Here is a 43,562-nt window from a genome sequence, read left to right on the forward strand (position 1 = left end):
CTGCTCGACGCGGGGGCCGTAGCTGGCGTCCATCGCGGCGAGGTCGGCCGTGACGACCTTGACCTGCTTGTCGACGACGTCCTTGCTGTCCTCGTAAGGCTTCTTGAGTTGCCTGCGCTGCTTCGTGGCGTAGAACCAGCCGCCGGTGTCACGCTCCATACCGAGTGACTGGATGAGATCGCGTAGATGGGTGGCCTGCTCGGCCACGACCACCGTGCGCTCGTACTCGCCGATGCTGTCGACCGAGGCCACCACGCGGGCACCGCCGAGAACGACGCCGGCGATCGTGGGCACCAGGATCAGCGCGGTGAGACGGGATCTCACGCGCCAGTTACGCAGCCCCATTCGTGGCAGCGACCGCTTTCCGCGGTCCCGCCTGGCGGCACGTCCGCCTTCGGTATTCCCCGTCGTCACAGCCGTCGTTACCCCTCAAGCATCCTGCTTGGCAACAGGAATCAGAAAAGACCCATAATTTCGACCCACAACGTATCCGCAGCAACTCTCGTACCAGGCAAAACGGACACAATCGTTACAAATGTGACCGCAGACTGTGTGCCGTTGGTTATCGCAGCGCGGCGAGCACGTGATCGCGGACTTGAGTCCGCTGCGCGTCGTCGCTGAGGGGGCGTCCGGCGCGGTCCACCACGTAGAAGACGTCAACCGCCTCCGCGCCGAGAGTCTCTACGCGAGCGGCTTTCACGTCAAGCCCACATTCACCAAATGATCTGCCGATCCGCCACAAAAGGCCCGGTCGGTCGTGGGCCCGGACCTCCACAACGGTGGCCGTCGCGGACTCCTCCTCCAGGAGGGTCACCCTGGGCGGGGCGACGGGCACCCGCGCCGGCCGCACAGATCGGATACGGCGGGCCAGGCGCTGCTCGATGTCGAGCCGTCCGGCCAGGACCAGCCGCAGGTCGGCCTCGAGAGTGGCGGGGTCGGGCGGCGTGCCGTACTCGGGGACGACGGAGAACTCGATCACGGCCGTGGAACTCGCGGAGGCGGCCGAGGCCGACCTGACGACCATGCGGTGCGCGGCCAGCACACCGGCCGCTCGCCACAGTAGTCCTGGGCGATCCGGAGCGACGACTGTGACGTTGGTCCCATTGACCCGGATCGCCCCTCCGCCGTGCCTGGCGAGGACGGCCTGGGCGGGCGAGAGGCTCGGGGGCGGGGGCAGCGGCGAGCCCGACAGCGCCCTGCGCACCCTGCGCACGAGATCGGCGACGAGCGAGGCCTTCCACGAGTTCCACGCGGCCGGTCCCGTCGCGTGGCCGTCGGCGACGGCGAGCGCGGCGAGCAGCTCGAGCACCTCGCGCGAGCCGACGGCGCCCGCGACCTTCTCGATCGTCACGGGGTCGTCCAGATCACGCCTGGTGGCGGTCTCGGGCAGCAGCAGATGGTGACGGACCACCGTGGCCAGCACCTCGACGTCCTGCGACGACAGACCCAGGCGCAGGCCGATGTCGCGCACGACGACCTCGCCCGTCGCCGAGTGGTCGCCGGGCCAGCCCTTGCCGATGTCGTGCAGCAGCGCGCCGATCAGCAGCAGGTCGGGGCGGGAGACCTCGCGGGTGTAGGAGGCGGCGTTGGCGGCGGCCTCGATGAGGTGCCTGTCGACGGTGAAGCGGTGGATCGGGTTGCGCTGAGGGCGGTGCCGTACGCGCTCCCAGTCGGGCAGCAACCTGACGAGGATGCCCGCCTGGTCCAGCTCCTCCCACACGGGGACGGCGGCGCGCCCCGCGCCCAGCAGCGCCACCAGCGCGTCACGGGCCTCGTCAGGCCACGGGACCGGCATCGGCGGCGACTGACTGGCCAGCATCGACACGGTGGCGGGAGCCAGCGGCAGCCCGGACTCGGCGGCGGCGGCCGCGGCCCGCAGCACGAGCACGGGGTCGGTACGGGGGTTGACGCCGCGGGCCAGGACCACCTCGCCCGCGTGCTCGACCACGCCGTCGGCCAGCGGACGGCGGCCGCGCGGCACGGGCCCTGACAGCAGTCTGTCAACGGTGCGCCAGGTGGCGTCGAAGGCGTGGGAGATCGTCCTGCCCGCCTCCGCGAGCCTGCGCATGAGGGCCTCGGCGTCCAGCAGGCCGAGGGTGCCCGCCACCGCGTCCTGCTCCTGCAGGACCAGGCGGTCAGCGCCGCGGGCGGTGACGACGTGCAGCGCGTGGCGCACGTCGAGGATGAGCTCGTAGGCCTCGCGGACGCGCGGCCCGGGGGCGGAGGCCACCCACGCGGCGGCCACCGCCTGCATGGCCTGGACGTCGCGCAGCCCTCCGCGGCCGTCCTTGAGATCGGGTTCGAGCAGGAAGGCCAGCTCGCCGGTGCTCTCCGCCCGTTTGTCGGCAGCCTCGCGCAGCTCGGCCAGCCTGCGGCGGGAGTCGGCGCGCCATTCGGCCAGCACCGCCTCGCGGGCCCTCCTGGTCAGCTCGGGATCCCCCGCGACGTGCCTGGCCTGGATGAGGCTGAGCACCGCCTTGAGGTCCTCGCGCGCGACCTTCACGGCCTCGTCCACCGTGCGGACCGAGTGGTCGAGGCCGATGCCGGAGTCCCAGATCGGATACCAGATCCGGTCGGCGATCCTGGCGATGTCCTCCCCGCCGTCGTGCAGCAGCACCAGGTCCAGGTCGCTGCCGGGGGCCAGCTCGCCCCTGCCGAGGGAGCCGACGGCGACGAGGGCCACGCCCTCGCCGCCCGGACTCGCCGTGCGAAGGAGGTCCTTCAGCCATCGGTCGGTGTCCGCGACCCGCTCCTTGCGGGCCGAGGCGAACGAACGGGCGTCCGCTCTCACCCCGCCCTCCGGCTGAACCCCTCGCTGCGCCGTGGATCCATCACTGTGCCCATGGCCGAGCTCCGCCCGGACGCCGCCCTGCGACGGATGTCCTCACTGCGCTGCGGATCCATCACAGGGCCCATAGCCGAGCTCCGCCCGGACGCCGCCCTGCGACGGATGTCCTCGCTGCGCTGCGGATCCATCACAGGGCCTCGGGACCGCGCTCTCCGGTGCGTACCCGGATCACGGTGTCGACGGGGACGGACCACACCTTGCCGTCACCGATCTTGCCGGTCTGAGCGGCCTTGACGATCACGTCGATGACCTCCTCGGCGTCGTCCTCCTCGGCCAGGACCTCCAGGCGCACCTTGGGCACCAGGTCGACCTGGTACTCGGCGCCGCGGTACACCTCGGTGTGACCGCGCTGGCGGCCGTAGCCGCTGGCCTCGCTGACCGTCATGCCCTTGATGCCGAACTGCTCCAGCGCGGCCTTCACGTCATCGAGCTTGAAGGGCTTGATGACCGCGGTGATGAGCCTCATGCGTCCACCTTCTTCGGGGATGTGGCGAGCGGCGACGACGCGGTCACGCCGGAGGCGTGCACGCTGCCCAGGTCGTAGCCGGTCTCGGCGTGGGTGGTGATGTCGATGCCGGCGACCTCCCTGTCGGCGTCGAGCCTGAAGCCCATGGTCTTGTCGATCACCTTGGCGATGATCCACGAGATCACGAACGAGTAGCCGCCGACCGCGACGGGGCCGAGCACCTGCAGGCCGAGCTGGCTGATCGGGCCGCCGTAGAACAGGCCCTCGTTCTGCTGCTCGAGGAAGGGGTAGGCGGCGAAGAAGCCCAGCGAGACGGCGCCGATGACACCGCCGACCAGGTGCACGCCGACCACGTCGAGCGAGTCGTCGAAGCCGAGGCGGTACTTCAGGCCCACCGCGTAGGCGCAGGCCACACCGGCCAGCAGACCGATGACGACGGCGGCCCAGGGGTCGACGAAGCCGCACGCGGGGGTGATGGCGACCAGACCGGCGACCGCACCGGAGGCGACGCCCAGGGTGGTGGCGTGGCCGTCGCGCAGCTTCTCCACCACCATCCAGGCGCCGGCCGCGACGGCGGCGGCGATCTGGGTGTTCATGAAGGCCAGACCCGCGGTCTGGTCGGGGGCGAGCTCGGAGCCCGCGTTGAAGCCGAACCAGCCGAACCACAGCAGGCCGGTGCCGAGCAGGACCAGCGTCAGGTTGTGGGGGCGCATCGGCTCCTTGCGCCAGCCCTGGCGCTTGCCGAGCACGAGGGCCAGGGCCAGGGCCGCCGCTCCCGCGTTGATGTGGACCACGGTGCCGCCGGCGAAGTCCTCGATGCCGAGCTGGCCGAGCCAGCCGCCGCCCCAGACCCAGTGCGCCACGGGGAAGTACACGACGGTCGCCCACACCAGCGAGAACAGCACCCACGCGCCGAACTTGGCGCGGTCGGCGATCGCGCCGCTGATCAGCGCGACCGTGATGATCGCGAAGGTCAGCTGGAAGGCGGAGAAGACCATCATCGGGAAGTTGTCGGCTGCGGCGGCCTCGGCGGTGACCTGGCCACCTTGCAGGACCAGGCCCTCGTAGACGGCGTTGAACACGCCACTGAGGCCGAGGTTGTCCAGTCCGCCGACGAGGAAGTTGAGGGTGCCGTTACTCGATTGGTCGAAGGCCAGCGAGTATCCGTAGAGGACCCATGCGACCGTCACGACGATGATGCTGACGAACGACATCATCATCATGTTCAGGACGCTCTTGGCCCTCGTCATGCCCCCGTAGAAGAACGCGAGGCCCGGAGTCATCAGCAGCACCAGGGCGGTGCATACCAGCATCCAGGCGGTAGTGCCGCTATCGATCATCGACGCGACCCTCCTTCAGATTGGCGTGTGGCCCGTATTCCGAGTCGCAGTGATCGCCTCCAGGGCACCGTCGACCGGGCTGCGCACTGACGTGTTGCCACAGCGTGGTCTTCCGCCGTTTCGTGGTTTGACCGCGTATGTTTCACGTTCGTGAAACTCGCGGGCGGGGTGTTTCGCGGTTGTTTCGGACACTCCGGTACTACACTTAGGGTTGCCTAACCTTAGTGATCAAGGAATTCAGATGACCTTCCGCCTGGCCAGAGTCACGGCCGCCGCCCTGCTGTCCGCCCTCGCACTCGCCGCCTGCGGCGCCTCAGCCCAGGAAGGGAGCGCGACGGGCCCGACGCGGTCGATCAAGCACGCGATGGGCGAGACGAAGGTGCCTGAAACCCCCAAGAGGGTCGTCGTCCTCGACACCGACAAGCTGGACACGATGGTCTCGCTCGGCCTGGCTCCCGTCGGCGCCGCCCAGGCGTCGGAGAGCCAGAAGTGGCCGGCCTACCTCGGCTCCTCGCTGTCGGCCACGACGTCGGTCGGCACCCTCCAGCAGCCGAACCTCGAGGCCATCTCGGCGCTGAAGCCCGACCTCATCCTCGGCACCAAGTTCCGCCAGGCGCCCTTCTACGACAAGCTCAGCAAGATCGCGCCTACGGTGTTCACCGAGAAGGTGGGCGTCACCTGGAAGGAGAACTTCCTCCTCGACGCCGAGGCCCTCGGCAAGAAGGCCGAGGCCCAGCAGCTGATGACCGCCTACGAGAGCCGCGCCAAGCAGGTGGGCGCGAAGTTCTCCAAGCTCGAGGTGAGCATCGTGCGGTTCATGCCCACCGAGATCAGGATGTACGGCCCCGAGTCCTTCAGCGGCATCGTGCTCGGCGACGCCGGCATCGCCAGGCCCGAGGTCCAGCGGCTGGCCGCTCAGGAGGACAAGCGGTTCGGCAAGCTCAGCCAGGAGAACATCGCGCAGGCCGACGGCGACGCCCTGTTCTACAGCGCGTACGGCGACGCCGCCGCGCGGAGCCAGGCCGAGGTGACGGGCGGGCCGCTGTGGAAGAACCTGGGCGCGGTCAAGAAGGGCACCGCGCACGGCGTGGACGACGAGGTGTGGATGCTCGGCATCGGCGTCACGGCCGCAGGGAAGATCCTCGACGACCTGGAGAAGTACCTCACTCCCCTGGCCTGACATACCTCGCCCGCATGGCGGAGCTGTTGTGTCCGCAGTTGTGCGCATGCCGGGAGCCGCACGATGCTGAGGCGCATGAACTGGGACTTCGTACGGGACCACCTGCCGCCCGCTCCCGCACGGGTGGTCGAGATCGGCTGCGGCCCGCTCGGCGGGTTCGTGCCCGACCTGCTCGCCTCCGGCTACGGCGCGACGGGCGTCGACCCCGTCGCGCCCGAGGGCCCGCTGTACCACCGGATGGAGTTCGAGGAGTACGAACCGGACGGGCCCGTGGACGCGCTCGTGGCCTGCACGTCACTGCACCACGTGCACGACCTGGACGAGGTCTTCGGCAAGGTGGCGGGCGCGCTGACGAGAGACGGCGTCTTCGTGGTCGTGGAGTGGGCCAGGGAGCTGTTCGACGAGGACACCGCCCGCTGGTGCTTCTCGCGCCTGTCCGACGAGGACGACAGCTGGCTGCACCGGCACAGGGACGGCTGGGCGGCCTCCGGGCAGCCGTGGGAGGCCTACCTCGGCGGCTGGGCCGCCGAGGAGGGCCTGCACTCGGGGGCGGAGCTGGAGACGGCGCTGGGCCGCTGGTTCGAGCCGCTGACCGTCGAGCGCGGCCCCTACTTCTTCACCGAGCGGGACGGCGGCGCGGGCGAGCGGGCCGCGATCGACGCGGGGCTGATCAGGGCGACCGGCATCCGTTACGCGGGCCGCCCTCTTCGCCGCTGAGACCTGGTCAGGCCGCGGCGGTCGCCATCTTCCTCAGGCGGGCAAGGGCGTCGCGCTCGATGCGGCGGGCGCGGTCGCGACCGATGCCGTAGCGCTCGCCGACCTCGGTGAGCGTGTGCTCGCGCCCGTCGATCAGCCCGTAGCGCCAGCGGAGCATCTCGCTCGTGACCCCTTCGAGGCCGGTCAGCCAGTCGTCGAGGCGCTCGCGCTCGAGGATGTCGATCGCCTGCTGCTCGGGGTCGGCCCAGGTGTCGTCGGCGATCATGTCGCCCAGCTCGGTCTCGTCCTCGTCCCCGACGCCGAGCTGCAGCGACACGGGGTCGGCGGCCCAGCGGCGCAGCTCGCGCACCCGCTCGATCGGCAGGTCGAGCACCTTGGCGAGGTCGTCGTCGGTGGGCTCGGCGTCGAACTCGGCGAGCATGTCGCGCCTCACCCGCATCAGCCTGGTCATCTGCTCGCCCGCGTGGGTGGGCAGCCGCACCGGCCTGGCCTGCTCGTGGATGGCTCGCCCGACCGACTGCCTGATCCACCAGGTGGCGTAGGTCGAGAACTTGTAGCCCCGCTGGTAGTCGAACTTCTCCACCGCGCGCACCAGGCCCAGGTTCCCCTCCTGGACCAGGTCGATCAGCGGCATTCCCCTGCCGGAGTACTTCCTGGCCACGGCGACGACCAGGCGCAGGTTGGCCTGGATGAACTCGTCCTTGGCCCGCTGGCCCGAGATCGCCAGGCGCTCGAGCTCCTCGTCGGCCGCGTCCCCGATGCGCGGCTCGGAACCACCTCTGTCGAGCAGTTGCTCGGCGAACAGGCCCGCCTCGATCCGCTTGGCGAGCTCCACTTCCTCTTCCGCAGTGAGCAGCGGGACCCTGCCTATCTCCGCCAGATAGGTCCCGAGCAGGTCACGATCAGTGACCTCCGCCGTGCGATTCCCCGTCGGCCTTGCCATCCCCAGGCACCTCGTTCCCGCAGCTGCGTTCTATACCCCGCCAACGTCCGGTCCGAAGCAAAGATTCCCAAAAGAACTACGACCACAGGACGGTTCTGCTCCTCCTCCTCAGGGAGGAGAGGCATCCCGTCCCGCGCTCGCAGGACCGGCGTGATCGCCCATCCTGCCCATCAGGAAAGGGTTTACGCGCCTACGACCAAGGGATGAGGCGCGGCCGTCCGCTCGCCTCCGCGCCACACTGTGTGAACGAGAGGGACGCCGGGACGATAGGCCAGGTGGACGTAGGAGGGCGCGTCGAGGAGCACCACGTCGGCCCGCGCGCCGGGAGCCAGCCTGCCGACGTCGTCGCGGCGCAGTGCCCTCGCCCCGCCGCGGGTGGCGGCTCTGACCGCCTCCAGGGGCGTCATCCCCATCTCCCTCACCGCCAGCGCGACGCAGAACGGCATCGACGAGGTGAAGGAGGAGCCGGGGTTGCAGTCGGTGGCGATCGCCACGGTGACGCCCGCGTCGATCAGCCTGCGCGCGTCGGGATAGGGCGAGCGGGTGGAGAACTCCGCGCCGGGCAGCAGCGTGGCGACCGTGCCCGAGGAGGCCAGCGCGTCCACGTCCGCGTCGGACAGGTGCGTGCAGTGGTCGGCGGAGGCCGCGTCGAGCTCGACCGCGATGCGCACGCCTGGACCCTCGGTGAGCTGGTTGGCGTGCACCCGCGGCAGCAGCCCCGCCTTGATGCCCGCCTGGAGGATCTCGCGCGTCTGGTCCTCGTCGAAGGCCCCGCGCTCGCAGAAGACGTCCACCCACTTCGCGTACGGCGCGCAGGCCCGCAGCATCTCCCCCGTCACGGTCCTGACGTAGGTGTCGGGGTCGGTGTCGGCGGGCACCACGTGCGCGCCCAGGAAGGTGGTCTCGTCGGTCAGCGAGGTGGCGATCTCCAGCGAGCGCCGCTCGTCCTCGACCGTCAGCCCGTAGCCGCTCTTGATCTCGACGGTCGTGGTGCCCTGCGCCGCCATCTCGGCGACCAGCGCGGCGGCCCTGGTGGCCAGCTCGGCGTCGCCCGCCGTCCTGGTGGCGGCGACCGTGGTGCGGATGCCGCCCGCGGTGTAGCTCTGTCCCGACATCCGCGCGTTGAACTCGGCGGTACGGTCACCGGCGAAGACCAGGTGGGCGTGGCTGTCGACGAAGCCGGGGATGACGCAGCGCCCGCCGGCGTCCACCCTCTCGTCGGCGTCGGGCGCCTGGCTGGAGGGCCCCGTCCAGGCGATCGTCTCTCCCTGCATGACGAGCGCGGCGTCATGGTGCTCGGTGTCCCCGTCGAACAGCGACCCGATCCCGTCGATCAGGATGCTTCGCTCGCTCACCTGATGGCTCCCATCGCCTCGTTCAGCATCTGCCCGGCCTCTCCCAGCTCGTGGCGGCCGCTCTCGACGATCCTGCGGCCTCCCGAGATCACACTGTGCACGTCGGCGGCCGTCGCGGCGAACACGACGGACTCCACGGCCGTCTCGCGTGTCGCGCCTGCCGTACGGACCGTGTCGAGGCGGACCGAGACCAGGTCGGCCCACGCGCCGGGGACCAGCATCCCCGCGTCGGGGAAGCCCAGCGAGGCGTGGCCCGCGCCGGTCGCGGCGTTCAGCAGCTCGTGGGCGCGCCAGTGACCGCGCTTCTGGCTGGCCAGGCGCTCGTTCAGCTCGACCGCGCGTGCCTCCTCGAACAGGTCGATCACCGCGTGGCTGTCGGAGCCGAGCGTGATCGGCGAGCCCCGCTCGAACAGCGGGCGGGCGGGGCCGATGCCGTCGGCCAGGTCCCGCTCGGTCGTGGGGCACATGCACACGTGCGTGCGCGACTGGCCGAGCAGCTCGATGTCCACGTCGGTGAGGTGGGTGGCGTGCACGGCGGTCGAGCGGGGGCCGAGGGCGCCGTGCTCGTGCAGCAGCTGGACAGGGGTGGCGGCGTAGCGCTCCACACAGGCGGCGTTCTCCGCGCGCTGCTCGGAGACGTGGGCGTGCAGCGGCGCCGCGTGACGGTGGGAGAACTCGGCCACCACGCCCATCTGCTCGGGCGGCACCGCGCGCACGGAGTGGATGGCCGCGCCGATCTCCACGTCCTCGTGGCCGTCGTAGGCGGCGGCCAGCTCTTCCGCCCGCGCCGCCCACCCCACGGCGCTGCCGTCGCCGAAGCGCACCTGCGCCCCCCTCAGAGCGGTGCCGACGCCGCCGGTCAGGTAGCAGGTGTCGAGCAGCGCGATGCGCAGGCCCGCCTCGCGCGCCGCCTGGATCAGCGCGTGCCCCATCTGGTTGGGGTCGTCGTACGGCACGCCGCCAGGCCCGTGGTGCAGGTAGTGGAACTCGCCCACGCAGGTGACGCCCGCCATCGCCATCTCGGCGTAGACCGCCCTGGCCAGGTCGAGATAGGTGTCGGGGTCGAGCACGCCCGCCAGGTCGTACATCTGGTCGCGCCAGGTCCAGAAGTCGCCCTTGCCTGCCTGGGTCGCGCCGCGCAGGGCCCGGTGGAAGGCGTGGGAGTGGGCGTTGGCGAGCCCGGGGACGGTCAGCCCCTCCAGGACGACGCCCTGCCGCTCTCCCCGTTCGACGGCGGCGATCCGCCGTCCCTCCACGTGGACCACGACGCCGTCGGCGACGCCGTCGGGAAGCAGGGCGCGCTCGCACCAGTAGACGGTCATCGGGCCAGCTCCTCCAGTGCGTCCGCCAGGGCCTCGACGCCCTTGGCGCAGTCGTCGGGTTCGGCGTGCTCGCTGGGCGAGTGCGAGACGCCTGTCGGGTTGCGGACGAACAGCATCGCCGCGGCGACGCCCGCGGAGGCGAGGATGCCCGCGTCGTGTCCCGCGCCGGTCGGCAGCACGGGCGCGGGCCCCTCCTCGCCGACGACGGCGGCCAGCCTGTCGCGCAGGGGCACGTCGAAGTCGACGACGGGGGTCCACGACTCCTCGCTCACCCTCTGCCCCCGCGACAGCTCCTCCACCAGCGCCCGCACGTCCTTCTCCGCGGCCCCCCTGGCGTCGAGCCAGGCCGAGACGAGCCCCGGGACGGCGTTGGCGTTGTTGGGCGACACCCTCACCTTGCCGAACGTCGCCACGATCCCGTGCCTGCCCGCCGCCTCACGCGCCTCCAGCACCGCGCGGGCGTAGGCGAGCATCGGGTCGTCCCTGTCCTCCAGGCGCGTGGTGCCGGCGTGGTTGGCCTCGCCGTGGAAGTCGAAGCGCCACCTGCCGTGCGGCCAGATCGCGCTGGCCACGCCGACGGGCGCGCCCGTCTCGACCAGGCCCCTGCCCTGCTCGACGTGCAGCTCGACGAAGACGCCCACCCGCGAGAGGGTCTCGTCGTCCCTGCCGAGCGCCGAGGGCTTCCTTCCCGCCCTGCGCAGCACGTCGGCCAGCGTGTCGCCCGCGTCGTCCCTGAGCCCGATCGCCCTGCCAGGATCGAGCACGCCGGTCAGCAGCCGCGAGCCCATGCAGGGCACGCCGAACCTGGCGCCCTCCTCGTCGGTGAAGCAGGCGACGCCGATCGGCCTGGCGGGGGCGAAGCCGCGCTCCCTGAGCCGGTCGAGCGCGGCGAAGGCGGACACGATCCCGAGAGGGCCGTCGAACGCGCCGCCCTGCCGTACGGAGTCGAGGTGGCTGCCGGTCACCACGCCCGGCTCGCGGTCGGGATCGCCCCACCAGGCCCACAGATTGCCGTTGCGGTCGTCGTGCAGGTCGAGGCCGCGCCGAGCGGCCTCCTGCCCGAACCACTCGCGCAGCTCCAGGTCGGCGGGCGACCACGCATCTCTCACGTAGCCATGGGTGGCGGGGTCTCGTCCGATGTGCGCGAGTTCGTCCAGCATGCCCCTCACTCTAGTGAATGAATCCATTCACGGGCATGCCGACTCTACGAGACCGGGCCCTCGCTCGGGCGGAGGGTGAGCTCGGTCAGGTGGGCGTTGGGGCCCGCCAGCACGGCCGCGAGCACCGCCCGCGCCACGGTGTCGGGCTCCAGGTACTTCGACGGCTCGAACTCCCCGCCCTCCTGCTCCCTGACGCCACGCTGCATGTCGGTGGCGATCCGCCCCGGGTAGACGCTGGTCACCCTGAGCGAGGGCTCTTCCAGTCGGAGGCCGTCGGCGAAGGCGCGCAGGGCGAACTTGCTGGCGGCGTAGGACACCCAGGCCGGGTTGGCGCGCAGTCCCGCCCCTGAGTTGATGAGCAGCACGTGGCCGCCCGCCGCGCGCAGGGCGGGAAGCAGCAGGCGGGTCAGCTCGGCCACCGCGACCAGGTTGATCTCCATGGTCCGCCGCCAAACCTCGGCGGGCGTGTCGGCGATGCTGCCGAGCGTGACCACTCCCGCGCTGTGCACGAGCACGTCGAGCCGGTCGATCCCCTCGACGTCGGCGGCCGTGACCTCCGTCAGCTCGACGGGCCAGGCCCTGGCGTCGGGCAGGCCGGCGGCGAGCCTGTCGAGCGCGGCCCTGTCGCGCCCGCCGAGGATCAGGCGGTGGGTGGGCGCCAGCGCCCTCGCGATCGCCTCTCCGACGCCTCTGGACGCCCCTGTGATCAGTGCGGTCTTCATGCGGTCAGCCTAGGACGATTGACAGGCACTCAAATTTGAATACAAACTTGAAGGGTGTCAACTACGCGGGTTCTGATTCTCGGCACGCTGCTCGACGAGCCGCTCAACGGCTACCAGGTACGGCGGCGCCTCGAAACCATGGGCGCGGACAACTGGGCCAACGTCGCCTTCGGCTCGATCTACCACGGCCTCAGCAAGATGGCCGACGAAGGGCTGCTCGACGTGGTCGAGAGCGGCAAGGGCGGCAAGACCGTCTACGCCATCAACGACACGGGGCGCTTCGAGTTCCATCGCCTGCTCATGTCGCTGTGGTACGAGATCGGGCCGATCGTCGATCCCTTCCAGGTCGCCATGACCTTCATGGACAGGATGGATCGCGGGCATCTGCTCGGCGCCCTCCGCTTCAGGACCGACGAGCTCAAGAGGTCGATCGCGATGCTCGAAAGGGCGCTCGGCTCCAAGCAGGCGTTCGGCGCGCCCCGCCACGTCGACGAGAACCTACGTCTCAGCAGCGGCATGCTCGCCGCCCAGCTCGCCTGGGTGGAGGAGGCCGTCAAGAAGGTCGAAGAAGGAGACCTCCCCTGATGATCATCAGTGCGCAAGGGTTAAAGAAGAGCTTCACCACCAAGAGCAGGAAGGGCTCGCAGACCGTCGAGGCGGTCAAGGGCGTCGACCTGGAGGTGAAGAGCGGCGAGATCTACGGCGTGCTCGGCCCCAACGGGGCGGGCAAGACCACCACGATCCGCATGCTGGCCACCCTCATCACGCCCGACGCCGGCACGGCCGTGATCGCCGGCCACGACCTGGTCAAGGAGCCGGCCCAGATCCGCCGCAAGCTCGGCTACGTGAGCCAGGCCGGCGGGGTGGAGGAGCAGAACACCGCCCGCGCCCAGATCGTCTTCGCCGCCAGGATCTACAACGTGCCCGACCCCGCGAAGGCGGCCGAGGAGATCCTCGGGAAGTTCGATCTGTCGGACATCGCCGACCGGCCTGGCCGCACGTTGTCGGGCGGGCAGAAGCGCCGCGTCGCCATCGCCCTCGGCCTGGTCCACACGCCCCCGCTGCTCTTCCTCGACGAGCCGACCACGGGTCTCGACCCGCAGAACCGCGCCAACCTCTGGGACCGCATCAAGGAGCTGCGCGAGCAGGGCACCAGCGTCCTGCTCAGCACCCACTACCTGGAGGAGGCCGACGCGCTCTGCGACCGCCTGGCGATCGTCGACCACGGCGTGGTCGTCGCCGAGGGCACCCCCGCCGAGCTCAAGCGCTCGGTCTCGGGTGACGTGGTCACGCTGAGGCTCGACGGGCTCGAGCGCGCGGCCGAAGTGCTCACCCCCCTGGTGGCGCGGACCCGCGTCGACGAGGACGTGCTGCGGGTCTACGTCGACGACGGCGAGCACGCGCTGCCGTCGTTGCTGCGCACGCTCGAGGCCGACGGGCTCTCGCTGCGCTCGATCACCATGGAGCGGGCCACGCTCGACGACGTCTTCCTGGCCAAGACCGGCAGGTCCCTGCGCGACACCGGAGCCGCCGCATGATCCGCGACACCTCGCTGTTCTTCGGCCACGAGGTCAGGAACACCCTGCGCAACCCCGTCTGGCCGCTGTTCGGCATCATGCAGCCGGTGATGTACCTGCTGCTGTTCGCCCCGCTCTACGCGGGCATGGCCTTCGGCGGCGACTTCGGCCAGGCGCTGGTCTCCTTCGCGCCCGGCATGCTGGTGATCACCGCGCTGTTCGGCTCGATGGGCGTCGCCTACGGCACGATCTACGAGATCCGCAGCGGCGTGCTCGAGCGGATCGCGGTCAGCCCCGCCTGGCGCCCGGCGATCGTGCTCGGCAGGATGCTGCGCGACGTGGTCTCCCTGATGATCCAGTCGCTGGCGTTCATCCTCATCGCCATCGCCATGGGGCTGCGCGTCAGCCCGCTCGCGCTGGTGCTCATGCTGCTCCTGCTGGGCGTGACCGGCCTGTTCTCCTCCGGCGTGGCCTACGGCATGGCGCTCAGCCTGCGCGACGAGAACGCGATGGGGCAGATCATGCAGTTCTTCGCCCTTCCCCTGATGCTGCTGTCGGGCGCGCTGCTGCCCATGGCGCTCGGCCCCGACTGGCTGGAGCGGATCTCCTGGTTCACGCCCTTCTACCACCCGGTCGAGGCGGGCAGGGCGCTGTTCGCCGGCGAGCTGACCGACCTGTCCATCCCGCTGGCCTTCGGCGTCATGCTCGCCCTGGCCGCGCTCACCGTGACGTGGTCGGTCCGCTCCCTACGCAGGCTCGCCGGCTAGGAACGTCCTCGTCTCCTCCGTCATCCGCTCGTACTCCTCGAGCCTGGCCTGCGTCCGCAGCGGCGCGGCGTCGGCCATCGCCTCCACCAGCGCCATGGCCAGGGCCAGGGGCGCGGCGTGCGAGTCGAACACCAGCCGCTCCCCGACCGGCGCGTCGAGCACGACGTCGGCGGGGAAGCCCGGCCTGTCGGTGATCACGGCCGTTCTGAGGCCGAGTTCTCCTGCGTAGTCGAGGGCCTGCACGACCTCGGCCGGGTACCGCGGCAGGACCACCGCCACCACCCACTCGGCGCCCGCCCTCCTCGCCGCGTGCAGCCCGTCGATCAGCTCGGAGCCGCCGTGCACGAGGAGGCGGACGTCGGGGTGGATGCGCCTGGCGAAGTAGGCGAACGTGGTGGCCAGCCCCGACGAGACCCTCAGCCCCAGCACGGGAAGCGGCTCGGTGGCCGCGAGCGACTCGCCGAGCTCCTTGAGCGGCAGCCCCGCCAGGCGGTCGCGGATCAGCGTCAGGTTGCGGATCTCGTCGTCGATGGCGCCCTTGAGCAGGTTGCCGCCCTCTCCTCTGCCACCCAGCACGAGAGGGCGGAGCGCCTGCCTGAGCTCGGGATAGCCGGCGAAGCCGAGCACCATGGCGAACCTGGTCACCGAGGGCTGGCTCACGCCGGCCCTCTCGGCCAGCTCGACGCTGGACAGGAAGATCGCCTCGTCCAGGTGATCGGTCAGGTAATGCGCGATGCGGCGCTGCACGGGCGACAATCTTCTGCCGTCGAGCAGGCCTTCGATTCCGTCCCTCACGTCACCTCCAACACCTGGGCACCGGCGCCCCTTCCCTCACCCGGCGAACGTCTCGCCTGGCGAGACCGGCGCTCAGGACTCGCGCATCGGGATGCGGACGCCACGGGAGTCGGCCACCGCGGCCGCCTCGTCGTAGCCGGCGTCGACGTGCCGCATGACGCCGGTGCCCGGATCGTTGGTGAGCACCCTGTTGAGCTTCTCGCCCGCCAGCGCGGTGCCGTCGGCGACGGTCACCTGCCCCGCGTGGATCGAACGGCCGATGCCCACGCCGCCGCCGTGGTGGATGGAGACCCACGCCGCGCCCGACGCGGTGTTCAGCATCGCGTTGAGCAGGGGCCAGTCCGCGATGGCGTCCGACCCGTCGGCCATCGCCTCGGTCTCCCTGTACGGCGAGGCCACCGAGCCGCAGTCGAGGTGGTCGCGCCCGATCACGACGGGCGCCTGGAGCTCGCCCGAGGCCACCATGTCGTTGAAGCGCTCGCCCGCCAGGTGCCGCTCGCCGTAGCCGAGCCAGCAGATGCGCGCGGGCAGCCCCTGGAAGTGCACCCTCTCCCCCGCCATGCGGATCCACCTGGCCAGCGGCTCGTTGTCGGGGAACAGCTCGAGGATGGCCCTGTCGGTGGCCGCGATGTCGGCGGGGTCGCCGGAGAGGGCGGCCCAGCGGAACGGGCCCTTGCCCTCGCAGAACAGCGGCCTGATGTAGGCGGGCACGAAGCCGGGGAAGTCGAAGGCCCTGGTGTAGCCGGCCAGCTGCGCCTCGCCGCGGATGGAGTTGCCGTAGTCGAAGACCTCGGCCCCCGCGTCCTTGAACCCGACCATGGCCTCGACGTGCTTGGCCATCGCCTCGCGCGCCCTGGTCGTGAAGGCGGCGGGGTCCTTGTCGCGCTCGGTGGCCATGTCCTCGAAGGCCACGCCGATCGGCAGGTACATCAGCGGGTCGTGCGCCGACGTCTGGTCGGTCACGATGTCGATCTCCGCGCCGCGCGCCAGCAGGTCGGGCACCGCCTCCGCCGCGTTGGCCACCACGCCGATCGACAGCGGCCTGCGCTGGTCGCGCGCCTCGTAGGCCAGGCGGAGCGCCTCGTCCAGGTCCTTGGCCTCGACGTCGAGGTACCTGTGCTCGATGCGGCGCTTGACGCTGCGCGGGTCGCAGTCGACGCAGATCGCGACGCCGCCGTTCATGGTGACGGCCAGCGGCTGGGCGCCGCCCATGCCGCCGAGCCCCGCGGTCAGCGTGATGGTGCCGGCGAGGGAGCCGCCGAACCTCTTCTCCGCGACGGCGGCGAAGGTCTCGTAGGTGCCCTGCAGGATGCCCTGCGTGCCGATGTAGATCCAGGAGCCGGCCGTCATCTGGCCGTACATCGTCAGGCCCGCCGCCTCCAGCCTGCGGAACTCCTCCCAGTTCGCCCAGTCGGGGACGAGGTTGGAGTTGGCGATGAGGACGCGCGGGGCCCACTCGTGCGTGCGGAACACGCCGACGGGACGGCCGGACTGCACGAGCAGGGTCTCGTCGCCCTCCAGCGTGGTGAGCGTGCGGACGAGCGCGTCGAACGAGGGCCAGTCACGCGCGGCCTTGCCGGAACCGCCGTAGACGACCAGCTGCTCGGGGTGCTCGGCGACTTCCGGGTCCAGGTTGTTCTGGAGCATCCGGAGCGCGGCCTCCTGCGGCCAGCCCTTGGCGGTGAGCGTGGTGCCTCGCGGCGCGCGCACGGTGCGGCTCATGCCTGATCCCTCCTGAATGAACATATTCATCTATGTCACCCGAAGAGTACATCGACCCGCCACTCACCCCAAGGCGCCTCCCCTGCCGGGCGCGGTCAGCCGGAGCCGCGCAGGAGGCCGTCGCCCGATTCGGTCACCTGGTGAAGCATCAGATTGGCGTGGCGGATGCTGGCGATGAGGCCCGCCTGCCGCAGCACCCGCGCGTGCTCGCTGGCGCTCGAAGCGGGCACCCCCGCCCGCCTGGCCAGCTCCGTGGTGCTGCATCCGGGCGCCAGCGCCACGCACCGCAGCACCTCGGCCCTGGTCCTGCCCAGCAGCTCGGCCAGCGCGTCACCCTCGTTCACCCGTTCAGGGACGTCCTTGCGCGGCACCGGATAGACCAGCACGGGTGGCAGGCTCTGGTCGGCGAGCGCGACGGGGGCGGTCCTGCAGAAGTAGGAGGGGATGAGTGTCAGCCCGCGCCCGCGCAGCCGCAACTCCCTGTCGCCCGCCGGGTAGTCGACCTCCAGCACCGGGGCCCGCCAGCGCATCGCCGGCCCCAGCCCGCTCAGCATGGTCTCGACGCCGCCCTCGGCCAGGTGGCGGACCCTGGTGCCCCTGTCCTGGCTGACCGTCCGCTCCACGACGGGCCAGTGCTCGCCCAGCGCGACCCGGACGTAGCCGGCCGCGACGTTCGCCACCTGGCGCATGGCCCTCGTGTCACGGGCCAGGTCCTCCAGGTGCGCGGGCAGGCCGTGTCCCGCGCGCAGCCGGTCGAGCTCGCGCCGCACCCTGGTACGCGGTGTGTCGAGGATGGCCTGGATGCCGTCGTCCGTGCCCTGCTGGGCCTCGATCGGGGTGAGGAAGTCGGGGAAGTAGGCCGCGCGCGGCGCCAGTGGCACCAGCAGCCTGCGCACGTCGCGCAGGAGACCCGCCTCGGCCAGCCTGGCGCGCGCCCTGCGCCGCCATCCCGCGATCTCCGCGCCTCCGTCGCCGGCCTGGAATCTGTGCAGGCTGGCCACCATCTCCCACATCGGGTCCGCTCTGGAGGCCACGCGCACGCGCGCGAGATCGTCACTGGTGAAGATGATGCGCAGTATGCCGCCCGCCATGTCGCGCAGTCTTACGGCGCGCGCTTGCAAAAGCCTGAACGGGCCATTGATATCGGTCCGACATGTGCCGCTATAGCTGCGTCATTCGGGTGAGGACGAAAGTGCATGACACTTCGCCCGGCGAAGTGCTGGACTTGATCTCGCCTGAGGGGGCGTTCGCACGGTCAAGGACAACGGCAACTGGAGGCATTGACAGGGGAGTCTCCAGCGGCCGTACGGCCCGCGCGGGGTCGCGCAGACCGTACGACGCCGATCGCCGGCCCGCCGGTGGCCGATCAGCAGTGGAAGCTGGGCGTCACACGGACCGCCTCGTCGTTGCCCGGCTCGATGACGGCCGAGGCGGAGACGCCGCGGCCCTTGGGACAAACGCAGCAAAGTGCCTGTCAGGGCTTGTCAGGAGACCAGGAACTGCGTGGCGGCCAGCTCGCGGTAGAGGTCGTCCCCGCCCACCAGCTCCTCGTGCGTTCCCACGGCGCGCACGCCGCCCGACTCCATGACCACGATCCTGTCGGCGTTGGTGACCGTCGACAGGCGGTGCGCGATCACGAGCACGGTCGTCTCCGCCGCCACCTCGGCGATGACCTCGCGCAGCCGCAGCTCGTTGACCGCGTCCAGCTGCGAGGTGGCCTCGTCGAGCAGCAGCAGCCTCGGCCTGCGCAGCAGCGCCCTGGCGATCGCCACGCGCTGCCTTTCGCCGCCCGACAGCAGCACGCCCCTGTGGCCGACCGCCGTCTCCAGCCCCTCGGGGAGCCTGGAGACGAGGTCGTCGAGGCGGGTGCGGGTCAGCGCCCTTCGCAGGTCCTCCTCGGTGGCCTCGGGCGCGGCGAACAGCAGGTTCTCGCGCAGCGTCCCCGCCAGCACGGGCGCGTCCTGCTCGACGTAGCCGAGCGTGGCGCGCAGCTCGCCGAGCGGCCAGTCGCGGATGTCCCTGCCGCCGACCGTGATCAGCCCCTCCTGGTGCTCGTAGAAACGCTCGATCAGCGCGAACACCGTGGACTTGCCCGCTCCCGACGGCCCCACGAGCGCGGTCAGCCCGCCCGGCGGCACCTCGAAGCTCACCCCGTCGTGGACGGGGGCGCGGTCCTCGCCGTACCTGAACACCACGTCCTCGAAGCGCACGCCCACGGGGTCGCTGCCGACCGGCGCGGCGAGGCTGACGGGCTCGCCGGGAAGGTCCTCGATCTCGCGGATGCGCCTGAGCGCGGCCAGGCCGTTCTGCAACTGCACCGCGCCCTCGACCAGCTGCCCGATGGGGGCGACCAGGTAGAACAGGTACAGCAGGAAGGCGATCAGGCCCGAGACCTCCAGCGCGCCGGAGGCGACCCTGGCGCCGCCGACGGCCAGCACGCACAGGAAGGCGATCTGCACCGCCATCCAGGTCGAGACCCCTGCCAGCGAGGTCCACCCCGCCACCTGCAGCCCTCTGTCGCGAGCCTGTTCGGCCGCCGCCCCGACGACCTCGACCTCACGCTCCTCCGCGCCGCTCGCCTTGACCGTGCGGAAGGCCTGCAGCGCCCTGTCGAGCACCGCGCCCATCTCGCCGACGGCCTCCTGCGCCTGGTGCTGGGCCTTCTGGATGCGCGGCATGACCAGCGCGGTCATGCCGCCGATCACGACCACGACCAGCAGGGTGACCAGCAGCAGCACGCCGTCCATCAGCGCCATCATCACGATCGCGCCGACGAGCATGAACACCGCGCCGATCGAGTCGACGATGCCGTTGGTCAGCACCGACCGCAGCAGCGTCGTGTCGCCGGTGACCCTGGACAGCAGGTCGCCCGGCTTCAACCGGTCGACGTCGGCGACCTTCAGCCTGAGCATCCTGTCGACGAGCCTGCGCCTGGCGCCGAGCACGATGCCCTCGCCCGTGCGCTCCATCAGGTACGTGCCGCCCGCCGAGACGACCGCGCCGACCAGCACGGCGATCGTCAGCCCGAGTAACGGCCCCGCCATGGAGCTGTTCTCGCCGAAGGCGTCCACCACGTACTTGGCCAGCAGCGGCATCGCCAGGCCCGCGGCCGAGCCGACCAGCCCCAGCAGACCGCCCGCGACCAGAATGCCTCTGTGAGGCTTGACATAGGCCGCCAGGACCTTGAGGGATGACTCGCCGCTCACTGTGTCTCCGTCCGCGTCACCTTGACATCGTGTGTGACGGCTCAGCCGCCCGCACTCGGGGAGATCACCCACATTCCCCTGATTCTGCAACGTGCGAGCGAGCGAGATCCGCACCCGTCAACCTAAATTGACGACCAAAGTATGTCAACTAGAGTTGACGCTGGGGTGGTTCAGTCGACGACGGGGACGTCCGGGTCGTCGCGCTCGGTGTCGCCGTCGTCGGCGCGGCGCAGCTTGATCTCCTCCACCCACGCGTAGGCGAAGCGCCTGATGTCATGGAGATGGTCTTCGTCGACCTCGAAGGCCTCGTCGGCCAGCAGGTCCACGCTCTCGAGCCGGTGGACGAGCTCCTCGAGCCGCCACTGCTCCTCGTGGGCTGCCCCCAGCCGCTCCAGCTCGCGGAAGGAGTAGAGGTCAGCGGCCGCGGCGACGTCGACGAAGTCCTTGGGCAGGCCGCGTCCGTGCAGGGCGCGCACCTTGAGCCCGACCGCGTCGTCCTGCCCGACGACCTGGCAGCCCTCCAGCCGCTCGGGACGGTTCCTGAGCGCCTCCCTGAGCAGCTCGAACCCGCTCGTGAGGTCGCCCGCCTCGTCCGTGACGACCAGGCGCGCCATGCGCTCGCCCACCTCGCGCACGCTCACAGGGAAGGCGTCGTGCAGCGCGGCGGCGACATCCGCGGCGATCTCGGGCATCGGGGTCTGGACCGCCGTCGCGAAGACGAGATCACGGCTCGGCCTGGCGGTGAGCCCGTGGGCGCGCAGCGCGTATCCGCCCGCCAGCAGCAGGCCGTGACGCTCGCGCACGCCCTCTGTCGCCTCGACGAGCCGTGCGTGGAACGGCGGAAACAGGCTCATGCCCTCAATTATGGCCACGCCGCTTCCGCGTCGAGGGCAGGTCGTGCCGCCCCGAGACGAACTCCTGGACCGCGATCTTCACCCTGATCACCGGCCGTCTCCAGCGCTCCTCGCGGCGCAGCGCGGTGGCCATCTTGCGCGGGGACCTGGTGGCGAAGAACCAGTGCGCCCAAGGCGAGCCCGGCCTGGCCAGCCGTATCGCGCCGACGATCAGCAGCGGCGGCAGGAACAGACCGGCCAGACCCGTCCAGATCTTGCCCTTGAGCAGCGTGACCACCGCGAGCATCAGGTTGCCCAGCAGCAGCCACCACGGCGCGAACGTGCCGAACTCCCAGGTCAGGGGGCGCAGACCGGTCAACAGCAGCCCGGTGACCGCGATGGCCACGAAGACGGCGTCGACGGAGGTGCGCCCCTCCTCCTCCCAGTACACGTCGTGCAGGTGGAGGATGAGCGCGAACTCGTCGAGCACGAGGGCCGCGCCGATGCCGAAGACGGCGGCCGCCACCGCCGAGCCCGAGGCGACCAGGCCGCTGACCCCGCCGACCAGCATGAGCACCACACCGAAGACCACGTGGTGGATGTGCATCTCGCCGACGCTGATGTTGCGGAACCAGCCGACCTTGGCGCGGATGAGCCTGACGTTGATGCGGGTGGCGACGAAGGTGACGATGAGCGCGACGAAGAAGCAGAACAGCGGCAGCCGTCCCGATTCAACGATGCGTGTCTGTATCCAGTCCCCCATGTACGTGTATGCCAGGGTACCCAGCACGGGTCCCGAGCGCCGTGCGATACTCCCGCAGGACGAGCGCCTGTCGCACGTTGTCGCGGGCCTTCTCGAACGGCGGCGCGCCCTGACCTGCCATGATCCTGTACTGCTCGCGCAGCCGCGCCTCCGAGAGATCGAGTCCGCCGGCGTAGATCTTGCTGAGCGCGGAGTCGAGTTCGGCCGCCCGCACCCGCGCGTAGGTGTGCTCGTCGTAGGAGGGCACGCCGGGCAGCGGCCTGCCCCCTGCCGCCGCGGCGGCCCGCTCGCCGTTCTCCTGGGCAAGCTCGCGCTGGAAGCCCTGCTCGCTGACGTCGGTCAGCAGGCCCGCCTCCCGCGCCCACACCCTTCTGGCCTTGTCGAGCACGGCGGCGCCGACGGCCCGCTCCCTCAGCCGGTGGCGAGGGGTGACGCCGTCGTGGGGGCGGTCCCAGAAACCGGGGCCGAGCGGCGTGCCGTACCGGGTGAAGGTGGAGATGACCTCGGCGCGGACGCTCTCGGCCGCGCGCAGCACCTCGGCCCCCGTCACCGGCTCGCCTTCGAACGTGGTGACGATGTCGCCTGGCCCGACGGCCAGGACCTCCGCGACGGAGGCCGAGGCCGGCAGGCCCTGGGGCTCCTCGGCGGAAGGACCGCCGTGGAACAGCGCCACGCCCAGGACCACAGCGGCGGTCGCGACCGCCGCGCCGATCCACACGAGCCCGCTCCTGCGGAAAGCGGTCCCGGACGTCCTGGGCGGGGCGCTCCTCATCGGATCAGCTCGCGATCTTCATGTCGAACACGTGGAAACCGGCGTCGGCCAGCGGGCTGCCCTGCGGGAAGGTCACCGTGGCGACCGTCTTGGCGGGGTCGAGCGGCACCGCGTAGCCGAACACCGACACGCCCGACTCGGTCGTCTGCCCGGTGGCCGGGTTCCTGTAGGAGGTCTGCGTGCGGTTGTGGTAGGTCGCGCGCGCCACCACGACGCCGCCCGCGGGCGCGGTCGCGTCCCACTGGTCGCCGAACAGGACAGTGCTGGTCTGCTTCGTGCCGTCGGTGTAGGTGACGGTGAAGTCGCCCGACCTGACCTTGAAGCCGCCCGCGCCCAGGAACACCAGCTTGGCGCCCTGGCCCTCCAGCCTGATCGTCTGGCCCGCGGCCTTGACGTTGTCGGTCCAGCCGTACGCGCGGGGGTGCCACACGAAGTCGGCGCCGAGCACGTGCACCGTCCTGCCTGGCACCAGGCCGGCCTTCTCCAGCCCCTGGCCGGAGTAGCTGCGTCCCGAGGTCGAGAAGCCGCCGGTGTTGGGGTTGAGGTCGGAGCTGACGCCGACGTTGTTGTAGGCCTTCTCGATCGAGTCGTGGACGACCGGCGGCACGGCGGGCCCGTTGTAGGCGCCGCGCGAGACGGAGCCCGAGACCGGGTTGCCGAAGTAGTCACGCTCGCCCACGCCCTCCACCAGGGAGCCGGAGCCGAGGGCGGGCGAGCCCGCCAGCAGCTTGTAGCCCTCGACGTCGCCGTAGCCGGTGGCGGTGCCGGGAGCGGCCAGCCCCGGGTCGGCGGTGATCGCCCTGGCGTCGGAGGCGGGCGCGCTCACGCCGCCGTAGTAGAGATTCGAGTCGTAGGTGATGCCCGCGGCCTGCGGCAGGGTGCCCGAGGGCGCGTAGATGATGTTGTTGGCGATCGTGGACCTGCCGGTCGGCACCGCCCAGTCCACCTTCTGCGAGGAGCAGAAGAAGGTGTTGTTGTGGATCCACAGCGGGCTGGTGTTGTCGCCCGCGGCGTTGCCCGCGATACGGCAGTCGTCCTGGGCGATGTTGAAGCGCAGGATGGCGGTCGCCTTGTGGTTCGGGAACTCGGTGCAGCTCTGGCAGCCCAGGTAGAAGCCGCCCGCGTTGTCGTGGGAGTAGTTGTACTGGTAGACGCAGGAGCCCTTGATGCCGCCGTCGCAGTCCCACGCGGTGGAGTCGTAGATCGTCGGCCGCTGCCTGGTGACCTCGTTGTACTGGAAGACGGGGTCGACCGAGTTGATCGGCCACATACCGGCGAAGTTGCCGTCGACGTAGGGGTACTTGCCCGCGCCGCCCTCGTCGAACAGGTTGTGCTCGATCAGCGGCTTGTCCGAGGCATGGACGACGATGCCGTCGCCGCCGACCTCGCGGATGGTGTTGCGGGCGATGTAGACGTTCTTGTGGTAGTCGGTGCCCTTGCGGCTGATCTTGATGCCGCCGCCGCCCGTGTCGTGGATGTAGTTGCCCGTGATGGTGATGCCGTCGAGGTAGCCGACCTTGCCCTCGGGCAGCGCCTGGATGCTGATGCCCGCGGAGTAGGCGAACCAGGCGGAGTTGGCGCCGGTCTTGTTGCCCCAGCCCGCGACGTCGGAGATCTCCAGGTCGCGCAGGACGAGCCCGGCCTTGGGCGCGGGCGTGGTCGAGTTGTACTGGATGCCGGTCCGCTTGGCGGTCGCCGGCGCGGGGTTGGTGATGTGCAGCTTCTCGATGGTGAGGTAGCTGTTGTCGACCAGGTGGACGGCCCACTCGCCGCCGTCGCCCTGGATGATCGGCTTGGGGCCCTCGCCGTAGGAGGTGAAGGTGATCGGGTGCTCGGCGCTGCCCGAGCCGATCGGCTCCAGCCTTCCGGCGCAGACCGTGCCCGCCCTGAACCTGACCTTGTCCTTGGCTCTCAGCTCGATCGCGTTGACCGCGGCGAGGCTGTTGAGCGGAGCGGAGGCGCTGCGCCCCGAACCGCCGTCCGACGCCTGGCAGTCGACGAAGAAGGTGCGGGCGGGGGCGGCGTAGGCGGGGGCCGCCAGTCCGCCGCTCAGGGCGACGAGCGCCCCGACCAGAGCCAGTCGTTGTCTGATGCGCATGTTCTCTCTCTCGGAGGGGGGTCAGAACACCTGCAGATAGGGCGCGCCGTCCGGAGTCTCCCTGTCGGCGAACTGGGCGGCGAGGGTGGTGGCCACGCCTGGAGGGCCCGCGAGCGCGAAGCTGGTCGAGCCGCCTGCGCGCAGGTGCGCGGTGAGGTCGATGGAGTACCAGGCGGGGGTGGAGCCCGTGATGGTCACCTCGCCGATCGCCCTGCCGAGCGCGGGCCTGCCGGCCCAGGTGAGCGTCGACTCCTCCCACCCTGCGGGCGCCTCGTAGAGGGTGAGCGTGGTGCTGGTGCCTCCCGCGTCGGCGATCGCGCCGCGCAGCCACAGCCTGGCGAGGCTGATCTCTCCCTCCGGCCTGGCGAAACGCAGGAAGGACTGCCGGGCGTAGCTCTGGTCGGCGACCGTCTTGGCGACCAGTCCCTGGCCGTTGAAGTTCCTGCCCGCGTAGGCGCCGCCGCGCGCGTAGGCGTCGGCGTCGGGCCGCACCCTGCTGCCCTCGCAGCCGGCCCCCGCCAGCGGGGGCCGCGCGGTCGGCCGCACCTTCACCTGGACGGTCACCGCCGCGCCGAGCGCCCCGGCGGTGTCGACGGCCAGCCTGATCGTGGGCGAGGTGGACAGCACCGTGACCCTGGGGTCGGCGCTGATCACCTCCCTGCCGGTGCGGGCGATCTCCACGAGCGTCTGGCTCTGGCGCCAGGTGGGGTCGGAGACGGCCACCTCCAGCGTCGAGCCCTCCTGCCGCATCGCGACCTCGGCCGGGCCGTAGGCCCTGACCGTGGAGGCGGCGGTGGCGCAGCTCCAGAAGGTGGCGGCGAGCCTGGTGTTCGCGCCGCGCTCCTCGATCGCCGACTGCACCTGCGCGCTGTTGTCGGCGATGCGCACCTTCGGCCTGGCGGCCAGCTCCGCCGTCTCCTCCGCGCTGCTTCCCGGCAGCACGTAGTAGGCGTAGGAGGCCTGCTTCGGCGCGGCGCCGTGGTCGAACCAGACCGTCTCGTACTCGCGGGTGATCTCGTCGGAGGCGTGGACCCCGATCTCCGACCACCTGCCGGTACGGCTCTCGCGCCTGGACTGCGGCATCCCCTCGGGGAAGAGGTAGCCCCCCGTGCCCTCGATGTGCATCCAGCCCTCGCCGGTCCGCACCTCACCGGGGTTCATCCGGTTCTCCACGGTCGTCTGGGCGACGACGTCGGAGGCGCTGATGTCGGCGCCGAGCGCCACGATCGTGTCGCCGAAGGTGAACCACGACTTGCGGGCGGTCAGGTCGATGGGCTGCCTGCTGTGGTAGTCGCGCTCGGCCTGGGTGCGCATGCCGAAGGCTGACAGGTCGCCGAGCGCGACGCCGCCGGTGTGAGGGTCGCTCTGGCGGAAGCCGTACCAGGCGGTGTCCTTCGCCGTGCGCGGGTAGCTCTCCCGGGTGGCGTTGGTGACGCCGGGCAGGCGGTAGGAGTCGACGGTGGGCCAGAAGCCGTCGGTGTACTGCGTCCTGTCGGCGTTGTAGAGCATGGTCATGCCGTCGCCGGTGTACCAGCCCCTGAGGTTCTCGTTGTTGCCCGCCTCGTAGGCTCCGACGCGGCTGCTGCGGCCCGCCACCGTGAACGCGTAGCCGGGGCGGTGGTGGACGAAGCGGTCCATTCCCGCGTAGACCTTGGTGAGCGTCAGGTCGCCGCGCGGGGGCACGCCGCCGGTCAGCCGCCTGGCCGAAGCGATCTGCCCGACGGTGGCGGTGTCGTAGAAGCCGCCGGTGGCCGCGTGCTCGGCCACCAGGGCGGCGATGCGCCGCCTGTCGTCGGGCGAGGCGGCCTCGGCCAGCACGGTCATGGCGGCCAGGGCCGAGCGCGTCACCGAGTAGTCGTTGTCGTGCGGCCTGGAGATGGCCCTGCCCCGCACGTTGGCGAACATCTGGCCGCGGAACATCACCGGCTCGAAGCCGTCGAAGATCCAGCGCGTGACGTTGCCTCTGTCGGGGTCGGTCAGGTCCCACGGCGTGCCGCCGAGCAGGGCGAACACGGTGGCGGTGCTGCCGAGCAGCGCGTTGCCGTACCCGCCGGTGTAGGCGAAGTAGAAGTGCTGGACGAGCGAGCCGTCGGGGTACCAGCCGTCGCCGCTGGAGGTGTGGTCGAAGACGGGGCTGAGCTTGTCGCGGCCCATCGTCGTGACCGCGGCGTCGCCCGAGAGCAGGCCGCGCCGTACGGTGATGGAGACCTTGTCGGCGAGGTTGCCGCCGACCTCGGGCACGCCCGAGACCTTGCGCCTGGCGGGATCGGGGACGAAGTGACCGATCGCGTCCAGCAGGCCCGCGCGCAGCTCGGCGGGCACGGCCTCGCCGAGCAGCACCAGGTTGTGCAGCAGGTAGTTCGGCGCGCCGATCTCCCAGCCGTACCAGTTGCCCGTCTCGGGCTTGCCTGGGCGGTAGCGCTCGGCGTGCATCCAGGTCAGCGCGCGCACCACCGAGGCGGCGGTCTCAGCGTCGCCGTACCTCCTGGAGCCGACGGTGGCGTAGGCCAGCGAGATGGACTGCAGGCGCAGCGCGACGGCGTGCACGGTGTTGCCGTCGGCGCCCTGCAGGTCGGCCCAGCCCGTCGGGGTGAGGGTGGCCAGGTGGGCGTCGGCCTCGGCGTCGAGGCGGGCGAGCGCGGCGGCGTAGGCGGGGTCGGCGGGATCCACGTCCGCGCCACCGGTCAGCAGTTCGCGGTAGCGCAGCACCGGCGCGGCGAAGTCGGGGGCGGCCTGCGTCGCGGCCGGAGAGACGGCAGGCGCTGTGGACTCGGGAGACGCGGCGGACGCGGTGGGGTCGGCGACGGCGGGCACGGCCGCCATCGAGAGGGCGGACGCCGCGGCGACCGTTAACAGCAGGGCACGTCGGAGCATTGGGGGTGCCTCCGGGCGGGTGTCAGACGGGCAGGTGTCGGACAGTCAGGTGTCAGACCGGGGGTGTCGGATGGGCGGGAGTCGGTCGGGCGGGGGTCAGGCGGAGCGGGACAGGCTCGTGGGCTCCACGCCGTGCTCGAACGGCAGTCCGCGCGCGTAACGGGCCAGCTCGTCGAGGGCGAGATCGGCCATCCTGGCCAGCTCACCGCCGAGCGATCCGGCGATGTGCGGGGTGACCAGGACGTTCGGCAGGTCGTACAGGGGTGAGCTGGCCGGCAGGATCTCCGGCTCGGTGTGGTCGAGGATCGCGTAGAGCCGCCCTGAGACCAGCTCGGCGGTCAGCGCGTCCTGGTCGACCAGCGCGGCGCGGGCGGTGTTGATCAGGGTGGCGCCGTCGCGCATCCCCGCCAGGCGGGCGGCGTCCATGAGGTGGTGGGTCTCGGGCAGGTCGGGCGCGTGCAGGCTGACCACGTCGCAGCGGGTGACCAGCTCGTCCAGGTCCACCCTGGTAGCGCCGAGGTCCTCGCGCAGGTACGGGTCGCTGACCAGCACCTCCACGTCGAAGGGGCGCAGCAGCTCGATCACCCTGCGGCCGATCCTGGAGGCGCCGACGATCCCGACCGTGCGGCGGTAGTTGCCGAAGCCGGGGAACCGGGCGTCCCAGTCCTGGTTCTCTCGCCCGGACCTGTAGGCGCGGGCGATGTCGATGACCCGCTTGTTGGCGTAGAGGATGGAGGCGAGCGTGAACTCCGCGACCGGCTCGGCGTTGGCGTCGGCGGCCGTGGAGACCGCGATGCCGCGCTGCCACACCGCGTCGGTCACGTGGTGCTTCACCGACCCCGCAGCGTGCACGATGGCCCGCAGTCGCGGAGCCGAGGCCAGCACCTCAGCGGTCACCGGCGGGCAGCCCCACGAGGTGTAGAGCACCTCCACCGCCGAGAGGTCCACCCCGGTGAAGTCGTCGACCACCAGGTGAGGATCGACATCGGCGATCATCGCCAGGCGGCTTCTCGCCTGGGCGTTCAGCAGCCTGGTCGCCACGGGCCTGCCCATGGCGACCAGGGTCTTGGGCCTTCTCACGTTCTCCCCCGAAAACTCGTTCACTTGACGCTGCCCGCCGTCATCCCGGCCTTCCAGAAGCGCTGCAGCGACATGAAGACCACCAGCAGCGGCACCACCGACAGCAGCGACCCGGTGATCACCAGGCTGTGGAACTCGGGGAAGGCGTTGCCCTGCTTCTCCCAGGTGAACAGGCCGAGGCTGAGCGGGTACAGCTTCTGGTCGTTGAGCATCACCAGGGGCAGGAAGAAGTTGTTCCAGATCGCGGTGAACTGGAACAGGAAGATCGTCACGAAGGCCGGCATCAGCATCGGCAGCGCGACCCTGGTGAAGGTGCGGATCTCGCCCGCGCCGTCCGACCTGGCCGCCTCCAGCACCTCGCCGGGCACGTACCCCGACGACAGGACGCGCGCCAGGTAGACGCCGAAGGGGTGGACCAGCACGGGGATGAAGACCGCCCAGAAGGTGTTGACCACGCCCACCTTCGAGGCCAGCAGGTACAGCGGCAGCGCCGTGGCGGTGGTCGGCACCAGCACGCCGAGCAGCACCAGGCCGAACATCTTCTCCTTGCCGAGCCACTGGTACTTGTCGAAGGCGTAGCCGCACATGATGGTGATGAAGGAGCTCACCGCCGCGCCCACGCCGGCGTACAGGACGCTGTTGAGATACCAGCGGAAGAAGATCCCGCCGTTCTCCGCGCTGACCGCCCGGATGTTGGCGATCAGGTTGAAGTCGGCGAAGGCGAAGCCGGGCGTGGAGTAGAGGTCCGACAGCGACTTGGTCGAGGCGAACAGCAGCCACGTCAGCGGCAGCAGCGTGTAGAGGGTGGCGACGGTCAGCAGGATGTTGACCGTCGCGCGCGACATCCACTTCATCGACGGTTACCCCACCTGGTGACGACGTAGGAGAGCACGGCGGCCAGCAGCGCGAGGATGATCGAGGCGGCGCCCGCCTGGCCGTAGTCGTTGTTTCCGAAAGCCTCGTTGTAGGCGTACATGTTCGGCGTCCAGGTGCTGACGATGCCGTCGCTGACGTTGTCGAGCACCATGGGCTCGGTGAACAGCTGCAGCGAGCCGATGATCGTGAACAGGACTGTGGTGATCACCGCGCCGCGGATCAGCGGCACCTTCACCGACAGGGCGGTCCTGATCGCACCGGCGCCGTCCATCCGCGCCGCCTCCAGCACCTCGGCGGGGATGGCCTGGAGGGCGGCGAAGTAGATGATCATGTTGTAGCCGACCCACTCCCACAGCGCGATGTTGACCACCGAGCCGAGCACCTGGTCGCCGCCGAGGAAGTTGACGCCGCCGAGCAGGTCCACGATGGGGCTGATGCCGGGCAGGTAGAGGTAGAGCCAGATCAGCCCGGCGATCACGCCCGGCACGATGTGCGGCATGAACAGCGCCAGCTGGAAGAACCTCTTCGCCCTTGCCAGGCCGGAGTCCAGCAGCAGGGCCAGGCCGAGCGCCCCGCCGATCATGAGCGGGATGTAGAACAGGCAGTACCCGAGGATGATCAGGAAGCCGTCGGTGAAGGCCCGGTCCGCGAGCGTGTCGAGGTAGTTGCCGAGGCCGACGAAAACCGTCTCGGCGCCGCCGAACCCGAGTCCCGACGACTTCTCGCTGAACAGGCTCAGGTAGACGGCGTAGGCCAGGGGGGCCACGATGACCGCCGCGAACAGGGCGAAGAACGGGCCGACGAAGAGCACGATCGCTCCCCGCCTGCGCCAGGCGTCCCCTGGGGCTCGCGCCTGTGTGTCTGCTGTCATCTCCATCTCTCCGATCTGTTACGGCCCGCCGTACCGCACCGCCGTCACCTCGGGCCCCGCTCCCCGCAGGGAGCCGGCCGCCGGACCCGGCCCGCCCCTTCGCAGGGGAGGGCCACCCGTTCGCTCCTCGAAGGAACCCCGCCCCGCTCACGGAGAGCGGGCGGGTGGGGGCGGGGGCTACGGCTGGGCCACGTTCAGCCCGCGCCCCTTGATCTCGTTCACCGTCGCCGTCTGCACCGTCTCCAGCACCTCGGGCAGCGTGGTGCCGCCGGTGCTCACCTTGCCGAGGGCGTCCTTGAAGGCGGTGAGCGTCTGCACCATGCTCGGCCCCCACGTCCAGCCCGGCTGGATGGTCCCGTACGACTCGGTGAACAGCGCGTAGATGTCCTGCCCGCCGTAGAAGGAGGCGTCGAAGCTCTTGGCCGCCACCGGCACCAGGTCCGCGATCGCGGGGAAGCCGCTGGAGGTGCCGGACGACAGCCTGGCCGTCCACGCCTCGGGTGAGCCGGTCAGCCACTTGATGACCTCGACCGCCGCCTTGGCGTTCTTGCTGTTCTTGGCGACGCCGAACGTGGTGCCGCCGAGCATGCCGCTGGCGGGGGTGCCCCAGTTCGGGATCGGCGCGATGGCCCACTTGCCGCTCTGGCCCGCGTGGTTGCCCTTCATGACGCCCGCGCCCCAGTTGGCGCCGACGTAACCCCAGAGGGTGTCGTCCTCGAAGGCGGCGTTCCACTCCTGGCTGAAGGAGGGCTGCACCTTGACGAGGTCGTCCTTGACCAGGCCCTGCCAGTAGTCGGCGACCTTCCTGGTGGCCTCGTCGTTGATGGCGACCTTCCACGCGTCGCCCTCGGTGCCGAACCACTTGCCGCCCGCCTGCCAGGCGAGGGCGGCGATGACGCTCGGGTCGTCGGGGAAGAAGGTGGCGATGCGCGCCTTGTCGGAGGCCTTCTTGACCTTCTCGGCGGCGGCCTTGAAGTCGTCCCAGGTCTTCGGGACCTCGATCTTGTTCTTCTCGAACAGGTCCTTGCGGTAGAAGAAGACCTGCGGCGCCGCGTCCATGGGCACCGACCAGGTCCTGCCGCCGAGCTCGACGAGGCTGAAGACGCTGGCGGGGTACTTGCCCTTGACGTCGGCGACCTCGGCGGTGATGTCCTGCAGCGCGCCCTGGTTGACGAAGTCGGGAAGCTGCGGGTACTCGATGGACATCACGTCGGGGGCGTTGCCCGCCTTCACGGCGTTGGAGAACTTCGCGTAGCCGCCCGCGTTGCCCGAGGGGATCTCCTCGAACCTGATCTGGATGTCCTTGTGCGACTTGTTGAAGGCGTCGACGACCTCCTGGGTGCCCTTGGCCCAACCCCAGAAGGTGACCTCCGCGGGCTTGCCACCCTCGGCCGCGGGGGCGGTTGGTTCGCTGCCGCCGCCCCCACAGGCCGCGAGCAGGGTGATGCCGGCCAGCATCCCGGAGATGCCGGCGGCGGCGCGCTTGCGTTCCATGATTGCTCCTCATCGCTTCCGATCGCTAGTGCATCATTCGCTCAAAAGCGAAGGCTTGTCTAGATTTCGATCAGTAACGAAATGAACGCAAAACAATCAGCCGCGTACGGCGGTGGACTCCCGCACCCTGAGTTCCGGCAGCAGCGCCACGTGCTGGGCGGCCAGCGCCGAACCCTGCTCGATCCGGCGGACGAGCAGGTCGACGGCGCTGCGGCCGACCGCCGCCTTGGGCGGCGCGACCGCGGTGAGCGGCGGGTCGCTGAGCGCGGCGACCTCGTCGTCGTAGGCCACGATCGAGACGTCGGCGGGGATCCGCACGCCCGCCAGGCGCAGGTGCTGCACCAGCAGCAGCGCGTCCTCGTCGTTGTGCACGAGCAGCCCGGTCACCGAGCCGTCGCCGATGGCCCTGACCACCTGCGCGACCTGCTCGTCCGACGGCCCGTCCTGCTCCACGCCGAACTCCCCCGGCGTCTCGAGCCCCAGGTCGCGCACGGCGGAGAGGAAGCCGTGGCGCACGCGCGGCGCGGTGGGGCTCTTGCGGGTCACCATCGCCACCCTGCGATGGCCCAGCTCCGCCAGGTGCCTGGTGCCTAGGAAGGCGCCGTGGGCGTGGTGGGAGGCGGCCGCGTCCATGAAGGAGGCGGGTCCGCCCAGCTCGGCGATCCTCTCCACCAGGACGGCGGGCACCCCCAGCCCCGCCAGCCACGACACGTGCGACTCGTCGGGCTGCCTGCTCGTCGTGAGCAGCAGGCCCTCGGCCCCTCCGGCGATCAGCTGTCCCACCTGTTTGCGATCCTCGTCGTCGTCGTAGCGGGAGACCCCGAGCACCAGCCGCGCGCCGAGGCGTTGCGCCTGGTCGCGGGCGGCCTTGATGACCGTGCCGTAGTAGTAGGTGGCCGAGGGCACCAGCATCCCGATCGTGAGCGAACGCTCGATCGAGGGGCGGCTCTCCTGGACGGTCTCAGGGGGCAGCGTGACACCGCCGTGGACCCTGTTGACCAGCCCCTGACCGGCCAGGTGCTCGACATCCCTGCGCAGGGTGACCATCGAGACGCCGAGCCGCTCGACCAGGTCGGCCAGCCGCACGGATCCGCGCTCGCGCACCTCGCGCAGGATGAGCTCATGGCGTTGCTCGACGAACAAGGGGGACTCCTCACACTCGACGTTCCGATCCTAGCGCTGTAGGTTTCGGCTGTGAACGTATTGTTTCGTTCGATCATCTCCCGGAGCCCGCATGCTCGCCCTTCCGCCTGAGGACCGATCACTCAGCCCGTACACCGGGTGGACGCGCGCGCACTGGGAGGCCGCTGCCGACGCCCTGCTGTCCGCGGTCGAACCGTATCGCTCACCCGATCACTCGTTGATCACTTTGCCGGGAAGGGCCAGCTGGTCCGGCTGCGACGGGCTCGAGGGCTATGCCCGCACCTTCCTGCTGGCGGCCTTCAGGGTGGCCGGCGGCGGCGATCCCGCGGCGCTCCAGCCGTACGCCGAGGGGCTGGCGACCGGCCCCCTCGGCACCTGGCCGGAGATCAAGGACCACTTCCAGCCCATGGTGGAGGCGGCCTCCATCGCGCTCGGCCTGCGGCTGACCCGTCCGTGGCTGTGGGACCGGCTCGACCCGGGCGTCCAGGCCCGTGTCGTGGGATGGCTGGAGGAGGCGCTGCGCCGCAAGCACGTCGACAACAACTGGCACCTGTTCCCCGTGACCGTGGCCGGGTTCCTCCAGGAGCTCGGCCACGACACCCAGGCGGTCATCGACGGAGGCCTGGACAGGATCGAGCGCTGGTACGAGGGCGACGGCTGGTACCGCGACGGCGAAGGGCGCAACTTCGACCACTACAACGGCTGGGCCATGCACCTCTACCCGGCCCTGCACGCCCACCTCGGCGGGCCCGCCGAGCCGTACGCCACGCGCCTGCGCGCCTTCCTCGGCAACTACGGCTCCGCCTTCGACGCCAACGGCTCGCCCGTCTACCAGGGCAGGTCGCTCATCTACCGCTTCGCCGCCGCCGCACCTGTGTGGGCCGGCGAACTGCTCGGCGCTTCCCCCTACTCCCCCGGTACGGCACGCCGCCTGGCCAGCGGCGCTCTCAGGCACTTCCTGGCCGACGGCAGGGCGCTCTCCCCTCAGGGCCTGCTCACGCTCGGCTGGTACGGCCCGCACGAACCCTCGCTGCAGCCGTACTCGGGGGCTGCCTCGCCGTACTGGGCCTCGAAGGGCTTCCTCGGCCTGCTCCTGCCCGCCGACCACCCCGCCTGGACCTCCGTCGAGGAGCCTGGCCCCGTCGAACGCGCCGACCAGGCCATCGGTCTGCCAGGCCCCGGGCTGCTCGTCCACTCGACCGCCGCCGACGGCCTGGTCAGGCTGGTCAACCACGGCAGCGACCACCAGCCGCCGGGCGGCGGCCCCGACGACCCCCTCTACCAGCGCCTGGCCTACTCCTCTCGGACGGGCCCTGCCACCCCCGCCGACAACCACCTCGGGCTGGTGATCGACGGCGAGGTGACCCCGCGCGGGCCCATCACGCCGCTCGGCGCGGGCCCCGGCTGGGCCGCCTCCTCCAGCCGCCCCACGCCCTCGACGCTGATCGAGAGCGTCAGCATGGTGCGCGGCCCGCACGAGGTAAGGCTCCACCGGGTCACCGCCCCCTCCGGCACGGTGGTCCGCCAGACCGGCTGGGCCCTTCCCGAGGCGGCGGGAGAGGAGCTGACCGGCGCCCTTCTCCCCCTGCACGGCTTCACCCGCTCGTCGGTCATGGAGTCGCCCGAGGGCACGGTCTTCGGCCCCGACGCGCTGGTGCCGTGCCTGGAGGGCGAGTGCGCGGGGCCCGGGTCCGTCTTCGTCTGCGTGGCGACCCTCTCGGCCGCCCCCGCACCTCCGCCGCCCGTCTACGACCCCGTGGGGGCGACCGTCACCTGGCACGACGGCACCGTCCAGGATCTTCCGCTCTAGCGGGGCGTGACCGCCGGCTCGGGCGTGCGGCCCGTCGGGGCCCGGGTGGCGGTTCAGGCGAGGAAGGCGCGCAGGAGGGCGGCGGTGCCCTCCAGGTGCTCGGCGACCGCTCTGCGCGCGCCGTCGGGGTCTCCCGCGAGGATCGCCGCCACGATGGCCTCGTGCTGGATGGCCGCGTGTTCGATGTTGACCTGCAGCATCGGGATGGCGTTGAGCAGGTCGGTGACACGGAGGCGGGCGTCCGCGCAGGTGGCGGCGAGCAGCGAGGAGCCGGTGAGCTCGGCGATCGACAGGTGGAAGGCCGTGTCGAGGCGCCGGTACTCGTCGGGGCGCGCGGTGTTCAGCTCGGCCAGCCGTCCGAGGAGAAGGGCGCGCTGCGTCTCGTCGAGCGGGGTGGAGGCCAGCACCTGGGCCGCCCCGCACTCCACCGCCATCCTGAAGGTGAGCGCGTCGGCGAGCGAGTCGGTGCCCATCTCGGCGACCGCCTGCCGGAGGTCCCCCGTGCCGGGAGGCGGCGGCGCGTAGATGACGAAGGCGCCGCCGTAGCGCCCACGGCGTACGTCCAGGTAGCCGGCCTCCTGCAGCGCGCGGATGGCCTCACGGAGAGTGACCCTGCTGATCCCCAGCTGGACGGCGAGCTCGCGCTCGGGAGGAAGCTTCTCGCCCTGCGCCACCATGCCGAGCTTGATCGCCTGGAGCAGCCGTTCCACGGTCTCCTCGAAGGCGTTGCCGGCCCTCACCGGGCGCAACACCGTCAGCGGGTTCAAGTCCACCCCTCTTGACTCTGACTTGCCAATGGTCTAACACTAGCCCAATAACGCGGGAGGGTGACTGTGACGGCTGGCTTCCTTTCCATCGACGAGTTGCGCGACGAGGTGACAGCGGGGCGGATCGACACCGTCCTGCTGGCTCTGGTCGACATGCAGGGCAGGATGCAGGGAAAGCGACTCTCCGCGAGATTCTTCCTTGACGAGGTGCTACACCACGGGTCAGAGGGATGCAACTACCTCCTCGCCGTCGATGTCGACATGAACACTGTCAACGGCTACGAGATGTCGTCATGGGAGCGCGGTTACGGCGACTTCGTGATGAAGCCCGATATATCTACGCTTCGGCGTATCCCCTGGCAGGAGGGGACGGCCCTGCTCATGGCCGATCTCACCTGGGAGGACGGCTCCGACGTGACCGCCTCGCCCCGCCAGATCCTGCGCAGGCAGCTGGCCAGGCTCGAAGAGCGGGGCCTTTCCGCCTACGTCGGCACCGAGCTGGAGTTCGTGGTCTACGACGACAGCTACGAGGAGGCCTGGCGGCGCGGCTATCGCGACCTGTCGCCCGCCAACCTCTACAACGTCGACTACTCACTGCTCGGCACGGCCCGCATCGAGCCGCTCCTGCGCCGCATCAGGCTCGAGATGGAGGGCGCGGGCCTGTACGTCGAGTCGGCCAAGGGCGAGTGCAACCTCGGCCAGCACGAGATCGCCTTCCGTTACGACGAGGCGCTGCGCACGTGCGACAACCACTCGGTCTACAAGAACGGCGCAAAGGAGATCGCCGCCCAGGAGGGCAAGTCGATCACTTTCATGGCCAAGCCGAACCAGCGCGAGGGCAATTCCTGTCATATCCACATATCGCTGAGGTCTGTGGACAACTCGCCCATCATGGCGGGGAGCCAGCCGTACGGACTGTCGGAGACAGGAGCGCGCTTCATCGCAGGGCAGCTGGCCTGCCTGCGAGAACTCACCCTCTTCTACGCTCCGAACATCAACTCCTACAAGCGGTACGTGCCGGGCAGCTTCGCCCCGACCGCGGTCAAGTGGGGTGTGGATAACCGCACGTGTTCGCTCCGTCTCGTGGGGCACGGACCCTCACTGCGGGTGGAGAACCGCGTGCCCGGCGGCGACGTGAACCCCTACCTCGCGGTGGCCGCGCTCATCGCGGCGGGACTGCACGGCATCGACAACGAGCTGACGCTGGAGGAGCCGTTCACCGGCAACGCCTACGCCAGCGGCGCCGAGACCGTGCCGCACACGCTGCGTGACGCGCTGACGCTGTGGGAAGGGTCGAAGCTGGCCCGCGAGAGTTTCGGCGAGGACGTCGTGGCGCACTACGCCAACAACGCCCGCGTCGAGTTGGCCGCCTTCGAGGCGGCCGTGACGGACTGGGAACTGTTCAGGGGATTCGAGAGACTTTGAAGATCATCAATCCGGCGACCGAGGCCGTCGTCGCCGACGTCGAGTTCGCCGACGCGGCGGAGATCGACAGGGCGGTGGAGCGTGCCAGGGCCGCCTTCCACACCTGGCGCCAGGTCTCGCCGGGCGACCGCGCCCGCCTGCTGAGGCGCTTCGCCGAGCAGGTCGACGCGCACGCCGAGGAACTGGCCCAGCTGGAGATCGCCAACGCGGGCCACACCATCGGCAACGCCCGCTGGGAGGCGGGCAACGTCCGCGACGTCCTGCACTTCTACGCCGGAGCGCCCGAGCGCCACCACGGCCTGCAGATCCCCGTCGCGGGGGGCATCGACGTCACCTTCCACGAGCCCCTGGGCGTGGTCGGCGTGATCGTGCCGTGGAACTTCCCGATGGTCGTCATGACCTGGGGTGTCGCCCCCGCGCTGGCGGCGGGCAACACGGTGGTCGTCAAGCCCGCCGAGTGGACACCGCTGACCGCGCTCAGGCTCGCCGAGCTGGCCCTCGAGGCGGGACTGCCCGAAGGCGTGCTCCAGGTGCTGCCAGGAGCGGGGGAGGTCGCGGGCGCCCGCCTCGTCGAGCATCCGCACGTCGCCAAGATCGTGTTCACCGGCTCCACCGAGGTCGGCAAGCAGATCGCCGCCACCTGCGCCTCGCAGGTCAAGCGCCTCACCCTCGAACTGGGCGGCAAGTCGGCCAACATCGTCTTCGCCGACTCCGACCTGGACAAGGCCGCCGCCACCGCCCCCTACGCGGTCTTCGACAACTCGGGCCAGGACTGCTGCGCCAGGTCCAGGATCCTCGTCGAGGCCTCCGTCCACGACGACTTCCTCGCCCTGCTCTCGCAGGCCGTCCACGACGTCAAGGTCGGCGACCCGCTGGACGAGAGCACCGAGATGGGGCCGCTGATCAGCGCCGAGCACCTCGACAGGGTGCGCGGCTTCGTCGAAGGCACCCCCTACCTGCAGGGCTCGTGCCCCTCGGGCCCCGGCTTCTGGTTCCCTCCCACCGTCCTCACCTCCTCCGTCACCGACCGCGCCTTCACCGAGGAGATCTTCGGTCCCGTGGTGTCCGTCGTCCCGTTCACCGACGAGGCCGACGCGGTGCGCATCGCCAACGACACGCCGTACGGCCTGAGCGGCTCCATCTGGACACGCGACGTCGGGCGGGCCCTGCGCGTCGCCAGGGCGGTCGAGGCGGGCAACCTGAGCGTGAACTCCCACTCCAGCGTGCGTTACTGGACACCGTTCGGCGGCTTCAAGCAGTCGGGGCTCGGCAGGGAGCTCGGACCCGACGCGCTGGCGTCCTTCACCGAGACCAAGAACGTCTTCATCGCCACCGACTGACCACCCGCCCCCGCGCTGGGCAGAGCAACCGAGAGAAGGACACATGCAGCGTTTGCAGGACCGCGTCGCCGTGATCACCGGCGCGGGCAGCGGCATCGGCCTGGCCACCGCGCGCAGGTTCGCCGAGGAGGGCGCGAAGGTGGTCTGCGTCGACCTCGACGAGCCCAGCGGCGCCAAGGCCGCCGACGAGGTCGGCGGCCTGTTCGTCAAGGCGGACGTCACCAGCGAGGACGACGTGGTCAGGATGTACCAGACGGCGTTCGACGCCTACGGCAGCGTCGACATCGCCTTCAACAACGCCGGCATCTCCCCTCCCGACGACGACTCCATCCTGGAGACCGGCCTCGACGCCTGGCGCAGGGTGCAGGAGGTCAACCTGACCTCCGTGTACCTGTGCTGCAAGCACGTCATCCCGTACATGCGGCGCCAGGGCAAGGGCTCGATCATCAACACCGCCTCGTTCGTCGCGGTGATGGGCTCGGCGACCTCCCAGATCTCCTACACCGCCTCCAAGGGCGGCGTGCTGGCGATGTCGAGGGAGCTGGGCGTGCAGTTCGCCCGCGAGGGCATCAGGGTCAACGCCCTGTGCCCCGGCCCGGTGAACACCCCGCTGCTGCAGGAGCTGTTCGCCAAGGACCCCGAGCGCGCCCAGCGCCGCCTGGTGCACATCCCTGTCGGCCGCTTCGCCGAGGCCACCGAGATCGCGGCCGCGGTCGCCTTCCTGGCCTCCGACGACGCCTCGTTCATCACCGGCTCCGAGTTCCTGGTCGACGGCGGCATCTCGGGAGCGTACGTTACACCCCTATGACCAGACCCTTGATCGGCATCACCTGTTACGTCGAGCCTGCGCGGTTCACCGTGTGGGACATGACGACGGCGCTGCTGCCGTACATGTACGTGGAACAGGTGGCGCGCGCGGGTGGGCAGCCGGTGATCCTGCCGCCCGCAGGGGACCTCGCCTCGGTCGTGGGCAGGCTCGACGGGGTGATCCTGGCGGGCGGGGGTGACATCGACCCCTCGCTCTACGCGGAGACGCCGCACGAGCGCACCGGCTTCGTCCGGCCCTTCCGTGACTCGGCGGAGTTCGCGCTGGCCGACGCCGCGCTCAAGGCGGGGCTGCCCTTCCTGGGCATCTGCAGGGGGCTGCAGGTTCTGAACGTGACGCTCGGCGGCAGCCTGCACCAGCACCTGCCCGACGCGGTGGGGCATTCGGGGCACGCGCCCGCGCCGGGCGAGTTCGGCCACATGCCGGTCGGCGTCACGCCAGGCAGCCGCATGGCGGAGATCGTGGGCGGCGACCCGCTGACCGTCCCGCACTACCATCACCAGGCGATTCGCCGCCTCGGCGACGGGTTGCTTGCCACCGCGCACGCCGCCGACGGCACCATCGAGGCGGTCGAGCTGCCCGGGCACCGCTTCGCCCTGGCCACGCAGTGGCACCCCGAGGCGGCGGAGGACGGCGCCCTGTTCCGCGCCCTTGTCGGAGCCGCCGGTTAGCCTCTCCTGATGCGCCTGCACGTGAAGGAGTTCGACGGGCCGCGCGACCGCACGCTGCTGGTCGTCCACGGCGGCCCCGACTGGGACCACAGCTATCTCGTCGAACCGCTCGACCGGCTGGCGGGCGAGCGGCGCCTGCTCCTCCCCGACCTGCGCGGCTGCGGCCGCTCCCCCGTGGCCGATCCGCTCACCCCCGACGCGATGGGTTCGATAACGTCGCATCCATGCGGCTTCATGTGGGATGCGCGATGTGGACGCACGCGCCATGGCAGGGGCGTTTCCTGCCGTCTCCGCTGCCTCAAGGCGAGCGCCTGCGCGCCTACGCGTCCTGGTGTGACGCGGTGGAGGGCAACACGACGTTCTACGCGACACCGGCGCGCAGCTCGGTGGAGTCGTGGGCGCGGCAGACCGACCCGAGCTTCCGCTTCGTGGTGAAGCTGCCCAAGCCGATCACGCATGAGCGCCGCCTCACCGGCGCCGAGGAGGAGCTCCGAACGTTCCTCGAGGCGATGGAGCCGCTCGGACCCCGGGCCCACGCCCTGTGGATCCAGCTGCCCGGATCGTTCGCTCCGACCGACCTCGGCGCACTGGCAGGCTTTCTGCGGGGGCTTCCCCGCTCGCACAGGTACGCCGTGGAGGTCCGCCACCGCGCCTTCTTCGACGACGAGCGCTCCGAACGGCTCCTCGAGCGGGTTCTGGCCGACGCCGGCGCCGAGTGGATCCCCTTCGACACCACCACGCTCTTCCAGAGCCCTCCGACCAGCGACGCCGAACGTGACGCGTGGACGAAGAAGCCCCGCGTGCCGCGCAGGTCGCGCGCTCTCACCGACCGACCGATCGTCCGCTACCTCGGAAGGGACTCCACGGAGCGCACGGTCGAGGGATGGCGGCACTGGGTCGGGACGGTCACCGAGTGGCTGCGCGAGGGCCGCTCCCCGACGGTGTTCATCCACACCCCTGACAACGCCGACGCCCTGCCGCTCGCCCGCCGCTTCCACGACGAGGTGCGCGCGGGGCTCCCCGAACTCGACCCGCTGCCCGACCCCGTGCCCGTCGAGCCCCTGACCCTCTTCTGAGCCCGCCCTCGCCGACGCCCTGCTCCGCTCACGCCGTCGGGCGCGGGGCGATGCCTTCGATCTCCACGAGCAGGTCCGAGCGGCAGATGTCCACGGTGAAGTAGACGATCTCGGCCGTGTCGGAGAAGGCTTCGGCGCACGCGGAGCGGACGGCCTCGAGGTCCTCCTCGTGGCGGAGGTAGACCTTGACGAGGCGGAGGTCCTTCAGGGTCCGGCCGTCGTCGATCCCGTGGGCCAGCAGGTTCTCCCTGCTCAGGACCTTCGCCATGTTGGCGAGGGTCACGTCGCACTGCTTGGCGACGTCGCCCTCGTGGACCGTCTCGTGGCCGAGGATGCTGGCCGTGCCGGCGACGAAGATGTCGCCGGCGCCGTCGAGGCCCGGTGGCGAGAGGGAGGTGGCGCGCGCGAACTTCGGCGGCCGGGGGCCGTACCTGTGGGGATAGGAGGGAGCGGGAACCTGCAGCGGATTCTCCAGGTGGCGGACGCGTCCGCTTCTGGAGGTCAGCAGGTACCAGCTGATGCCACCGCCGAGAGAGCCGATCCCGGTCGCGGCGGGCATCTCGCCGGCAGGCCCGAGACGGCGGTCCACCGCCTCGGCCCTGCCGAGGCAGAAGTCCCTGTAGATCTCCATGCCGTCGGCGTTGGCGCGATTGATGTCGTTGATGAAGTGCCAGATCCGGATGACGTGCGGATAGCCGAGCTCGCTGATCAGGTCGAAGGCCGCGTCGTAGGCCTCGCGCACCGGCTCGCGGTAGGACCCGCCTTCCGGGATCTGACCGGCGCAGAAGAGGTACTCGCCGTCGTGGGCGTACACGAGATCCCGGTACATGCCGGACGTGGGGGGCGCGTCCGTCTCCCACACCTCGGTGACCAGGGCGCTCTCGTCGCGGGCGAGATGCACGCCCATGTCCGCGACACCGTCGCGGACGGCCGGGGGGCGGTGATGGTCGAGGAAGGCGACCCGGCCCAGGAGGTGCCGCCCTGAGGGCGGCTCCTCGTGGGGCCGGACCAGTCGGCCACGCAGTCCGTTCGGGTATGTCGCCATCGGTGCCGCCTCCTGCCGGTCAGCCCGCTGCCCTGGCCCGTAAGTCTCGCCTGCTGAGTTTGCCCGTCGAGGTTCGTGGGAGCTCGGCGACGAAGACGATCTCCGACGGCACCTTGTACCAGGTCAGCTGCTTCTTGGCCGCGTCGGCCAGCTCGCCGCGGATCGTGGCGTGGTCCGACTCGTCGCCCTTGGTGATGAGGTAGGCGAGCAGCTTCGACGTGCCGTCCTGCGCCCGGGTCGAGCAGACCGCCGCTTCGAGCACGAGCGGATGCCGCGCGAGCACGTCCTCGATCTCGGCGGGGTGCACGTTCTGCCCGCCGACGATCTCGATGTCGTCGGCTCTGCCGAGGACCCGGAGGTAGCCGTCGTCGTCCATGGTGGCGGTGTCGCCCGTGGGCCACCAGCTGCTCTCGCCGTGGCGGAGACTCTCCGCTGGGGAGCCGATACCGGGCGCGATAGTGGGCCCCGCGACCTGCAGGTTGCCTTCGGCGCCTGAGGGGACGGGCTCGCCCTCGTCGTCGACCAGCTGTATCCGGAAGGGCGGCAGCGCCCTGCCCACGGTGCCCTCCCTGGTCTCGGACGGGGGGCTCGCGGCGAAGACCTGGCCCACCTCCGTGGTGCCGAGAACGTTGAGCAGCCGTTCCCCGAGCACCTCGCGCAGGGCGCCCTCCAGGGCGGGGGCGAGCACCTCTCCGGCCGTGACCGCCAGCCGGAGGCCGGCGAGCGGCGAGAGGTCGGGCTCGGCCAGCAGCCTGGCGTAGAAGCTGGGCTGTGCGTAGAACACGGTGACGCCGAGGTCGCGGATCGCGGCGAGCGCCTCGGCGGGCGTGGGGCGTCGCGGCGTGAGGACGGCCGCGCTCCCGCTGAGCAGCGGGTAGAAGAGCGTGTTGCCGAGCCCGTAGGAGAAGTACATGCGGGACACGGAGAGGCTCACGTCGCCGGGTCTCAGGTCGAGGACCCTGCCGAACGCGGAGTCGAAGACGTGGGGGTCGCCGTGCGTGTGGAAGCAGAGGCGGGGGCGGCCCGTGGTCGTTCCCGAGGTGAGCAGGGCGATGCCGGGGGTGTCCCGCGCGCAGTCGGCCGCCGGCGGCACGGCGGCCTGGTCCTGCTCGGCCCTGATCATGGCGGGTGTGACGGTGGGGCCGTCGAAGACGTCGGCGACGCGGGGGTCGGCGACGGTGAGCCTCGCTCCGGCGAGCTCGGCCGTCTGCCGCAGTTCGTCGGGGTGGAGGTCGGTGTTCACCAGGGCGACGATCGCGCCGAGGCGGAGCGTCCCGAGGATGGTCCAGATCAGGTCCATGCCGTCGGGCAGGGAGGCCAGCACCCGCTCGCCCCGGCGTACGCCGGAGGCGGACAGGTAGGCCGCCATCCGGTCGGCGCCCGCGAAGACGTCGGCGTAGCGGTGGACGGCGCCGTCGGCGAGGTAGGCGTGGCGCTCGAGCCACCCCTGTTCACGAGCGGTCCTGGCAAGATGTTCGGCGAGATTGTCGATGCCCGTCATGCAACAGCTCTCCTCCGACCGTCATGATCGTCGCGAGCTTTCTACAGCGGACGGTGGAGTGGCGTCAAGAGCCGTGCAAAGGTCGAGGCGGCCGCCGACTGCCTGACGGCCCGCTGTCCGGGTGGGCTTTGCCGAAGAGCTGTCAGCATTCGATGACGTTGACGGCCAGGCCGCCGCGTGAGGTCTCCTTGTACTTGTCGAGCATGTCGCGCCCGGTGTCGCGCATCGTCTTGATCG

37 protein-coding genes and 1 pseudogene (1 of these 38 running past the window's edge) are annotated in these 43,562 nt (G+C 70.7%); 12 read left to right on the plus strand and 26 right to left on the minus strand.

Annotated features, from left to right (window positions below; genetic code table 11):
- The 4 genes from ABFX50_RS31775 to ABFX50_RS31790 form a co-directional block, all read right to left on the minus strand.
- On the minus strand, positions 1 to 324 hold the 5' portion of the coding sequence (locus tag ABFX50_RS31775; RefSeq protein ID WP_346151495.1) for a sensor histidine kinase. 2,709 nt of this gene lie to the left of the window's left edge; 324 of the gene's 3,033 nt are visible here — the first part of the coding sequence; its start codon is at positions 322 to 324; its stop codon lies off the left edge, out of view.
- Between the two features lie 238 nt (positions 325 to 562).
- Positions 563 to 2,791 carry a [protein-PII] uridylyltransferase gene (locus ABFX50_RS31780; RefSeq protein ID WP_346151496.1) on the minus strand — a complete coding sequence of 743 codons (2,229 nt, stop codon included), beginning with the start codon at positions 2,789 to 2,791 and terminating at the stop codon, positions 563 to 565.
- Positions 2,792 to 2,975: 184 nt separating this feature from the next.
- Entirely contained in the window at positions 2,976 to 3,314 is a 339-nt protein-coding gene (locus tag ABFX50_RS31785) for a P-II family nitrogen regulator (RefSeq protein WP_183648817.1), read from the minus strand.
- Positions 3,311 to 4,654: an ammonium transporter gene (locus ABFX50_RS31790; protein WP_346151498.1), complete on the minus strand. Its 1,344-nt coding sequence runs from the start codon at positions 4,652 to 4,654 to the stop codon at positions 3,311 to 3,313. The genes ABFX50_RS31785 and ABFX50_RS31790 overlap by 4 nt, the downstream gene beginning before the upstream one ends.
- A 241-nt stretch (positions 4,655 to 4,895) precedes the next feature.
- Here ABFX50_RS31790 and ABFX50_RS31795 point away from each other — a divergent pair, with 241 nt between their 5' ends.
- Together ABFX50_RS31795 and ABFX50_RS31800 are read left to right on the plus strand one after the other, a co-directional pair.
- Positions 4,896 to 5,834, plus strand: coding sequence for an ABC transporter substrate-binding protein (locus ABFX50_RS31795; protein WP_346151500.1), 939 nt, complete (start codon positions 4,896 to 4,898; stop codon positions 5,832 to 5,834).
- Positions 5,835 to 5,909: 75 nt separating this feature from the next.
- Positions 5,910 to 6,551: a class I SAM-dependent methyltransferase gene (locus ABFX50_RS31800; RefSeq protein ID WP_346151502.1), complete on the plus strand. Its 642-nt coding sequence runs from the start codon at positions 5,910 to 5,912 to the stop codon at positions 6,549 to 6,551.
- A gap of 7 nt (positions 6,552 to 6,558) precedes the next feature.
- Here ABFX50_RS31800 and ABFX50_RS31805 read toward each other — a convergent pair whose 3' ends face one another.
- From ABFX50_RS31805 to ABFX50_RS31825, 5 genes are all read right to left on the minus strand, one after another.
- On the minus strand, positions 6,559 to 7,494 hold the full coding sequence (locus ABFX50_RS31805) for a sigma-70 family RNA polymerase sigma factor (RefSeq protein WP_183648826.1): 936 nt from the start codon (positions 7,492 to 7,494) through the stop codon (positions 6,559 to 6,561).
- A 182-nt stretch (positions 7,495 to 7,676) separates the two neighbouring features.
- Positions 7,677 to 8,849 carry an imidazolonepropionase gene (hutI, locus tag ABFX50_RS31810; RefSeq protein ID WP_346151504.1) on the minus strand — a complete coding sequence of 391 codons (1,173 nt, stop codon included), beginning with the start codon at positions 8,847 to 8,849 and terminating at the stop codon, positions 7,677 to 7,679.
- Complete coding sequence (locus ABFX50_RS31815) at positions 8,846 to 10,171, minus strand: formimidoylglutamate deiminase (protein WP_346151506.1); 1,326 nt, start codon at positions 10,169 to 10,171, stop codon at positions 8,846 to 8,848. Before ABFX50_RS31815 ends, hutI begins: the two co-directional genes overlap by 4 nt.
- Positions 10,168 to 11,331, minus strand: a complete 1,164-nt coding sequence (locus ABFX50_RS31820; protein ID WP_183648835.1) for an allantoate amidohydrolase — start codon at positions 11,329 to 11,331, stop codon at positions 10,168 to 10,170. The genes ABFX50_RS31815 and ABFX50_RS31820 overlap by 4 nt, the downstream gene beginning before the upstream one ends.
- Positions 11,332 to 11,375: 44 nt before the next feature.
- Complete coding sequence (locus ABFX50_RS31825) at positions 11,376 to 12,053, minus strand: SDR family oxidoreductase (RefSeq protein WP_346151508.1); 678 nt, start codon at positions 12,051 to 12,053, stop codon at positions 11,376 to 11,378.
- 54 nt (positions 12,054 to 12,107) lie between these two features.
- Between ABFX50_RS31825 and ABFX50_RS31830 the strand changes: the two genes are divergently transcribed.
- From ABFX50_RS31830 to ABFX50_RS31840, 3 genes are read left to right on the plus strand one after another with little or no spacing between them, the layout of a single operon-like run.
- On the plus strand, positions 12,108 to 12,638 hold the full coding sequence (locus tag ABFX50_RS31830; protein ID WP_346151510.1) for a PadR family transcriptional regulator: 531 nt from the start codon (positions 12,108 to 12,110) through the stop codon (positions 12,636 to 12,638).
- Complete coding sequence (locus tag ABFX50_RS31835) at positions 12,638 to 13,591, plus strand: ATP-binding cassette domain-containing protein (RefSeq protein WP_346151512.1); 954 nt, start codon at positions 12,638 to 12,640, stop codon at positions 13,589 to 13,591. The genes ABFX50_RS31830 and ABFX50_RS31835 overlap by 1 nt, the downstream gene beginning before the upstream one ends.
- A complete protein-coding gene (locus ABFX50_RS31840; protein WP_183648843.1) occupies positions 13,588 to 14,337 on the plus strand; it encodes an ABC transporter permease in 750 nt (249 codons plus the stop codon). The genes ABFX50_RS31835 and ABFX50_RS31840 overlap by 4 nt, the downstream gene beginning before the upstream one ends.
- Here the strand turns inward: ABFX50_RS31840 and ABFX50_RS31845 are convergent.
- The 14 genes from ABFX50_RS31845 to ABFX50_RS31910 form a co-directional block, all read right to left on the minus strand.
- The gene (locus ABFX50_RS31845; protein WP_183648846.1) at positions 14,317 to 15,132 is read right to left on the minus strand and encodes a MurR/RpiR family transcriptional regulator; all 816 of its coding nucleotides are present in this window, start codon (positions 15,130 to 15,132) and stop codon (positions 14,317 to 14,319) included. The two genes, ABFX50_RS31840 and ABFX50_RS31845, sit on opposite strands and share 21 nt — an antisense overlap.
- Positions 15,133 to 15,204: 72 nt before the next feature.
- On the minus strand, positions 15,205 to 16,854 hold the full coding sequence (gene hutU, locus ABFX50_RS31850) for a urocanate hydratase (RefSeq protein WP_183648848.1): 1,650 nt from the start codon (positions 16,852 to 16,854) through the stop codon (positions 15,205 to 15,207).
- Between the two features lie 95 nt (positions 16,855 to 16,949).
- Positions 16,950 to 17,945, minus strand: coding sequence for a winged helix-turn-helix domain-containing protein (locus tag ABFX50_RS31855; protein WP_346151516.1), 996 nt, complete (start codon positions 17,943 to 17,945; stop codon positions 16,950 to 16,952).
- 393 nt (positions 17,946 to 18,338) lie between these two features.
- The gene (locus ABFX50_RS31860) at positions 18,339 to 20,060 is read right to left on the minus strand and encodes an ABC transporter ATP-binding protein (RefSeq protein ID WP_346151518.1); all 1,722 of its coding nucleotides are present in this window, start codon (positions 20,058 to 20,060) and stop codon (positions 18,339 to 18,341) included.
- Positions 20,061 to 20,230: 170 nt separating this feature from the next.
- The gene (locus ABFX50_RS31865) at positions 20,231 to 20,914 is read right to left on the minus strand and encodes a nucleotidyl transferase AbiEii/AbiGii toxin family protein (RefSeq protein ID WP_183648857.1); all 684 of its coding nucleotides are present in this window, start codon (positions 20,912 to 20,914) and stop codon (positions 20,231 to 20,233) included.
- Positions 20,915 to 20,918: 4 nt separating this feature from the next.
- Positions 20,919 to 21,656 carry a hypothetical protein gene (locus tag ABFX50_RS31870; protein WP_346151521.1) on the minus strand — a complete coding sequence of 246 codons (738 nt, stop codon included), beginning with the start codon at positions 21,654 to 21,656 and terminating at the stop codon, positions 20,919 to 20,921.
- Positions 21,625 to 22,374 carry a hypothetical protein gene (locus tag ABFX50_RS31875; RefSeq protein ID WP_346151523.1) on the minus strand — a complete coding sequence of 250 codons (750 nt, stop codon included), beginning with the start codon at positions 22,372 to 22,374 and terminating at the stop codon, positions 21,625 to 21,627. The genes ABFX50_RS31870 and ABFX50_RS31875 overlap by 32 nt, the downstream gene beginning before the upstream one ends.
- Positions 22,375 to 22,432: 58 nt before the next feature.
- Positions 22,433 to 24,526, minus strand: a complete 2,094-nt coding sequence (locus tag ABFX50_RS31880; protein ID WP_346151525.1) for a right-handed parallel beta-helix repeat-containing protein — start codon at positions 24,524 to 24,526, stop codon at positions 22,433 to 22,435.
- A gap of 21 nt (positions 24,527 to 24,547) precedes the next feature.
- Entirely contained in the window at positions 24,548 to 27,400 is a 2,853-nt protein-coding gene (locus ABFX50_RS31885) for a polysaccharide lyase family 8 super-sandwich domain-containing protein (RefSeq protein WP_346151527.1), read from the minus strand.
- A 96-nt stretch (positions 27,401 to 27,496) separates the two neighbouring features.
- Positions 27,497 to 28,480, minus strand: a complete 984-nt coding sequence (locus ABFX50_RS31890; protein WP_346151529.1) for a hydroxyacid dehydrogenase — start codon at positions 28,478 to 28,480, stop codon at positions 27,497 to 27,499.
- A 20-nt stretch (positions 28,481 to 28,500) separates the two neighbouring features.
- Positions 28,501 to 29,334 carry a carbohydrate ABC transporter permease gene (locus tag ABFX50_RS31895; protein WP_221241141.1) on the minus strand — a complete coding sequence of 278 codons (834 nt, stop codon included), beginning with the start codon at positions 29,332 to 29,334 and terminating at the stop codon, positions 28,501 to 28,503.
- On the minus strand, positions 29,331 to 30,227 hold the full coding sequence (locus tag ABFX50_RS31900) for a carbohydrate ABC transporter permease (protein ID WP_346151532.1): 897 nt from the start codon (positions 30,225 to 30,227) through the stop codon (positions 29,331 to 29,333). The genes ABFX50_RS31895 and ABFX50_RS31900 overlap by 4 nt, the downstream gene beginning before the upstream one ends.
- A 177-nt stretch (positions 30,228 to 30,404) precedes the next feature.
- Positions 30,405 to 31,721, minus strand: coding sequence for an ABC transporter substrate-binding protein (locus tag ABFX50_RS31905; protein WP_346151534.1), 1,317 nt, complete (start codon positions 31,719 to 31,721; stop codon positions 30,405 to 30,407).
- 96 nt (positions 31,722 to 31,817) lie between these two features.
- Positions 31,818 to 32,864, minus strand: coding sequence for a substrate-binding domain-containing protein (locus tag ABFX50_RS31910; RefSeq protein WP_183648877.1), 1,047 nt, complete (start codon positions 32,862 to 32,864; stop codon positions 31,818 to 31,820).
- A 91-nt stretch (positions 32,865 to 32,955) separates the two neighbouring features.
- Here ABFX50_RS31910 and ABFX50_RS31915 point away from each other — a divergent pair, with 91 nt between their 5' ends.
- Positions 32,956 to 34,674, plus strand: a complete 1,719-nt coding sequence (locus ABFX50_RS31915) for a DUF2264 domain-containing protein (protein ID WP_346151537.1) — start codon at positions 32,956 to 32,958, stop codon at positions 34,672 to 34,674.
- A gap of 53 nt (positions 34,675 to 34,727) precedes the next feature.
- On the opposite strand, the gene ABFX50_RS31920 is transcribed toward ABFX50_RS31915, so the two are convergent.
- Positions 34,728 to 35,432, minus strand: coding sequence for a FadR/GntR family transcriptional regulator (locus tag ABFX50_RS31920; protein WP_428834714.1), 705 nt, complete (start codon positions 35,430 to 35,432; stop codon positions 34,728 to 34,730).
- Positions 35,433 to 35,507: 75 nt separating this feature from the next.
- On the opposite strand from ABFX50_RS31920, the gene ABFX50_RS31925 reads away from it, so the two are divergent.
- From ABFX50_RS31925 to ABFX50_RS31950, 6 genes and pseudogenes are all read left to right on the plus strand, one after another.
- Positions 35,508 to 36,866 carry a glutamine synthetase family protein gene (locus tag ABFX50_RS31925; protein ID WP_312895595.1) on the plus strand — a complete coding sequence of 453 codons (1,359 nt, stop codon included), beginning with the start codon at positions 35,508 to 35,510 and terminating at the stop codon, positions 36,864 to 36,866.
- Positions 36,863 to 38,206: an aldehyde dehydrogenase family protein gene (locus ABFX50_RS31930; RefSeq protein ID WP_346151542.1), complete on the plus strand. Its 1,344-nt coding sequence runs from the start codon at positions 36,863 to 36,865 to the stop codon at positions 38,204 to 38,206. Before ABFX50_RS31925 ends, ABFX50_RS31930 begins: the two co-directional genes overlap by 4 nt.
- A gap of 43 nt (positions 38,207 to 38,249) precedes the next feature.
- Positions 38,250 to 39,014, plus strand: coding sequence for a 3-oxoacyl-ACP reductase (locus ABFX50_RS31935; protein ID WP_346151544.1), 765 nt, complete (start codon positions 38,250 to 38,252; stop codon positions 39,012 to 39,014).
- On the plus strand, positions 39,011 to 39,703 hold the full coding sequence (locus ABFX50_RS31940; protein WP_346151546.1) for a gamma-glutamyl-gamma-aminobutyrate hydrolase family protein: 693 nt from the start codon (positions 39,011 to 39,013) through the stop codon (positions 39,701 to 39,703). The genes ABFX50_RS31935 and ABFX50_RS31940 overlap by 4 nt, the downstream gene beginning before the upstream one ends.
- Positions 39,704 to 39,712: 9 nt before the next feature.
- Positions 39,713 to 39,874, plus strand: a pseudogene (locus ABFX50_RS31945) (alpha/beta fold hydrolase); the annotation flags it as partial.
- Positions 39,875 to 39,927: 53 nt separating this feature from the next.
- Positions 39,928 to 40,779: a DUF72 domain-containing protein gene (locus tag ABFX50_RS31950; protein ID WP_346151548.1), complete on the plus strand. Its 852-nt coding sequence runs from the start codon at positions 39,928 to 39,930 to the stop codon at positions 40,777 to 40,779.
- A 28-nt stretch (positions 40,780 to 40,807) separates the two neighbouring features.
- Here ABFX50_RS31950 and ABFX50_RS31955 read toward each other — a convergent pair whose 3' ends face one another.
- Positions 40,808 to 41,824, minus strand: a complete 1,017-nt coding sequence (locus ABFX50_RS31955) for an FkbO/Hyg5 family chorismatase (protein WP_346151550.1) — start codon at positions 41,822 to 41,824, stop codon at positions 40,808 to 40,810.
- Positions 41,825 to 41,843: 19 nt separating this feature from the next.
- Positions 41,844 to 43,325, minus strand: a complete 1,482-nt coding sequence (locus tag ABFX50_RS31960; RefSeq protein WP_346151552.1) for a class I adenylate-forming enzyme family protein — start codon at positions 43,323 to 43,325, stop codon at positions 41,844 to 41,846.
- Positions 43,326 to 43,562 lie beyond the last annotated feature (237 nt).

It is taken from the genome of Nonomuraea recticatena, assembly GCF_039533245.1.
GTDB lineage: Bacteria > Actinomycetota > Actinomycetes > Streptosporangiales > Streptosporangiaceae > Nonomuraea > Nonomuraea roseola.

What these genes read in the sequence shown, in the direction of transcription:
- ABFX50_RS31785 (WP_183648817.1), bottom strand. Translation starts at nt 3,314, where the DNA reads ATGAGGCTCATCACCGCGGTCATCAAGCCCTTCAAGCTCGATGACGTG.
- ABFX50_RS31790 (WP_346151498.1), bottom strand. Translation starts at nt 4,654, where the DNA reads ATGATCGATAGCGGCACTACCGCCTGGATGCTGGTATGCACCGCCCTG.
- ABFX50_RS31795 (WP_346151500.1), top strand. Translation starts at nt 4,896, where the DNA reads ATGACCTTCCGCCTGGCCAGAGTCACGGCCGCCGCCCTGCTGTCCGCC.
- ABFX50_RS31800 (WP_346151502.1), top strand. Translation starts at nt 5,910, where the DNA reads ATGAACTGGGACTTCGTACGGGACCACCTGCCGCCCGCTCCCGCACGG.
- ABFX50_RS31805 (WP_183648826.1), bottom strand. Translation starts at nt 7,494, where the DNA reads ATGGCAAGGCCGACGGGGAATCGCACGGCGGAGGTCACTGATCGTGAC.
- ABFX50_RS31815 (WP_346151506.1), bottom strand. Translation starts at nt 10,171, where the DNA reads ATGACCGTCTACTGGTGCGAGCGCGCCCTGCTTCCCGACGGCGTCGCC.
- ABFX50_RS31820 (WP_183648835.1), bottom strand. Translation starts at nt 11,331, where the DNA reads ATGCTGGACGAACTCGCGCACATCGGACGAGACCCCGCCACCCATGGC.
- ABFX50_RS31825 (WP_346151508.1), bottom strand. Translation starts at nt 12,053, where the DNA reads ATGAAGACCGCACTGATCACAGGGGCGTCCAGAGGCGTCGGAGAGGCG.
- ABFX50_RS31835 (WP_346151512.1), top strand. Translation starts at nt 12,638, where the DNA reads ATGATCATCAGTGCGCAAGGGTTAAAGAAGAGCTTCACCACCAAGAGC.
- ABFX50_RS31840 (WP_183648843.1), top strand. Translation starts at nt 13,588, where the DNA reads ATGATCCGCGACACCTCGCTGTTCTTCGGCCACGAGGTCAGGAACACC.
- hutU (WP_183648848.1), bottom strand. Translation starts at nt 16,854, where the DNA reads ATGAGCCGCACCGTGCGCGCGCCGCGAGGCACCACGCTCACCGCCAAG.
- ABFX50_RS31855 (WP_346151516.1), bottom strand. Translation starts at nt 17,945, where the DNA reads ATGGCGGGCGGCATACTGCGCATCATCTTCACCAGTGACGATCTCGCG.
- ABFX50_RS31865 (WP_183648857.1), bottom strand. Translation starts at nt 20,914, where the DNA reads ATGAGCCTGTTTCCGCCGTTCCACGCACGGCTCGTCGAGGCGACAGAG.
- ABFX50_RS31870 (WP_346151521.1), bottom strand. Translation starts at nt 21,656, where the DNA reads ATGGGGGACTGGATACAGACACGCATCGTTGAATCGGGACGGCTGCCG.
- ABFX50_RS31880 (WP_346151525.1), bottom strand. Translation starts at nt 24,526, where the DNA reads ATGCGCATCAGACAACGACTGGCTCTGGTCGGGGCGCTCGTCGCCCTG.
- ABFX50_RS31885 (WP_346151527.1), bottom strand. Translation starts at nt 27,400, where the DNA reads ATGCTCCGACGTGCCCTGCTGTTAACGGTCGCCGCGGCGTCCGCCCTC.
- ABFX50_RS31895 (WP_221241141.1), bottom strand. Translation starts at nt 29,334, where the DNA reads ATGAAGTGGATGTCGCGCGCGACGGTCAACATCCTGCTGACCGTCGCC.
- ABFX50_RS31900 (WP_346151532.1), bottom strand. Translation starts at nt 30,227, where the DNA reads ATGACAGCAGACACACAGGCGCGAGCCCCAGGGGACGCCTGGCGCAGG.
- ABFX50_RS31905 (WP_346151534.1), bottom strand. Translation starts at nt 31,721, where the DNA reads ATGGAACGCAAGCGCGCCGCCGCCGGCATCTCCGGGATGCTGGCCGGC.
- ABFX50_RS31915 (WP_346151537.1), top strand. Translation starts at nt 32,956, where the DNA reads ATGCTCGCCCTTCCGCCTGAGGACCGATCACTCAGCCCGTACACCGGG.
- ABFX50_RS31935 (WP_346151544.1), top strand. Translation starts at nt 38,250, where the DNA reads ATGCAGCGTTTGCAGGACCGCGTCGCCGTGATCACCGGCGCGGGCAGC.
- ABFX50_RS31940 (WP_346151546.1), top strand. Translation starts at nt 39,011, where the DNA reads ATGACCAGACCCTTGATCGGCATCACCTGTTACGTCGAGCCTGCGCGG.
- ABFX50_RS31950 (WP_346151548.1), top strand. Translation starts at nt 39,928, where the DNA reads ATGCGGCTTCATGTGGGATGCGCGATGTGGACGCACGCGCCATGGCAG.
- ABFX50_RS31955 (WP_346151550.1), bottom strand. Translation starts at nt 41,824, where the DNA reads ATGGCGACATACCCGAACGGACTGCGTGGCCGACTGGTCCGGCCCCAC.
- ABFX50_RS31960 (WP_346151552.1), bottom strand. Translation starts at nt 43,325, where the DNA reads ATGACGGGCATCGACAATCTCGCCGAACATCTTGCCAGGACCGCTCGT.